Raw genomic sequence first — 56831 nt, 5'->3', positions numbered from 1 at the left:
CGACCTCGACGCGAAGGGTGTGGGTCTGCGGGTGCTGAACCTCGGTGGCGAGGTGGTGGACACCAAGAGCGCGACGGGGCGCCTGATCCTCACCATCTTCGCAGGATTCGCCCAGTTCGAGCGTGAGATGATGCTGGAGCGGCAGAGGGAGGGCATCGCCAAGGCGAAGGCAGAGGGGAAGTACCTCGGTCGCAAGCCCACCGCGCGGGCGAAGTCGGAAGAGGTGCTGCGGCTCCACCGCGAAGGGAAGACACCCACCGAGATCGCTGCGGCTGTCGGAATTGGCCGGGGGAGTGTCTACAGGATCGTTCAGGCACAGGGAGCAGAGGCATGAGCGAGCGGCCACAGGATGAAACGCCGCGTCACCTCAGGCGCTACAGTGAGCCGGACATTGGCCCCAAAGGCCGATTTGATGGGGACGACAAAAAAGGACTATGGGCGATTGCGGCCCATATCACCTTCTTCCTTGTCGCCGCAGCGTTGGTGCTGGGGCGATAGACTCGCAGATCGGCTCAGAGGCCCGCAGGAGCCGGAACGGCCGGGGCAGGCAGGACGATGGCCCCTCCTTCAATCTCGACTCCTGCGGCTTCCGCAAGCGAGCGAAACGACCCACCTTCCAGACGCCCGCCTTCGGTCCCTATGGGAACACCTTCCACATCCGCGTGGTGGACATCGGGGGAGAGCCCTGGTTCGTCGCGGCGGATGTGTGTCGGGCTCTGGGAATGCGCGCCGATGCAACGAACGGCTCCTTCCAGAACCACTATCGTCGTCTCGCCACTGACGAGCGGCGGTCAAGCCCTCCTAGTGTTCTGATCACTAGGGGAACCCTCATCTCCGAGTCCGGCCTCTACAAGCTGATCCTCCGCTCGGACAAGCCCCAGGCCAAGCCCTTTCAGGACTGGGTCACTCGCGTCGTGCTCCCCGCCATCCGCAAGGACGGTGGGTACATCGTGGGTGAGGACGGTAGGGCGCTTCGTGGTCGCCAGAACGAAGGACGGCACCGCATACTTCGGGAAGCGGCACGATCACGTCCTCAGGGACATCGAAACGTTGATGCAGCAGGCTCCGGAGGCAGCATCCAATTTTGGATTATGCCCCTACCGAGCCGTAGCCAACGGTCGTGAGTACAGCTCCTTCGACATGACCTGTGATGGCTTCACGCTGCTCGCCATGGGGTTCACCGGAGCCAAAGCGCTTAAGGCCGCGCGAGCAAGATCGACATGGCCCACCGTGAGGTGGTCTACGCCGGGAAGCGCATGCTCCTCTGGGCAGAGATTGCCGGGCACCACCTCCTGAAGGCGAAGGCAAAGGTCCAGCACGGGGAGTTCAAGGCGTGGATCGAAAAGAACTGTGCTGCTCCCTACGACACCGCAGTCCAGTACATGCGTGTTGCGAAGATCGCCTCATCCAAAAATGTGGAGGTCCACACTTTTGACGGCGGCATCCGTGCCTTCCTCGAAGCCCACTCCACGCCCCGTCCCAAGACCACCTGCCCCAACGTCACGACAATCGACCGGGATGACGCGGCTCACGCCCTGAAGCTCTAGGCTCTTATCGAGCGTGGGACTACCGAGGCTGAGCGTGATGTGGCCCGGCGACCAGACACCCCTTCAGATCGACAGAAATGGCCGCTGGAGTCGAGTGACCAACGGAAACCTACCTACCCACCTCGGATAAAGGGGGCGACTCCCACGCCCTTCCCTGTGCATCTGAGGCATCCCTATTAATTGCCTCCTACTGCCCAGAGGGTGAAATATATTAACTCTATGTGTACTCATAGAGTCCCACATCAGGGTCATCTCATGACCACTGACTGTCATACATGCTGAGATAGAACAGGAACGAAGTTCCCCCTACAGCATGGGTTCTCTAGCACTCCGGTTCACCTCGGGATCACTGAGGGAACATCCAATACCCTGAACCCTCGCCATCACCCCGATGGTTTCCTGTCGTTTCTTCTCTCCTACTGAAGAAGTAGCCACCCCGCTCAGGATCACACAGCGCACACCCTGCCAGTCTGGTCCCGTGGGGCGGACATCTTTTTTTCCGAACACGGACGACACACCGGAAAGCTGACCCGCCCCGCTCGCATGACAGTGAGCCGGTCGGGACGGGGCGTCAGCCTCCCTGTGTGCCGCCACCGCGCTCCCCAATCCCATGTCGTCCCGCTCACCACGGGCTGCGTCTGATGACATGGCGCCCCTTCACAGAGCTTTTCGCTCGAAGGTCGATATCTGCGACGACCGAGGGGCATTGTCTTCCCAACCCAAGACCAGACCGGAAGCGTCTCTCCGACGCCACCGCCGTCACTGAGCGCCCCTGCACCGCTCGGGATGCTTCTGGTCTGGCACCCCATCCCGCCCTCACCTATCACCCCCACCGCGAGGCACACCATGAGCACCACCGCGAGACAACGTAGGATCAGCAAGGCCCGCCGTGCGGAGGCCGTCCAGGCCCTTTATGCCGCCCTGAAGGACATGCCCGTCAGGAGCCTCCTGGAGGGTGACGACGATTACGGGTTCGTCACTGTTGTCTTGGGTCCAAGACACCGTGTGATCCTCGCCAAGGGTGGCGCGTCTTGGCTTATCCAGCGACGGGACATCGCTGTCGGGACTGTCTCTCGCAGGGCATGGCGCAAGCTGAGTGCCCACGCGACGCGGGGCGAACTGTTGGTGGCCGTAGCTGGACTGGGATTGACCATCGCCCCCACCGTCATGGAAACGCTTCTGGACCTTCCCGAATGGGCTTCCATGGCCCCGTCCCTATTCTCTGAGATTGGGCTTCGAAGCACTCCAGGCGCCGACACAGACACAGGACCGAGCACTCTGTCGGAACTGATGGCCCGCCGTCGTGGCCGCTTCATGCCCTTCAGTGCGCCTGCCCCTGGTGGGAACAAGGAGACCGAAGACCTGTACCGGAAAGGGGTCTGTCGGCTGAACGATGGCTGGCGGGTGATCCTCACCAAGGATCGAGCCCAGTTCGCCCTTCAGCGGCGCGAGGGGAAGACACCGGACGGGTTTTCACGGTGGACCAGCCGCAGCTTCTGCAAGTCCAAGGCGGTGCTGCTGAGGGACGTTACCCGCCTCGCCGGAAAGGTCGACTCTATGGCCCGGCTGGTGCTGGACGCCCTGCCCAGTGAGGCGGACCACGTCTACGTCCGCGCCTGAGACTCGCTCAGATCGAATAGGAGCCCCGTGGGAGTCAATAGAGCGTCGTCAGGCTACCGGACTAGCCAAGCGATCGCTTTGGACTCCTACGGGCTTCTGAGCCGTTCTGATGGGCTCACCTATTTCCGAGCCCCTGCTTTTCGGTAACACAATATCTAGCGCGATTTTTTTCGTAACACACCATATCTAGGAGATCACACAATCACCCTCAACGCCTACCCCCACCATGTCACGGCGCGCCTCGACGCCACCGACATGTCCACCATCCGGGACATCCACCGCATCATCCGCCCCGGCAAGGTGACGTCCTTCACCGATGTCCTGCGCTTCCTCCTGTCGGAATGGCGGAAGGCCCATCGCGACATCCCTACCTCTCAGGAGCCCGCCGCCTGATGGGTGCGATCATCCCCAGGCATCAAATCAGAGGTCAGACCTCGGTTTCGATCTGATACCTCGGAAACTTGGCGATGCCATCCGCCCGTGCGTTCAACGTCACGTCCCCGTAGGCGGCTCCCACCGTTCGCGGGGCGTGACCACAGATGGCATCCAGCACCCGTTCCGACACGCCCGCTTCCAGCCCCACCGTCTTGAACCGGTGGCGCCATCCATGGTTCGGGGCGACATTGGGGTCTTTGACAACTTCACGGGCAAACTCGGCAAGGCGGTTCTTCACGCCCTGAAGCGGACCGAGAACATCCCCGCTCCGACTCGGAGTGAGGAACAGGTGGCCATTCTCCGCCTGCCTCACGAACTCCGGGAAGCCCATCTCGACAAGGTGCGGATGCAGGGGGACTTCGCGCACCTCCTTGTTCTTCACCGCGCCCGCCTCGGGCGTCAGGGTGAGCACCCAATGGTCGGCCTCCTGCCGGACATCCTGCTTGCGGAGTTGGGCTATCTCACCCACGCGTGCCCCGGTGTAGGCGCACAGCCATGGCACCCACCGTTTGGCCGCGAATGTCTTCGGACGCTCCTGTCCCCGCTGATGGCGGGAGGCGGCTGCGAGAATGGCGGCGGCTTCCTTGTCCGTGAGCCCCTTTCCACGGAGCTTGACCGCCTTCACCCGCTTCACGGTGATGCCCTCGGCCGGGTTCGCAGGGAGGAGGCGGTTGGCGACGGCCCATCCGAAGATGGCCTTGAGCCCCGAAAGGTCGCTGTCCTTCACCGTCTTGGGGCTCACCCCGGCTGCGAGGCGCGCGCTCTTCAGGCCGATGATGTCGTCTGCCGTGATCCGCGCGGCGTCGCTGTGTCCGACATGCTCGGCAAGACGGTCCATCGCGCTGGAATAGGCTTGGTGCGTCTTGCGGGAGAGGCCTGCCGCCTCACCCTCCTTCCACCAGCCCGTCACCAAGCTCGCGAAGGAAACGGCCTTTCCGCCCTCCACTGCCGCCCCCGTCTGCGGAGTGGCCACGAACAGGCCGCCGAAGCGCGCCGCATTCGGGTCCGGCCGGTAGTCGCCAGCCACGTTGCGATCCAACTTCAGAGCCGCATCCTTGAGTGCGATTGCAACCTGAAACAGCAGCGCCTTGCGACTGGTCTGGTCAATTTCCAGATGATGAGCGGACAGCACACGGTCGGTCAGCTTGCCGAACCGCTCTTCCAACAGGATGTCCCGGCGCTCCTGCTGGTCACCGATGATGAGCAAATGTCTACCGCCGCCGACTGGTCCGGCCATCGCTTCGGCGATGCCATCAAGGACAGCTTCCCACAGTTTGGCGGAACCGGGATCGTCTTCCATGCCATCGGCAAAGAGCCGGTAGACCTCCCCCGACAGGGCGACGGTCTGCTTATGGGTGAGGGAGACAGGCCCCTTGCGGATGGCTTCCCAATGCTGAGCAAGGAACGACTCGGCAAAGCCGGTTCGCGCTCTTGCGTTGGCCGGGTCGCGCGCCTTGAGGGAGAACTTGATCTCCGGGCCTATCGTGAACGTGGCTGTTCGCTGCCCTTCGCTATCCGGCGGGAACGCGATGGTGACGACCTGTCCCTTGGCCTTGGCGAGAATGTCCTTGGGGGTGCGCTTGCGGAACGTCAGGAACGACGACTCAGGGCGCCTTGTGGGGCGTGTCATAGGAAGAGCCATGTGGCCGCTCATGTGTACCAGTTTGAGCGGCGAGAAACACAGCTACATCAATATGTTCTGAAGCGTCAACGCTCTAGGGGAGCGATGGTGCCCAGGAGAGGACTCGAACCTCCACGGCTTTCACCACTGGTACCTGAAACCAGCGCGTCTACCAATTCCGCCACCTGGGCCCCGGATCGACCGCGAAGGTCAATCGGGAGCGCGATGTGTAAGGGGGTGTGGGGGGCCTGTCAATGCCGCCCATGAAGAGAAATGTGCAAAGCTGTGCACAGCGTCGCAAAGGCCCGCCCCGCCAGCGTTCCGGGCGGGGCGGGAGGGTGCTCAGCGCTCGAACTTGGGGGCGCGCTTCTCGACGAAGGCGGCCATGCCTTCCTTCTGGTCGGCCAGCGCGAACTGGGCGTGGAACACGCGGCGCTCGAAGCGGATGCCCTCGGCCAGCGTGGTCTCGTAGGAGCGGTTCACGCTCTCCTTGGTCTGCATGGCGACCGGGAGCGACATGGAGGCGATGACCCTGGCCACCTTGAGCGCCTCGTCCACCAGCTCGGCCGCGGGAACCACGCGCGAGACCAGCCCGGCGCGCTCGGCCTCGACGGCATCCATCATGCGGCCGGTGAGGCACATCTCCATGGCCTTGGACTTGCCGACGAAACGGGTGAGGCGCTGGGTGCCGCCGGCGCCGGGCATCACGCCCAGCTTGATCTCGGGCTGGCCGAACTTCGCGGTGTCGGCCGCCAGGATGAAGTCGCACATCATGGCGAGCTCGCAGCCGCCGCCCAGCGCGAAGCCCGCCACCGCCGCGATCACCGGCTTGCGGGCGCGCGAGAGGCGCTCCCAGGAGGTGATGTAGTCGTCGAGGTAGGTCTGCGGATAGGTGTAGTCCTGCATCTGCTTGATGTCGGCGCCGGCGGCGAAGGCCTTCTCGGAGCCGGTGATGACGACGCAGCCGATGCCGGTGTCCTTCTCGAACTCGTCCAGCGCGGAGTTGAGCTCGCCGATGAGCTGGCTGTTCAGCGCGTTGAGCGCCTGCGGCCGGTTGAGCCGGATGAGGCCGACGCGGTCGTACCGCTCCACCAGGATCGTCTCGAATGCCATCCCATTCCCTCCTCGATGCCGGCGTGACGCCGGGTTCGCATCCGCGTGGCGCGGCGCCCGCGGTCGCCCGTGCTCTAACCATTTCGGCGGCGCGGACGGAAGAGGAAAGGCGCCCGCCCACGCGTTCTTGCGCGGCAGCTTCCGCGCCCGCGCCGGGGACGGCGCGAGGGCCGCTCAGCGCTGGCAGGTCGGGCAATAAAAGGTGGAGCGCCCGCCCTGAATGATGCGCCGCACCGTATCGCGGCACCGCAGCGTCTGGCAGGGCTGGCCTTCCCGGTCATAGACCTTGAAGGCGTGCTGGAAATAGCCGAGCGCGCCATTCACCTGGCGATGATCGCGCAGGGACGAGCCGCCGGCCTGGATCGCCTCGCGCAGCACGTCGCGGATCGCGATCACCAGCCGCTCGGCCCGCGCCGTGGGCGTGCCGGCGGCGGAGGCGATGGTGTGGGCGAGGCGCCGGGGCGAGAGGCGGGCGCGGTAGAGCGCCTCGCACACGTAGATGTTGCCGAGGCCGGCCACCAGCTTCTGGTCCAGCAGCGCCGCCTTCAGGCTGGTGTGGCGCCGGGCGCAGGCGTGGGCGAGATACTCGGCATTGAAGCTGTTGCCCAGCGGCTCGGGCCCGAGGCTGGCGAGCAGCGGATGGGAATCCAGCCGGTCGTACGGCACGATCAGGATGGCGCCGAACCGGCGGGGATCGTTGAACGTCACCGTCGCGCCGCCGGCGAGGTGCAGCACGACGTGATCGTGCGGCCCGCCCTCGGCGCGGGGATGGTGGAACACCCCCGGGCGCCCGTTCGCCTTGGTGCCGTCGATGCGGATGGAGCCGGACATGCCGAGATGCAGGATCATCACCTCGCCGCCGCTGAGATCGGCGAGCAGGTATTTGGCGCGCCGGCCCACCGCCTCGATCCGGCGGCCGGCCAGGCGCTCCGCGAAATTCTCGGGCAGCGGCCAGCGCAGGTCCGGCCTGCGGGCCTCGGCGCTCTCGATGACGGCGCCTTGCAGGACGGGCATGAGGCCGCGGCGGACAGTCTCCACCTCGGGCAGTTCGGGCATCTTTTCCTAAGTGTCAGTGGGCGGCCGCAACCGGCGCGCGAATCTTCACAGCATATAGGATCGGACGGGCAAGTGCGCCGCGCAAGATGCCTTGGCGCCTTCTCCCCCTCAATCGCTTGCCTCAATCGCCGGCAGGCGCGAGGTCCGGGGCGGGCGCGTCGAAATCCAGCTGCTCCAGCCTCAGGCCGCGGCGGGCGATCTTGTCCGCCGAGATGAGCACACGGTTCACGTCGTCCCCCACCTGGCCGAAATGGCGCGACAGCTCCCCCACCCGTTCGCGCAGGCGCGCCACGTCGGCCACCAGGGCGGCCACCTCGGCGCGCACCCGGTCGGCCTCGGCGCGCATGCGCGCATCCTTGGCGATGGCCTGCACCACCTGCACCGCCAGCATCAGCAGCGAGGGCGAGACCAGCACCACCCGCAGCCGGAACGCCTCCTGCACCACCGCGTCGAAATGCTCGCAGATCTCGGCGTAGACCGATTCGGAGGGCACGAAGATGAGGGCCACGTCCTGCGTCTCCCCGGGCACGAAATAGCGCTCGGCCACGTCATGGACGTGCTTCAGCAGGTCATTGCGCAGGCGCTGGGCCGCGCTCTTGCGGGCTTCGGGCGAAGGGGCCTCGCGCAGGGCGGTCACCGCCTCCAGCGGGAACTTGGAATCCACCAGCAGCGGCCGCGGGTCCCCCGGCAGGAAGATGGCGCAGTCGGGCCGGCGCCCGTTGGACAGGGTGTGCTGAAACGCAAAGCTGCCGCGCGGCAGGCCGTCGGCGACGATCGCCTCCATGCGGGCCTGCCCGAATGCGCCGCGGGCCTGCTTGTTGGCCAGCGTCTCCTTCAGCGAGAACACCTGCGCCGAGAGGTCGGAGAGGCTGCGCTCGGCCGCCTCCACCATCACCAGGCGCTCGGCGATGCGGGTGAGGCTCTCGTGGGTGGCCCGGGCGGCGGTGGTCAGCGTCTCCCCCAGCCGGTGGGAGGTGGCGTCGAGCCGCTCGGAGACGGCACGGGCGAGCTCGCTCTGTCGCTGCGCCAGCACCTCGCCCATGTTCTGGACGCGCCCGGCAGTCTCCGACTGGATGCGGGCGAGATCGCGCAGGCGGCGGTCGGTCTCCTCGCGCAGCAGGAGCTGCTCGGCCGCGGCATCGGCGCGCGCCCGCGCCTGCCGCGCCAGCAGCACCATCACCAGGAACAGCAGCAGCGCCAACGCGCCCGCCCCGGCGGCCGCAGCCTCGGCCGGGGTGACGGCATGGCCCGCGAGGCTGAAGAGCGCGTCGGACATGCTGTCTTCTAGCGCGATTCCCGCGCCGAACAAATAGCGAACATGTTGACCCGGCCCGCAGCTTCGCTTATTTCCCGAACATGACGACGCGACCCATCCTGATCATCCCCGAGCCCAAGCTGAGGACCCTTTCCGACCCGGTCGAGAAGATCGACGGGCAGATCCGCAAGCTCGTGGAGGACATGTTCGACACCATGTACGACGCCCCCGGCATCGGGCTGGCGGCGATCCAGGTGGGCGTGCAGAAGCGGGTCGTGACCATCGACGTCGCGCGCGAGGGCGAGGCCAAGAAGCCGCTCGCCCTCATCAACCCCGAGATCATCGCGGCTTCCGACGAGACCTCGGTCTATAGCGAGGGCTGCCTCTCCATCCCCGAATACTACGAGGAGGTGGAGCGCCCTGCCCGCGTCACCGTGCGCTTCCAGGACGTGGACGGCGCCGTGCGGGAGGTGGAGGCGGAAGGCCTGTTCGCCACCTGCGTGCAGCACGAGATCGACCACCTCAACGGCGTGCTCTTCATCGACCACATCTCGAAGCTGAAGCGCGACCGCGTCATCAAGAAATTCACCAAGCAGGCGCGGCACCGGGCCGAAGCCTGATCCCGGCGCGCACCCAAGAGCACGGGACACCCCATGCGCATCGTCTTCATGGGCACGCCCGACTTCGCCGTGCCGACCCTCTCGGAGATCGTCGGCCGCGGGCACGAGGTGGCGGCGGTCTATACCCGCGCGCCGGCTCCCGCCGGTCGTCGCGGGCTCGACCTGACCCCCTCTCCCGTGCATCGCGTGGCCGAGCTGTTCGGCATCCCGGTGCTGACGCCGAAGAGCCTGCGCGGCGAGGAAGCCGCCACGGCGTTCCGCGCCCATGACGCCGACGTGGCGGTGGTGGTGGCCTACGGCCTCATCCTGCCGCAGGCGATCCTCGACGCCCCGCGCCTCGGCTGCCTCAACCTGCACGGCTCGCTGCTGCCGCGCTGGCGCGGCGCCGCGCCGATCCAGCGCGCCATCATGGCCGGCGACCGGGAGACCGGCGTCGCGGTGATGAGGATGGAGGCCGGGCTCGACACCGGCCCCGTCGGCCTCGTGGAGCGCATCCCCATCGGGGCGGACATGACCGCCGGCGAGCTGCACGACCGCATGATGGTGCTGGGCGCCGACCTCATGGGCCGTGCCCTGGCGGCGCTGGAGCGCGACGGCCTCGCCTTCACCCCCCAGCCGGAGGCGGGCGTCGCCTATGCGGCGAAGATCGAGAAGGCGGAGACGCGCATCGACTGGTCCCTGCCCGCCGGAGAGGTGCACAATCGCATCCGCGGCCTTTCCCCCTTCCCCGGCGCGTGGTTCGCGCTCGCCGACGGCACGCGGGTGAAGGTGCTGCGCTCGGCCCTGGCCGAGGGCACCGGCGCCCCCGGCACGGCGCTCGACGGCGGCCTCGCCATCGCCTGCGGGTCGGGCGCCGTGCGTCTCGTGGAATTGCAGAAGGCCGGCAAGCAGGCCGGCCCCGCCGACGCCTTCCTGCGCGGCAATCCCGTGCCCGCCGGCACGGTGCTGGACTGACGGGCGGCGATGCCGCGTTACAAGCTCACCATCGAATACGACGGCACGCCGTTCGCCGGCTGGCAGATGCAGGCGGAGCTGCCGACCGTGCAGGGCGTGCTCGCGCAGGCCTTCCGCAGCTTCTGCGGCGAGGCGGTGACCGTCTCCGGCGCCGGGCGCACCGATGCCGGGGTCCATGCCACCGGGCAGGTGGCCCATGTGGACCTCTCCCGCGACTGGCGCGCCGACACCGTGCGCGACGCCATGACCGCCCATCTGCGCCCGCATCCAGTGGCGGTGCTGGCGGCGGAACGGGTGGCGGACGACTTCGACGCGCGCTTCTCGGCCCGCAGCCGCCATTATCTCTATCGCATCGTCAACCGCCGGCCGGACCTCGCCCTCGACCGCGACCGGGCGTGGCGGGTGCCGCAGAAGCTCGATGCCGAGGCGATGCACGTCGCCGCCCAGCGGCTTCTGGGCAAGCACGATTTCTCCACCTTCCGCGCCGCCGAGTGCCAGGCCGCCTCGCCGCTGAAGACGCTGGACCAGCTGGACGTGAGCCGCGCCGGCGACGAGATCCGCATCGTCACCTCGGCCCGTTCCTTCCTGCACCACCAGGTGCGCTCCATGGTGGGCTCGCTGATGCGCGTCGGCGAAGGGCGGTGGAGCGCGGATGACCTCGAAGCCGCGCTGAAGGCCGCCGACCGTTCCCGCTGCGGCCCCATGGCGCCGTCCTGCGGGCTTTATCTGGCGGCAGTGGGGTACTGACGGGCTGCGGCGTCGGCGCGTCGTGATGCCGCTGGGCGCGGGATGCGGGAACGCGAGCCCCGCCTCCGGCATTTCCCCTTTGCTGCGGGGGAAACGAGGATCGCGTCGAGATGTTTGGAATTGGCCTCAGGCTGCGGCGGCACGACGTGCCGGCTTCGACCCACGTGGTGGCGCGCGCCGCGCCGGAGGCGCCGTGCGGCTGGGTCTTCTTCGATGGCAGCGAGACGCACGTGACGGGGGATGGCGGCATCAGCCTCATCCTGCCCGGAGGCGCCTTCTTCCCGCGCGAGGCCCGGCGGTTTTCCAGCGCCGAGGAGGCCGGCCGCGAGGCCACCCGCCTGAACGACGCGAGCCCCTGCCTCGACCGGCCATGGCAGGCGCGGCCGGTGGCCGCGTTCGCCCCCCGCCCCGAGCGCCGTTCGCTCGCCTTCCCGGCCGGCGCCACGCGCGGCGTCTGAACCCACGCTGCAGGCACGAAAAAGCCGCCGGGACCGTGGGTCCGCGGCGGCCTTGCGTCATTGCGGGCGCGGGGGGCGCCCCCGGCTCAGATGGAGCCGTTGATCCACTGCACCAGCTTGGCCTTGGGAGCCGCGCCCACCTGGCGGGAGGCGATCTTGCCGTCCTTGAAGAGCAGCAGGGTGGGGATGGACATGATGCCGTACTTGGATGCCGTCTGCGGATTCTCGTCCACGTTCAGCTTCACGATGCGGACCTTCTCGCCCAGCTCGCCGGACACTTCCTCGAGGATGGGGGCGACCATGCGGCAGGGGCCGCACCACTCGGCCCAGAAGTCCACGATCACCGGCGCGCTGGACTGGAGCACGTCCTGTTCAAAGTTCTGATCCGAAACCTTCTCGACCGACATGGCAGACCTCGTAGGGGGGAAAGGGGGGAACCACTGAATCTTGAGCCCGAACGTAGGGATGCCCTCCCCTCTCCGTCAAGGCGCCGTCACGCCGAGGTGAGGGCGAGCCGCGCCCGTGCCGCCGCCAGCCGCTCGGGCGGCAGCACGTGGACCAGCGGTCCGGCGGTGTAGATGAGCCGCGCCTCGCACGGCCGTCCGCCGAACACCCGCGACAGCAGCGCGCCATAGACGGCGAGCTGCGCCACATAGGTTTCCCCGATGTCCTCGGCCCGCGCGGGCGGGGTGCGGTCGGTCTTGAAATCGGCCACGAGGATGCGCTCCTCAGTCACGGCGAGCCGGTCGATGCGGCCGGAGACCGCGAAATCGCCGCCGTCGCTGGCCGGCAGGCGGCCCACGACGGGCACCTCCGCCCGGCTTCCGGCGCCGAACAGATCCGCGAGCGGCGCATGGCCGAGCACCGCCAGCGCCTCCTCCAGCACCGGCGCGAGCAGCGCCTCCGGCACCCCGTCGGCGGCATGGCGCAGCAGCCGCATCCCGGCGGCCGCCCGCTCCGCCGGGGCGATCTCCGGCAGCCCGGCGAGGAGGCGGTGCACCAGATCGCCCCGCACCAGCGGCGCCAGACCCTCATGAGCGGTGGGGACGGCGGCGCCGGGGGGCAAGGCCGCTGCGGCGGAGGACGGGCGCAGGATGCGCGGCGCAGGCTCCACCGGCGGCGGCCCGGCGAAGGCCGGGAGGGCCCGCGCCTCTCCGTCCGGGGCTGGCGCAGGGGCGGCCGGAACGGCGATGGCGAGCCCCGGCCCCTTGCGCCAGCGCAGCACCTCGCCCTCGAAGCCGAGGGCGGGCTTCAGCTCCGCATCCGGCTCCAGCGCGTCGCGCACCAGGTCATACCAGCAGCCCTCCGGCCGGGCGTGGGACTTGTCCTTGCCCGCCGCGCGGGTTTCCGCGCCGCAGACGATCACTGCATCCTCGGCGCGCGTCAGCGCCACGTAGAGCAGGCGGCGATATTCCTCCAGCTCGCGGGCGGCGGCGGTGGCGCGGGCGGTGGCGAGGGCCTGCGGATCCTCCGTCTTGCGCGGCGCCAGCACCGGCACGTCACCGTCAGCGCCGGGCACGGTGAGGAGGCCGCCGGACACCCGCGCCCGCGGCATGTCCACCGTATCGGCGAGGATGACGAGCGGCGCCTCCAGCCCCTTGGCGCCGTGCACGGTCATCACCCGCACCTCGTTGCGCCCGCTCTCCATGTCGCGCTTGGTCTCGGCGCCGCCCCGGCGCAGGAAGGCGAGGAAGCCGGCAAGGCTCGGCGGCTCGGTGGCCTCATAGGTGCGGGCGAGGGCCATGAACTCGTCCAGCACGTCCGCCGCCTCCGGGCCGAGGCGAGCCAGCACCGCGCGGCGCCCGCCATCTCGGCCGAGCACGCGGGCGTAGAAATCGAACGGCCGCAGCGCCAGCGCCTCCATGCGCCAGCCGGCAAGGCGGGCGGCGGCGGCAAGGTGGCGCGGATCGGTGGCGGCGGCCAGCGCATCGGCGAGGCGCCCCCCGCGCGCCGGGCACAGGGCCATCAGATCGGCATCGTCGAGCCCGAACAGGGGGCTTTTCAGGACGGACGCCAGCGCCAGATCGTCGTCGGGCGAGACCAAAGCGTCGCCCAGCGCCATCAGGTCGAGGGCGGCGATGTGCTCGGCCACCACGAGGCGGTCGGCGCCCGCCACCTGCACCTGATCGTCCTTCAGCTCCTTCAGCGCGCGGATCACCGCCTCGAACAGCCGGCCGCGACGGCGCACCAGCACCAGCACGTCGCCGGCGCGCATGGGCCGGCCCTGCCGGGAGGGCATGGCGAGGCCGGTGGCGATGCCGGCGCGGATGAAGCCGGCGATGCGCCGCGCGAGGCGTTCCACGGGATCGTCGGAGGGCGCCTCGTCCAGCGGGCGGCGCCAGTTGTCCGGCTCGGGCTGGGGCGCGGGGCGGGTGGTGGGCCAGATCTCCACCAGCGCCGGCGCATCGGCGCGGATGGCGGCATGCACCGGCGGGCCGGCATCCAGCGTCAGCCCGTCATGGGCCTCGGCGCGGGAGAAGATGCGATCCACCGCCTCCAGCACGCCGGGGGCGGAGCGGAAGGAATGGGGCAGCTCCACCCGGCGGAAGGCATCGCGGCCGGCCTTGCGCTCGAAGGTGGCGCGCATGGCGCCGAACGCGCGCGGGTCCGCCCCCTGGAAGGAGAAGATGGACTGCTTCTCGTCGCCCACCACGAAGATGGTGCGGCTCACCCCTTCGCGCGCGCCGGCGCCGGCGAAGAAATCGCTGGCGAGGCCGGAGACGACGCGCCACTGCTCGGGGCTCGTGTCCTGCGCCTCGTCCACCAGCACATGGTCGATGCCCTGGTCCAGCTTGTACTGCACGAAGGTGGGCTGCTCGGCCAGAAGCCGGGCGGCCTTGGTGATGAGGTCGTCGAAATCGAGCAGGCCGCGCGCCGCCTTCTCCGCCTCGTAGCGGCGGCAGGCCTCGGCGGCGAGCGTCAGGGCCGCGTCGGTGCGCTCCAGCGCGCGGGCGGCGCGGGCGCTGTCCTCCAGCGCGGCCAGGCGGTCGCGCTCGTCGCGCAGGCGGGCGGCAAGGGCGGGCGCGCGGTCGGCGAAGCCCTTGGTGCAGAGGTTGCGGTCGGAGCGCGGCCCCTCGCTGCCGAAGAACACCTTGCGCCATGCAAAGCGGGCGGAGGCCGCGTCCGGCGCGGCTGCGGCAGCGGCGATGTCCTCGCCGCGGGTGCGGTCGGTGGCCTTGTCGGAGGCGCACAGCTCGGCGGCGGCCGCCGGCCATTCGCTGCGCGGCAGATGCGGGCTTTCGAGCATGTCCGCCTCGACTGCCGCGACGCTCAGCCCCGGCGCGATGCCGAGAACGCGGGCGACGGCGGCGCTTCTTGCGGCCGGCGTTTCGCCCAGCGGCAGGATGCGCGCGCGCAGCGCCACCGCAGCGTCGAGCAGCTCGACCAGCCCGCTGTCGGAGACTTCCTCCGTCAGCCGCGCCACCGCCTGCCCCAGCGCGCTCGAAGGCGCGCGGGCGGCGGCCACCACCAGATCGGTGCGGATGCGGGCCATCAGCTCCTGCCGGCCCACCTCGTCCAGCTCGCCGAAGCCGGCGGCGACGTCCGCCTCGAACGGGAAGCGATGCAGCAGCGCGCCGCAGAAGGCGTGGATGGTCTGGATCTTCAGCCCGCCCGGCGTCTCCAGCGCCGCCGCGAACAGCCGACGGGCGCGGGCGCGCATGGCGGCATCGGGGGCGGTGTCGACGGTCTCGCGGATGGCGGCGTCGAGCGCGGCATCGTCGAGCCGCACCCAGCGGCCGAGGATGGCGAGCACCCGGTTGGCCATGTTGGCGGCGGCGGCCTTGGTATAGGTGAGGCACAGGATGCGCCCGGGCGGCGTGCCGGCCAGCAGCAGGCGGATCACGCGGCGCGCCAGCACATGGGTCTTGCCGGAGCCCGCATTGGCCGAGACCCACGCCGAATAGGCCGGGTGGGAGGCATCCGACTGGCGGCGCGTGGCCTCGGCCTTGGGGCCGGTGGGCGCGGCGGAGGGAGCGGACGCGCTCATTCGCCGTCCTCCCCGCCCAGCGCCCATTCGCGCACCCGCGCGAGGTGGTCGTAGCCGCCGAACCGGCCGGCCCATTGGGGTGCCGCCAGCGCGCGATAGCCCTGCGTTTCGTTCTCGAACGCCTTCATCAGGCTTTCGAGGCCCGCGAGCGCATCCTCGGCAAGGTCCATGGTGCCGCGATCCTTGAGGCGCACGGCCTTCTCCTCGCCTCCAGCGGCACCGCCCTTCAGCTCCACATAGGCGATGTCCGCCACCTCCGCCGCCGGCACGTTGGCGAAGGCGCCGCGCTGCGCCATGGCGGCCTCCAGCGGCAGCTGGGGCGAGAGCGAGGCGGCCTGCCGGGCGGTGGGGGCGGTGCCGGTCTTGAAATCGAGGATGTTGATGAGCCCGTCGCGCCGGAGCTCGATGCGGTCGGCACGGCCGGTGAGGCGGAAGGTTCCGGCGCCGAGCGGGATGTCGAGCCGCCCGCCCGCCTCGGCGACGATGCGTTCGAGATGGGGCCGCCGCTCGCGCTCGAAGCCGATGAGGAAGGCGGCGGCGCGCTCGAACCGCGCCCACCACAAGGCGTGCTCCGCCGGAAAGGCGGCGAGCGGGGCGAAGGCGCGCCGGCCCTCTTCCAGCAGCCGATCGAGGGCATCGGGCGGCAGCGCCTCGGGAAAGGCGGCGGTGAAGCGGCCGATGGCCTCGTGCAGGGCCGATCCGCGCTCCGCCCCGCCCGGCGCGGCGTCCAGCGGATCGAGCGGGATCAGCCCCAGAACGTGGCGGGCATAGATGGAATAGGGATCGCGCAGGAAGGTCTCGATCTCGGTCACCGACAGCCGGCGCGGCCGCAGCGCCAGCGGCGGGGCCGGCGCGGGGCGGGTGGCACGGGGCACGGCGGGGGCGTCGTCCAGCCTGCGCGCGGCCTCCACCCAGAGGTCGCCGCGCTGGCGGGCGGCGTCCCATTCGTCCGGCCCGGCCACGGTGCGCAGGCGCTGCAGGAAGCGCGAGGGCACGCTCTGGGTGCCGCCCACCTTGGCGGCGAAGGAGAGCACCACCTCTCGCGCACCGAGGCTCTGCGCGAAATCGTGCGCGGCAAGGCCGATGCGCCGCTCCGGCAGGTCCAGCCCCAGCGCGGAGCGCATGGGGCGCGAGAGCCAGGGGTCGGTTTCCGCGATCTGCGGCCACACCCCCTCCACCAGCGCGCCCAGCACCACCCGATCCACATGGACGAGGCGCGCCTCCAGCGGGCCGAGGATGCGGATGCGCGCATGGGGCTCGGCGCGCGGGCGCACCATGGCATCGCCGAACAGGGCGCCGCTCGCTTCCGCATAGGCGGAAAGGTCGAGCGCCGGTCCGTCGGACGCCGTCGCGGCGAGCATCTCGAAAGTGCGCGCGAGGGCGGCGGCGCCGGCATCCTCGGCCTCGGGATCGAGCCCGCCGGCCACCGCCACATAGGCCGCGCGGTGGGCCGCCACCAGATCGGCGAGCGCCGACGGGACGCGCGTGGCCCCAAGCGCCAGCAGGGGCCCGAGGGCGCGCTCCAGCCGATCCACCAGATCGAGGGCGCGGTCGAGGGCTGCGGTGTCGATCCGGCGGCGCGGGTCCCCGCCGCGCCATGCCTCGGGATCAAAGGCAGCGATCGCATCGCGCAGGCCAGCGATGCCGGCACGCGGGCGGGCGCCGCGCAGGGCGACAAGCTCCAATGCCGCCACCGCCGGCGCCTTGGCCTCGGGATCAAGGGAAAAGCGCGCCAGCGGATGGGTCAGCAGCGCGAACAGGGCCACCGGCGCCAGATCCTCGGCCGCCGCCGTCACCAGCAGGGCGGAGAGCCGGCCGGCGGCGCTGTCGGCCAGCGGCGTGCCGGCGGAATCGTCCAGCGCCACGCCGAAGCGCGCCATCTCCGCCGCCACCCGGCGGGCGAGGTCGCGATCGGGGGTCACGAGAGCGCAGGTCTCGCCCGGCCGCTCCAGGGCGTCGCGCAGCACAAGGGCGATGGCCACCGCCTCGGCGCGCGGGTCGGCGGCTTCCACCACGCTCACGCCGGCCATGGCGCGGGCCAGCGCCTCCCCCGGCAGCCGCTCCGGCAGGCGGGCCCAGAGATCCGACGTCTCGGCCTGCCGCAGCGCCTCGCTGGCGAGGCGCTCCCGCCCGTGCGACGCCGGCGGGGCCAGCGTGCCGACGTCCGCACGCGTCACGCCCATGCGGGCGATGAGGCGGGACAGGCCGTATTGCGGATGGTCCGGCGCCGGATCGCGCGGGTCGGTGATGCGGGCGAAGGAAGGCTCGTCGAGATCGAGGTCCAGCCCCGGCAGCACCACCGCGCCCAGCGGCAGCTCGGCGATGGCAGCCAAAAGCCGCGCCGTCGCCGGCATGGAGCCGGTGGAGCCGGCCGCGATCACCGGCCCGGCGGCGCGGCCGAGCGCGGTGAGGCGCCGCGCCTCCGCATCCACCAGCGCATCGCGCCGGGCCGCCGGTTCCACCAGCCCGGCGGCGTCCAGATAGTCGGTGAAGGCGCGGCGGGCGATGCGCACGAAATCCAGCCCCACGCGGAAATAGCGGTCGAGCTCATCGGGCACGAGCCCGTCCATGCGCTCCACCGGCAGGCCGGCGGTGGTCAAATCGTCGAACAGCGCGCCCAGCGCATCGGCCAGCGCGAAGGTGGCGCCGGTGCCGGCGGCGACCGCCTCGCGCTCCACCGTGCGGGCGAGGGTGTCGCGCCAGTGGGCCACCAGCCGCGCCAGCACCAGCCGGCGATGCACCGGGGCGATGGCATGGGGCGCGGCGAGCACCGGCGCATCCTCGGAGAAGGCGAGCGCATCCTCGTCCACGTCGCCGAGCGGCACGATCCTCGGCAGCAGGGTGACGCCGCCGCCGGTGGCCGCGAGCAGGGCATCGGCGAACAGGCGGCCGGCGCGGCGGGTGGGCAGGAAGACGGTGGCGCCGGCCAGCGCCATGGGATCGCCGCGCGGGGCGAAGCCCTCCACAAGGGCGCCGTCGAGCAGCGCCTCGGCCAGCGTCGGCAGGAACGGCGCCGAGGGCGGGATGGTCAGCACGCGCGCCATGGCTCCGCCCTCCCCGCTCAGTCGCTGGACCGCTGGATCGCCTCCTCGGCGAGGGCGATGGCGTCCGGCGTGCCCACATGCATCCACACGCCGTCGAGCCGCAGCCCGAACAGGCGTTCGTCCGCGGCGGCCCTGTCGAAGATGCGGTTGAGGGAGAAGGCGCCCTCGGGCGTGCCCGCGAACAGCTCCGGCTTGAGGATCGCGGCGCCGGCATAGACGAAGGGCGCCACCTGCCGCTCGGCGCGGCGGGTCAGCCGGCCGAGCGTGTCCATCTGGAAATCGCCCGTGCCGTCATAGCCGATGGAGAGGGCGGCCGGCGCCAGCAGCAGCAGCGCGTCCATGGCGGCGGGATCGAAGCGCTCCATCAGCCGCGAGAGGTTGGGCCGCATGCCCTCGATCCAGATGGTGTCCGAATTGATGGCGAGGAACGGCCCTGCCCCGATCAGCGGCAGCGCCTTGCGCACGCCGCCGCCGGTCTCCAGCAGCGCGCCGCGCTCGTCGGAGAGGATGATCTCAGGCGCCCCGGCGCGGGCCTTCAGGTGCGCTTCGAGAAGGTCCGCATGGTGATGCAGGTTGACCACGGCGCGGGGGATGCCCGCCTCGGCGACGCGGTCGAGCACATGGTCGATGAGCGCGCGGCCCTCCACCTCCACCAGCGGCTTCGGCCGGGTGTCGGTGAGCGGCCGCATGCGCGTGCCGAGGCCGGCGGAAAGCACCATGGCGGTGGTGATGGCGGGCGGTGCCGGATGGGTCACGCGGAAAGGTCCCTGGATGGAAGCACCGCCTCGTACCACATCCGGAGCGAGCCGAGATCCTGGTGGCCGAGGCAGCGGGCGAGATAGCGCCGGATGCGCGGCAGATGCTTGAGGTAGTGCGGCTTCCCGTCGCGCTCGTTGAGCCGGGTGAAGATGCCGAGGATCTTGCTGGCCCGCTGCGCCCCCATGAGCGCATAGGAACGCGCGAAGCCGCGCACGTCGAAGGTGGGATCGGCGGCGCGGCGCAGCCGCACGTAATGGCCGACGAGATGGAGCTCCAGTTCCTCGGAGACATCCACCCGCGCGTCCTGCGCCAGCGAGGCGACGTCATAGGCCGCCGGACCCAGCACCGCATCCTGGAAGTCGATCAGCCCCACCCGCTGCAGCCCCTCGCGATGGGGCAGCCAGATGAGGTTGGGGGAGTGGAAATCGCGCAGCACCCAGGTGGCCGGCTCCGCCAGCACCGGATTGAGCGCGCTGCGCCAGAGCAGGTGGAACTCCTCCCGCACCACGCCGTCCAGCCGGATACCCCGCGACGGCAGGTACCAGTCGAGCATCAGGTCGATCTCGCACAGCATGGCGGCAGCGTCATAGGGCGGCAGCGCCCGCTCCACCCGCGGCGCCACGTGCAGCGTCTGCGGCAGGTTGCGGCCGTGCAGGGCGGCGAGCACCTCCACCGCCGCCTCGTAGCGCTCGGGGATGGGGGCGGGCGGCGAGCCGGCGACCACGCCCTCGCGGCCGAGGTCTTCCAGCACCAGCAGCCCGGCCTCGAGGTCGGCGGAATGGATCACCGGGGCGGAGAGGCCCTGCGCCAGCAGCGCCCGGTCCATGGCGACGAACGGCTTCACGTCCTCCGCCAGATGCACCAGCTGGCTGTAGGGCAGGCCGCGGCGCAGGGCCGGCCCGTCCGGCTGGCGCGGCGCGTTCATCAGGATGGCAGAGCGCTCCGGCAGCACGAGGCGGGTATAGGAGCGGCTGGAAGCGTCGCCCTGCAGGAACACCCGTCGGGCGGCGGCAAAGCCGCTCTGCTCGATCAGCGCATCGGCGATCTGGAAGCGGTCGAGCCGCGCCTCGACGCTGCCGATGCCGGTGAGCACGGCCACCCGCGCCTCGGGTCCCAGCCCCTCGCCGAACGGCGTGCCGGCGGCGATGAACAGCTCCACCTCCAGCCGGTCGGCCGGCAGGCTGTCCTCGGCGCGGTCGGGCCATTCCACCAGCAGCAGCGCATCCTCGCGCAGCTCGTCCCAGCCGAGCTCGTACAGCTCCTCGGTCTCGAGGATGCGGTAGAGGTCCGCATGGACCACCCGCCCGCGCGGGAAATCATAGGAAATGAGGATCGGGAAGGTGGGGCTCGGCACGTCCACCGCCGGGTCCTCGGCGAAGGCGCGCACCAGGGCGCGGGCGAACTCGGTCTTGCCGGCGCCGAGGTCGCCCCGAAGCGCGATGGTGTCCTTCGGCCCGAACCAGGTGGCGAGCAGCCCCGCGAGCAGCGTGGTGGCGGCAAGATCCGGCAGCACCACGCGGCAGGCGACGGGACGGCCGGGCAGGCGTTCGATGGCGAGGGTCATTCGGCGGCCTCGCGCCGGCCTTCGCCGGTCAAGGGGAAGATGCAGGTGGCGAGCGTGCCGCCGGCGGGAGTGCCATCGGCCGCGCGGACGGCCGGCGCCACCGTGACCGAGCCGCCGTGCAGCGTCATGAACGAGCGCACGATGGCAAGGCCCAGCCCCACCCCGCGATGGCGCGGGCCGGCGCTGCGGCTCTCGAAGCGGTCGAACAGCGTGTCGGCCACCTCGGCCGGAACGCCCGGCCCCTCGTCGCGCACGGTGAACACGAGCGCGCCCTCGCGCCGGGCGGCGCCGAGGCTGACCGTGCCGCCGGGCGGGGAGACGGCGATGGCGTTGGACAGGAGATTGAACAGGATCTGCCGCACCCGCCGCGCATCGGCGATGAAGTGACCGGCATCGGGATCGACGCTCACCGCCAGCTTCAGCCCGGCCTCGGCCACCGGATCGCGCACCGCCTCGGCGACGCCGGAGACGGCCTCGCGCACGTCCACCTCGGTGAGGTCGAGCTCCATGGCGCCGGCGTCGATGGTGGCGAGGTCGAGGATGTCGTCGATCAGCGCGCGCAGCAGGTCCGAGGACAGGCGCATGTGCTCCAGATAGTCGCGCTGGCGCTCGCTCAAGGGACCGGCGAGCCCCTCGCGCAGCATGTCGGCATAGCCCATCAGCGTGTTGAGCGGCGTGCGCAGATGGTAGGAGACATGGCCGACGAAGGCGTTCTTCAGCCGGTCGGCGGCTTCCAGCGCCTCGGCCCGCTCCTCCAGCACCCGCTGCATCTTCACGCTGTCGGTCACGTCGCGGAAGGTCACCATGGTGCCGCCGTCGGGCAGCGGCTGGGTGGCGCCGTCGAGCACCCGGCCGTCCGGCCGCTCCAGCCTCAGCGCCACCGCCTCGCGCGGGCCGATGGCGGTCACCGCGTGGCGGATGCGGGCGAAGGCGGAGGTCTCGCCGTGCAGCGGCCGGCACATGGCGGCCACCGCGTCGACGTGGGGCTTCTCGCCGAGCGCGCGCGCGTCCAGCGACCACAAAGCGAGGAAGGCGTGGTTGTAGAGATTGAGCCGCCCGTCCGAGCCGAACACCGCCACCGCCTCGGCGAGGCCGTCCAGCGTCTCGCCCTGGATGCGGATGAGGCTGTTGTAGCGGCCCTCCAGCGCCAGATGCTCGGACAGATCGTCGAACAGATAGGTGACACCGCCCTCCGCATTGGGGGTGATGACCACGCGCAGCATCTGCCCGCCGGGCAGGTGCCACCAGTCGTTCACCGGCTCGATGGCGCGGTAGGCTTCGCGCAGCTGGGCGCGCCAGGCGCGGAAATCCGCCTGCTCGGGCACCTTCCGGCGGGTGCGCAGGTCATCGAGGATGGCGCCTTCCGCCGGCCTCTGGTCGAGGAAGGCGGGGGAGAGATCGAACAGCCGCTCGTAGGCGGCATTGTGGAACACCAGCCGCTCGTCGGCGCCGAAGATGGCGACTGCGGTGGTCAGCTGGTCGAGCGTGCGCCGATGGGCGGCCACCGCGTCGCGGATCTCGGCGCGGGCGGCCTCCTCGGCGGTGACGTCGATGGCGATGCCGGCGGTGCCATAAGGCCCGGCCACCTCCACCACCTCCATCTGCCGGCGCTGGCCCTTGGTGACGGCGCGCACCCGCTGGTGGAACTGGCCGGCTGCGCCCTCGGCACTGGCGGCGGCGGCGCGGGTCTTGCCATCCAGCAGGTCGAGCCCGAGCGCGCGCGCCTCCTCGGCGGTGGCGGCGCCCACGGCGGCCACGAACGCCGGATTCACATAGGACAGAGCGCCGTCCGCCCCGCGCAGCCAGGCCGGGGCCGGCGCCGCATCGAGCAGCGCGGCGAGGCCGATGGCATCCGGGCCGGGCGATGCCTCCGCGCCCGACGCGCCGGCGGCGGGCTGACCCGTGTCGTCGGAGGCGGCAGGCACGAGCCGGAGGATGCCGGCGCCGTTCGATGCCTCGCCCACCAGCCGCAGGGCGCCGGCCGGCGACGGCAGCGACACGTCGAGCGCAGCCTCGCCGGACCGCAGGCGCGCCACGGCGGCATCGAGGCCGGCGGACGCCTCGGGGCCGAGCGCATCGCGCAGGTTCGCCTCGGCGCAGCCGAACACGGCGGGGGGCACCTCGGGTCCGGTCCAGATCAGGAAGGTGGGCGCCTCGCCCGCCAGCAGAACCCGGCAGGCCTGCGCCTCGGCGCGGGCGCGGGCGGCGGCGGCGCCGGCGGAAATCGCGTCCTGCTCGGCGGCATCCACCCGCTGGCGCAGCGCGGCGGCGACGCGATGGGCGCGCAGAGCCGACAGCCCGGCCACCGCCGCGGCGGCGAGGCCAAGCACCGGCCACAGCGCGTTCGCGGCGCTGAGCAGCAGGTCGGGGCCGGCCGCGAGCGCAGGGGCGGAAAGCTGGGGCACGGCAAGCAGCAGCCCGGCCAGCGCGGTCGACGCACCAAGGGCGGCTGCCGGCCTCCTCGCAGGAGGAACGGCGCCGCGCCAGAGACCCGGCCAGACCACAGCGGAACCGGCGGCATCAGCCGCGCCGCCGGATGACGACACCGCATCGATCCTTGGCAGGGCGCGCGGAAGGGTGCGCGGAAGGGTGCGGTCCGGCCCGCCGCCCGGTCCGGGCACCGCCGGCGCCGGGCCCGCAGGCAGGCGCCGGCCGTGCCGGGCGCCGCTGATCCGGTTGCGCTCCGCCATTCGCCCCGGTGTCCTTCCCCTGCCCCGGCGGGTGCCGCAGCCTCTCTCCGGCAGCCCGCGAATCATCCGCCAACTCTACCCAAGGGGCGGCCGGCATTGAAGGGCCGGAACGTCCCCGGCCACAGGCGCGGGCCGGGGACGGGCGATCTTCAGGACAGAAGGTCGCGCAGCGTCAGGGCGATGACGAGGGTGGCCTTGTCGAGGTCGGCGAGGACGAGGTTCTCGTCCGCCCGGTGGCCGTTGGCCTCCTCGATGGTGTGGGGGCCGGCGCCGTAGAGAACCACCGGCACGCCGGCCTCGGCATAGAGGCGGGCGTCGGTGTAGATGGGCACGCCGGCCTCCTTCACCGTCTCGCCGGTGACGGCCGAGGCGTGCCGGCAGATGGTGGCGGCGAGGGTGTGCGCGCCCTCCCCCGGCACCAGCGGACGGGCGAGGAGGATGCGCCGCACCTCGGCGCGGGCCTTCGAGCCCGTGAGCGCATCGGCGATCACCTGGCGCACCTCGGCCTCCACCGCCTCCGGGCTCTCGCCGGGCACGATGCGGCGGTCGAGCCGGAAGGTGACGCGGTCGGGCACCACATTGGTGTTGATGCCACCGGAGATGAGGCCGACCGTCAGCTGCGGCGCGCCGATGCCGGCGACGTCGGAGGCGCGGTCCTTGAGCGTGTCGCGATAGGCATAAAGGGCGGTGAGGATGTGGGTCGCGGCCTCCAGCGCGTCGATGCCGGTGAAGGGCAGCGCCGCGTGGGCGGACTTGCCGATCACCTCCACCTCCAGGTGCAGGCAGCCGTTGTGGGCCACCACCACCCCGTAGGAGAAGCCGGCGGAGATGGCATAGTCGGGCTTGGTGATGCCGGTCTCCAGAATCCAGCCGGGGCCGACCTCGCCGCCGATCTCCTCGTCATAGGTGAAGTGCAGCTCCACCGTGCCCTTCAGGGGCAGGCCGGATCGCTTCAGCGCGTCGAGGGCGAAGGCGTAGGTGGCAAAATCGGACTTGGAGACGGCGACGCCGCGGCCGTACATGCGCCCGTCCACGATCTCGGCGCCGAACGGGTCGTGGGTCCAGCCCTCGCCGGGGGGCACCACGTCGCCATGGGCGTTGAGGGCGATCACCGGGCCGTCTCCAAAACGGTGGCGGATGATGAGGTTGGTGACGGAAATCATGCCCGCCGCCTTCACCCGCTCCGCCGGCACCGCGTGGCGCTCCACCGTGAAGCCGAGCTGCTCCAGCAGCTCGGCGGCGCGCGCGGCGTGGGGGGCGCAGTCGCCGGGCGGATTGTCGGAGGGCACCTTCACCAGCTCCGCCAGGAACTGGCGCTGGTCGTCCGCGCGCGCGTCGATCAGGCGGGCGAGGGTGTCGGCCTCGGGGGTCGTCATGGGGTGATCCTTGGTTCTGTCGTTCCGGGTGTTAGCGCGGGCGGCGGCGGCGCGCCACCCGCGAGGGGCCCGCCGGCGCGGGCCGGGAACCGGCCCCGGGGACGGGGCCGGTCGGGAGCGCGGCTACTTCGATGCGCCCCAGGCCTTGAGCACCGCGCGGTCCTCGGCGGACAGCTCGGTGATGTTGTTGGGCGGCATCGCGTGGGAGAGCGCCGCCTGCATCACGATCAGGCTGCGGTTCTTGGCGATGTTCTCCGCCGTGTCCAGCATGACCCCGCGCGGGGCGATGACGATGCCCTCGTAGAGCGGCTCGGCCGCGTGGCACATGGAGCAGCGGCCCATGACGATGTTCTGCACGTCGTCCGGCACCTCCACCGGCGGCCCGCTGCGGGCATAGGCGGTGGTGACCAGCGGCGGCAGGCCGAGGGCGATGCGGCCGGCCGGCGTCGTCGTCATGCTGATGAAGATGCCGAGCAGCAGGCACAGCCCCGCCACCAGCCAGCACCACAGCTTGTCGCCGCGCCCCGAGTGCCGCTCGTTGTAGAAATAGCGGATCACCGTCCCCGCGATCAGCGCCAGCGCCACGATGACGAAGGCGTAGGGCGTGGAATAGGTGATGGGATAGTGGTTGGAGATCATCAGGAAGACGACGGGCAGCGTGAAGTAGTTGTTGTGCGACGACCTCAGCTTCGCGGTCTTGCCGTAATAGGGGTCCGGCACCTCGCCCGCCTTCAGCGCCGCCACCACCTTGTGCTGGTTGGGGATGATGACGAAGAAGACGTTGCCGCTCATGATGGTGGCCATGAGCGCGCCGGTGTGGATGAAGGCGGCGCGCGGCGAGAACACCTGCTGGAACAGGAAGGCCGCCAGCACCACGCCCGCGAACACGATGACGCCCACCGCGGTCGGGTTGTTGCCCAGCTTGGAGCGGCACAGCTGGTCGTAGGCGATCCAGCCGGCGGCGAGCCCGCCCATGCCGATGGCGAAGGCGGCGATCGGCTTCAGGTTCATCACCGCCGGATCGATGAGATACAGCGACGACTGGTAGTAATAGATCCAGATCAGCAGGAAGAATCCGGTGATCCAGGTGGCGTAGGACTGCCACTTGTGCCAGCCCAGCTCCTCGGGGAGGAAGGCCGGGGCCACCAGATACTTCTTCACCTGGTAGAAGCCGCCGCCATGGACTTCCCACGCCTCGCCGCCCTTGCCGGCGGGAATGTCGGGGGTCGCCTTCAGGCTGGCGTCGAGATGCATGAAGTAGAAGGACGACCCGATCCACGCCATGCCGGCGATGATGTGCGTCCAGCGCAGCAACAGGCTGCCCCATTCGTGCAGGATTGGTTCCATGTCCGCTCAGGTCCCGTGTCTGGAAGGAGAAGGGGCATTTGCCTCTGCGCGCCGGTCCGTCCGGGGCCATTGGCCCCGCCGTCCGGCTTGCGTATCGTTCATGTGGTTTCGGTCAAGGGGCGCAGCGCCGTGCTGGAGAACATGAAGGCGTTCGTCGCCTCGGTGGAAAGCGAGAGCTTCTCGGAGGCCGCGCGGCGGCTGCGCCTGTCCGCCAACGTGGTCAGCCACCGCATCCAGACGCTGGAGAAGCACCTGGGCTGCCGGCTCTTCAACCGCACCACCCGCCGCATGAGCCTGACCGAGCAGGGCCGCGTCTATTACGAGGCCATCACCGAGGCGCTGCGGATGATCGAGGCCGCCGAGAGCAACGTCACCGAACTCGGCGCCCTGCCGCGCGGGGCGCTGCGCGTCACCGCCCCGCTGCATCTCGGCCGCCGCCTGGTGGCCCAGGTGACGGCGCGCTACCAGGAGGCGCACCCCGAGATCGACGTGCGCCTCCGGCTTTCCGAGCACACGCTCGATCTCGTGGCCGAATCCATCGACGTGGCGCTGCGCCTCGCCACCTTCGAGGATTCCTCCATGATCATGCGCAAGGTGGCCCAGGTGGACCGCATCCTGTGCGCCGCGCCGGCCTATCTGGAACGGGCCGGGGTGCCCCGGCGACCGCAGGATCTGCTTGCCCATCAGTGCCTGCTCCTCAGGTTCGCGAGCCTTCGGGAATTGCGCTGGATGCTGACCGACGAGGGCCGGGACCTCGCCGTGCCCGTCACCGGCCATCTGGAGGCCGACGACGGCGACGTGCTCACCGTGTGGGCGCTCGATGGGCGGGGCATCGTGGTGAAGCCCCGCTTCGAGGTGGCCGACGCGCTGGCCGACGGGCGGCTGGTGCCGGTGCTGGAGGCGCATCCGCCCAAGCCGGCGACGCTCGCGGTGCTCTACCCCGCCCGCCAGCTGGTGCCGCAGAAGGTGAAGACCTTCGCCGACATGCTGGTGGACCAGGGCCGGCGCTACATCGCCCGCGAGCTCGGAAAGCTCGGGGAGCGGCTGTCCGCCTGAGCGCACCGCCGCTCCCCGCCCCCGCACCCCCGCGCGCCTCAGTGCGCCTCGGCCTGCTTGGCGGCCGCGACGATCTCCTCGGTGGAGGTGCCCTTCACGCCGTTGAAGAAGACGTTGAGCAGCACCGCGACGATGGCGCAGAGCAGGATGCCGCTCTCCAGCAGGGGATGCAGCTCGTGCGGCAGGTTCCTGAAGAAGTTGGGCGACACCAGCGGGATCATGCCGAAGCCGACCGACACCGCGACGATGAACAGGTTGAAGCGGTTGGTGCGGAAATCGACGCCGGTGAGGATGCGCGCGCCGGTGGCTGCCACCATGCCGAACATCACGAGGCCCGCGCCACCCAGCACCACCTGGGGCACCGCTTCCACCAGCGCCGCCATCTTCGGCAGCAACCCGAGACCGAGCATGATGATGCCGCCGGTCACCGTCACCCAGCGCGAGCGCACCCCGGTAATGCCCACCAGGCCGACATTCTGCGAGAAGGAGGTGTAGGGGAAGGTGTTGAAGATGCCGCCGATGAGGGTGCCGACGCCGTCGGCCCGCAGGCCCTTGGTCAGCGCCTTCTGGTCCACCGGCTTACCGGTGATGTCGGAGAGCGCGAGGAACATGCCGGTGGATTCGATCATCACCACCACCATCACGATGCACATGGTGATGATGGGCACCAAGTGGAATGTGGGCATGCCGAAGTGGAAGGGCACGATCACGTCGAACCACGACGCCGCCGCCACCTTCTCGAAGTGCATGATGCCGAGGGCGGTGGCCAGCACCGCGCCGGCGATGATGCCGAGCAGCACCGCCACATTGGCAAGGAAGCCCTGGCCCCACTTGATGAGGCCGAGGATGACCAGCATCACGAACAGCGAGATGCCGAGGCCCTGGAGCTGGCCGTAGTTGGGGTTGGCCACCTGCACGGACTGGCCGTTGATGGTCTGGGTGAGGAAAGGCAGGCCCCCGCCCGCCCAGTTGATGCCCACCCGCATCAGCGAGATGCCGATGATGAGGATGATGGTTCCCGTCACCACCGGCGGGAACAAAGGCAGGAGGCGCGAGACGAACGGGGCGACCAGAATGCCGAAGATGCCCGCCGCGATCACCGAGCCATAAATGCCGAGGAGGCCGATCTGCGGATCCTGACCCATGGCGACCATGGGGCCCACCGAGGCGAAGGTGACGCCCATCATCACCGGCAAGCGGATGCCGACGCCGAGGAAGCCCAGGCACTGGGCGAGGGTGGCGAGCCCGCAGGCGAACAGGTCGGCGGAGATGAGGAAGGCCACCTGCTCGGGTGGCAGCTTCAGCGCCCGGCCGATGATGAGCGGCACCGCCACGGCGCCGGCATACATGACCAGAACATGCTGCAGGCCAAGCACCACAAGTTTCGGTGCTGGCAACATTTCGTCTACGGGATGAACGGCTTCGGACATGAGGTCCCCCTGGAAAGGCAGTCGATCGGGTATCGGAAGGGCGTCTTGTTTTTGGCGCCGGCACCAAGGGCGCGGAGCGGTGCCGGGTTGCGGGTTTGCCCAACGCATCGGCATGCCTAATGAAAGATCAAATCCGCCGCTGTGAAAATGGTTGGCTAATCGAAATATCTTCCGATTTTTTTGGAAAATGGATCGGCCCAAGCCGGGTTATGCTGCTCCGCAGCGGAGCGTTTGTCCGCAAGGCTCGCGAGGAAAAGATGGGGCGCCTGTCCACGCACGTACTCGACACCGTTACCGGCGGTCCGGCGGTCAATGTGGCGGTTGAGCTATACCGTTTGGGTGCGGACGGCAGCCGCGCCCTCCTCACCACCCGCCGCACCAACGCCGATGGCCGCACCGACGCCCCCCTGCTCGCCGGGGACGATTTCGCCGCCGGCACCTACGAGCTGGTATTCCATATCGGCAACCATTTCCGCGCCACCGGCGCCCCCGCGGCGGAGCCGCCCTTCCTCGACCAGGTGCCGCTGCGCTTCACCCTCGCCGCGGACGGGCACTATCACGTGCCGCTGCTCTGCTCGCCCTGGAGCTATTCCACCTACCGGGGCTCCTGATCCATGGCCGCACCGCTCGATCCCGTCACCGGCCGCCCCTACCCGCGCGACCTCGTCGGCTACGGCCGCACCCCGCCCCACCCGCGCTGGCCGGGCGGCGCCCGCATCGCGGTGCAGTTCGTGGTCAATTACGAGGAAGGCGGCGAGAACTGCATCCTGCACGGCGACAACGCCTCGGAAGCGTTCCTCACCGAGATCATCGGCGCATCGCCGTGGCCCCGCCAGCGGCACATGAACATGGAGTCCATCTACGAATACGGCGCCCGCGCCGGCTTCTGGCGGCTCCACCGCATGTTCACCTCGCGCGGCCTGCCGGTGACCGTGTTCGGCGTCGCCACCGCCATGGCGCGCAACCCGGAGGCCGTCGCCGCCATGACCGAGGCCGGCTGGGAGATCGCCAGCCACGGCTACAAGTGGATCGAGTACAAGGATTTCACCCGCGCCGCCGAGCGCGAGCACATCGAGGCAGCCATCCGCCTCCACACCGAGGTGACGGGCGCCCGGCCGCTCGGCTTCTACCAGGGCCGCTCCGCCGAGAACACGATCCCGCTGGTGATGGAGGACGGCGGCTTCCTCTACACCGCCGACAGCTATGCCGACGACCTGCCCTACTGGATCGAGGGCCCTTCCGGCCCGCAGCTGGTGGTGCCCTACACGCTGGAAGCCAACGACATGCGGTTCTCGGTGGCGGCGGGCTTCGGCTCCGGCACCGAGTTCTTCGACTATCTGAAGGACAGCTTCGACACCCTCTATGCCGAGGGCGAGAGCGCGCCGAAGATGCTCTCCATCGGCCTGCACTGCCGGCTTGCCGGGCGGCCGGGCCGCGCCGCCGCGCTGGCGCGCTTCCTCGATTACGTCACCTCCCATGAGGGCGTCTGGGTGGCGACCCGGCTCGACATCGCCCGCCACTGGATCGCCACCCATCCGCCGGAGGGGGGCTACCGCCCGTCCTTCATGCCGCGCGGCCTGTTCGTGGAACGGTTCGGCGGCGTCTACGAGCATTCGCCCTGGATCGCCGAGGGCGCCTACGACACGGGCATCACCGTGCGCGAGGACACCGCCGCCGGTCTCAACGCCGCCCTCGCGGCGGTGCTGCGCGCGGCCTCGCCGGAGAAGCAGATGGGTGTCATCCGCGCCCATCCGGACCTCGCCGGCAAGCTCGCCGAGGCGAAGATGCTCACCGCCGATTCCACCGCAGAGCAGGCCTCCGCCGGCCTCGACCGGCTGACGGCGGAGGAGAAGGCCCGCTTCACCGCCCTCAACGACGCCTATGTGGCGAAGTTCGGCTTTGTCTTCATCATGGCCATCCGCGGGCGCACCAAGGCGGAGATCATCGCCGCCTTCGAGCGGCGGCTCGCCCACGACCGCGACACCGAGATCGCTGAAGCCCTCACACAGATCGAGCGCATCGCCCTGCTGCGGCTCGAGCAGATGCTGCCCACAGGCTGACGTCCGTGAACAAGGTGTTCCCCGTGCCCCAAGCTGCCCCAGCGCCCACCCTGCCCCCGCTCGACGGCGACACCATCACCGGCCGCCTGAAGGAGCTGGCGGCCTGCACCGACGTGCCCGGCGAGCTCACCCGCCTCACCCTCACCCCCGCCCACAAGCGGGCGGCGGCCCAGGTCTCCCACTGGATGCGCGAGGCCGGGCTGACGCAGGTGCACATGGACGCCACCGGCTCCATCGTCGGCCGCTATGCCGCCGATCGCGCCAATGCCAAGACGCTGCTCATCGGCTCGCACATCGACACCGTGCGCAACGCCGGCATCTATGACGGCAACCTCGGCGTGCTCACCGCCATCGCCGCTGTGGAGGCGCTGCATAGGCAGGGCCTGCGCCTGCCGTTCGCCATCGAGGTGGTGGCGTTTGCCGACGAGGAGGGCGTGCGCTTCCTCTCCACCCTCACCTCCTCCAAGGCGCTGGCCGGCATCTTCGATCCCAAGAGCCTCGAGGACATGGACGCCCAGGGCATCTCCCGCATCGAGGCGCTGCGATCCTTCGGCGCGCCGGTGGACCGGGTGGCCGACTGCCGGCGCGATCCGGACGACATGCTCGGCTATGTGGAAGTGCATATCGAGCAGGGCCCGGTGCTGGAGGCTGCGGGCGCGCCGCTCGGCATCGTCACCGGCATCGCCGGCGCCTCGCGCGGGTATGTGCGCATAAGGGGCGAGGCCGGCCATTCCGGCACCCTGCCCATGGCCATGCGCCACGATGCGCTCGCCGCCGCCGCCGAGATGATCCTCGCCGTGGAAGCGCGCGGGCGGGCGGACAAGGACGCGCTGGTGGCCACCGTCGGCACCCTCATCATCGCCGGCAGCGCGGTGAACGTGGTGCCGGGCGAGGTGCAGTTCTCCCTCGACGTGCGCACCCTCTCGGATGACCTGCGCCAGCAGGCGGTGGCGGACATCCGCGCGGCGGTGGCCGAAATCGCGGCAAAGCGCGGGGTGCGCGCGGTGGTGGACATCGGCCACGAGGTGCCGGCCGCCCCCTGCCACGGCCCGCTCAAGGACCGCATGGCGAAGGTGGTGGAGGGCCTACAGCTGCCGGTGGTGCGCCTGCCCTCCGGCGCCGGGCACGACGCCATGGTGTTCCGGGGCGTGATGCCCATGGCCATGCTGTTCGTCCGGTCGGAGAACGGCAGCCACAACCCGCGCGAATACGCCTCCCCCGCCGACATCGGCATGGCCGCGGAGGCGCTCTATGCCTTCCTCATGAAGACGGCCGAGGAGATGGCGGGCGAGACGGCGTGAGCCGGTCCGGCGGGGACTTCGGCCCCGCCGGACCGGTCAGCTGTCGGGCGGTCAGCTGTCGGAATGGCCGCCGAGCACTTCCTCGGCGGTGAACTTGTAGGTGCGGCCGCAGAACTCGCAGGTCACCGTGACCTTGCCGTCGTCCTGGATCATCTCCCGCCGCTCGTCGGTGTCGAAGGACGCGAGCACGCCGGAGACCTTCTCCCGCGAGCAGGAGCAGCGCGCCGCCACCGGCAGCGGCTCGAACACCCGCACCCCGCGCTCGTTGAAGAGGCGATAGAGCAGCCGCTCGGACGACAGGTCGCGGTCGATCAGCTCCACGTCCTCCAGCGAGCCGGCGAGCGCGCGGGCCTCCACCCAGGCGTCGTCCTCGTCCAGCGTGTGCGGGCGCGTGCCCTCGGGCGCATCGCCGGGATGGATGTCGGCCATGCGGGCGCGGGAGGGATCGTCCGGCAGGAACTGCGCCAGGAGGCCACCGGCGCGCCAGGTGGAGGCGCCGCCGCCGGCCTTGATCTCCTCGCCCACGGCCAGCCGCACGCGGGTGGGGATCTGCTCGGACTGGCGGAAATACTCGTGCGCCGCGCTCTCCAGGCCGGAGCCGTCGAGGGCGACCACGCCCTGGTAGCGGTTGGTGGAGATGCCCTGGTCGATGGTCATGGCGAGATGCCCGCGCCCCAGAAGGGCTGCGGGGGACGTCTCGTTGCGCCGCTCCGCCTCGGCCACCGCCTCGGCGTCGAAGCGGGCATAGGCGCGGATGCTGTCCGGGCTGACGAAATCCGCCACCACCATATCCACCGGACCGTCGGTCTGAGTCTGCAGGATGAAGCGGCCCTCGAACTTCAGCGAGGAGCCGAGCAGGACGGCGAGCGTCACCGCCTCCCCCACCACGCGCTTCACGGACGGAGGATAGTCGTGGTGGGCCAGCACGGCGTCGAGCGTGGCGCCGAGGCGCACGGTGCGCCCGCGCAGGTCCAGCGCGTCCACCTGGAACGGGGTGACGATGTCGTCCACGGCCGCCGCGGAGGCGGGGCGGCTCGCGGTGCGGGATTGCTCGCCGCTCATGGGAACTCCTTGGAACGATCGGCCGGGCGGGCCCGGCGCCAATGATGCCGGAAACGCGAAGCGCCGGCACCCGCGAAAGCAGGCGCCGGCGACCGCGATGGTTCCGGTTTCTCAGAGCCAGAGATATTCACCCGGCGGCCGGTTTCAACCCGGCCGCGCGTCAGGAGCCCCGCGTCAGCGGGCGACGGCGTCGAAGCACCAGGCGAGGATGCCCTTCTGCGCGTGCAGGCGGTTCTCGGCCTCGTCGAACACCACCGACTGCGGGCCGTCCATCACCTCGTCCGTCACCTCCTCCCCGCGATGGGCGGGCAGGCAGTGCATGAAGATGGCGTCCTTGTTGGCGCGGGCCATGAGGGCGCTGTTCACCTGATAGGGCTTCAGCAGGTTGTGGCGGCGCTCGGCCTCCTTGTCGCCCATGGACACCCAGGTGTCGGTGACGACGCAGTCCACGCCCTCCGCCGCTTCCTCGGGGTCGCGCATGAAGGTGACGTTGGCCTTGGTGCGCTTCACGAAATCCTTCAGCGCCTGGCGTGGCGAGAGCTCCTTCGGGGTCGCCACCTTCAGTGCGAAGTCGAACCGCTGGGCCGCGTGGACCCAGGAGACCAGCACGTTGTTGGCGTCGCCCGTCCAGGCCACCGAGCGCCCGGTGATGGGGCCGCGATGCTCCTCGAAGGTGAGCACGTCCGCCATTACCTGGCAGGGATGGGAGATGCGCGTGAGCCCGTTGATGACCGGCACGGTGGCGTGGTGGGCCAGCTCCATCAGGTCGTCATGGTCGAGGATGCGGATCATGATCGCATCCACGAAGCGCGACAGCACGCGGGCCGTGTCGGCGATGGTCTCGCCGCGGCCGAGCTGCATCTCCTGCCCGGTGAGCATGATGGTCTCGCCGCCCAGCTGGCGCATGGCGAGGTCGAACGAGACGCGCGTGCGGGTGGACGGCTTGTCGAACACCATGGCGAGGGTCTTGCCCGCGAGCGGCCTGTCCACCTCGCCGGCCTTGCGCCGGGCCTTCAGATCCTTGGAGACATCGATCACCCGGCGCAGCTCGTCCGCCGGGATCTCGGACAGGTCGAGAAAATGACGCACACCGTTCCCCTTCATTCCGCCGCGCCCTTCACCGGAGCAGCGGCGAGGTCGCCCTCGATGCGCCGGCAGGCGGCTTCGATCTTGTCTGCGGCGATGCCCACCTCCTCCTCGCTCACCACGAGCGGGGGCAGCAGGCGCACCACGTTGTCGCTGGCGCCGGGCGCGAGCAGCCCCTCGGCGCGCAGCGCGGCCACGAGGTCGCCGGCCGGCACGTTGGCCTTGATGCCGAGCAGCAGGCCCTGGCCGCGCACCTCGGCGATGACCGCGGGATGGCGGTCCTTGATCTCCGCGAGGCGCTGCACGAGGCGGCCGGACATGGCGTTCACGCGGTCGAGGAAGCCCTCCGCCAGCACCACGTCCAGCACGGCGTTGCCGACAGCCATGGCGAGCGGGTTGCCGCCATAGGTGGAGCCGTGGGTGCCGAGCGTCATGCCCCTGGCCGCCTCCTCGGTGGCGAGGCAGGCGCCCATGGGAAAGCCGCCGCCGATGCCCTTGGCCACCGCCATGATGTCCGGCGTGATGCCGGCCCACTCATGCGCGAACAGCTTGCCGGTGCGGCCGACGCCGGACTGCACCTCGTCGAGCACCAGAAGGAGGCCCTTTTCGTCGCACAAGGCGCGCAGGCCTTTGAGGAAGCCCGACGGCGGCACGCGCACGCCGCCCTCGCCCTGCACCGGCTCCACCAGGATGGCGCCGGTCTCGGGGGTGATGGCGGCCTTCACCGCGTCGAGGTCGCCGAACGGCACCTGGTCGAAGCCCGGCATCTCCGGGCCGAAACCTTCCAGATACTTGGCGTTGCCGCCGGCGGCGATGGTCGCCAGCGTGCGGCCGTGGAAGGCGCCCTCGAAGGTGATGATGCGGTTCTTCTCCGGATGGCCGCTGGCGTACTGGTACTTGCGGGCCATCTTGATGGCGCACTCCAGCGCCTCGGCGCCGGAATTGGTGAAGAACATGGTGTCCGCGAAGGTCACCGCCTTCATCCGGTCGGCGAGGGTCTCGCCGCCGGGGATGCGGAACAGGTTCGAGGTGTGCCAGAGCTTCTGCGCCTGGGCGTGCAGCGCCTCCACCAGATAGGGATGCGCATGGCCCAGCACGTTCACCGCGATGCCTGCGGTGAAATCGAGAAAACGTCGCCCGTCCGTCGTGACGAGCCAGCAGCCCTCACCCCGCTCGAATTCGAGGTCGATGCGCGCATAGGTCGGCAGAACGGCGGTAATCACGACATTGCTCCTTGGAAGGGTCAGATCCCCTTGAGGTGGCACGGGTTGACGAACAAGACGCGACGGTTGCCCGCCACAAACTAAAAAAGGCCGCCCAAGCGGGGGCGGCCCGACGGCAGGGATTCTAATGATCGCGCGCACGAGGTCAACTCGGCGGGCGGCCGGCGAAGCACCGCGGGCTGCGGGCGGGCCCGCGAGGAGGTTAACGGAGCCTTAAGGAGCTGGGGAAAACGGCGCGGACACCGTTGCCGACTCTGTTTTGCGGACCAGCCATATTGTAGGTTCTCCCCTGTCAGCCACGAGATGTCGTGCGCCAAAGGCGGCAAGGATCACTTCCAGGGACCTCGATAGTCGGGCCTGACCCGTGCGCGGATGCGTGCGGGAGCGCGGAAGGAGTCCGGCGGCTCGCGCCGCCCCGCAGGTGCCACGGCCCGGCTGGCCTCATGCGCCGCGCGTTCCACGGCGCCCATCCATCGCGGTCGGCGCATTCCTGCCGGCCGGTGTTTCCGGTGCCCGGCGCGGGACCCGCGGAACATTCCACGCGACGCCGGACCACCGGTGCCCGTGGCCCCCAGATGCGGCAAGGAGAAGAGCGATGAGCTGGACAGACGAGCGCGTCGAACTCTTGAAGAAACTCTGGAGCGAGGGCCTGTCCGCGAGCCAGATCGCGAGCGAGCTCGGCGAGGTCACCCGCAATGCGGTGATCGGCAAGGTCCACCGGCTCGGCCTGTCCGGGCGGACCAAGGCCGCCACCCCGGCGCCGGCCCGTCCGCGCACCGAGGTCAAGCGGCCTGACCGGCCCGAGGCCACCCGCCCGCAGCGCCCCGCCACCATCGGCAACACCGCCCTCGCCCAGGATCTGGACGAGGCGCCGGAAGAGGCCCCGGCGCCTGCTCCCGCTCCGGCGGCGCAGGACAACGTGGTGCCCATGGGCCAGCGCTGCACCATCATGAACCTCACCGAGTCCACCTGCCGGTGGCCCCTCGGCGAGCCGGGCACCGAGAACTTCCATTTCTGCGGCGGCAAGAGCAATCCGGGCATGCCCTATTGCCAGACCCACGCCCGCATCGCCTACCAGCCGGTGCAGGACCGCCGCCGCGACCGCCGCCTCGCCTATCTCTGAGGCGGGAGGCGCCGGAAGAGGCCTCCGGCGCCCACGGATCGGATGCGACGCAGATCGGACGCGACACGCACGTGCAGAGGGGCCCTGAAAGGGGCCCCTTTTGCATTGTCAGGGCGGTTTACGGGGCGGAACGAGAGACCGCAGGCTGGATCCGGCAGGTCGATGCACAGACGATCGACCGCAAGCACAGATCGATGAGGGCAGAAAGGCCTAATTGTAAAAGGTGCCGCAGCGGTCAAACACCATCGCCGCCGCGATGTCATTGTGGGAGACGAAGACGATCCACTTGTCCAGATAGCGCGTCTTCCCATTCTCGAAGACCGAGTCTCGGTTGATGGTGCAGCAGTCGGGAAATCTGGCGCGAAGCTCGGCGGCGCTGTGAACGCCAATCCGATGGAGGTGCGCCCGCCACACCTTCACATTGGCGCTCGATCCCCCGGTCCAGCAGGGCGGCCTCAGACATGGGCGCCTCACAGCCCTGGCCGCAGCCCACAAGAGCGCTGCCGCTGGCGAAGAGAAGCGTGGCCGCTGCGAGGGCCGATGCGCCGCGCACTGCCCCCGGCCTGCCCTCAGTCGTCGAGCCCCAGCGAGGGCGCGGCGCGGCGTTCCAGCACGTCGCGGATGGCGGCGATCATCTCGCTCTCCTTCACCGCGAACTGGGCCGGGCGGGCGGCGCGATATTCTGCATTGTCGGCGATGCCGGCGGCGATTTTCGCGCCTTCCACCAGATCCTTGATCTGGACCTCGCCGGCGTCCTTCTCGTTGGAACCCTGGATGATGACCGCCGGGGCGCCGCGCCGGTCGGCATATTTCATCTGCGCCTTCATGCCGGCGCCGCCGAGATACATCTCGGCGCGGATGCCGTTGGCGCGCAGGTCCGAGACCATCTTCATGTAGTCGGCGATGCGGGCCGGCTCCTTGTCCATGGCCAGCACCACCACCGGGCCCACCTCCGCCGCCGCATCCATCTTGCCGAGGAAGGCAAGCGCCGCGAGCAGGCGGGAGACGCCGATGGAGAAGCCGGTGGCCGGCACCTTCTCGCCGCGGAAGCGGGCGACGAGGCCGTCATAGCGCCCCCCACCGGCCACGGAGCCGAAGCGCACCGGGCGGCCGTCCTCGTCCTTGATCTCGAAGGTCAATTCGGCCTCGTAGACCGGGCCGGTGTAATATTCGAGGCCGCGCACCACGGACGGGTCGATCTTCACCCGGTCCTGATAGCCCGCCGCCTGAACCAGGAGGCGAATGTCGTTCAGCTCCGCCATGCCGGCGAGAAAGGCCTCGTTCGCGGCAAGCGCGGCGGCCAGCGCCACGTCGCCGGCGATCTCCACCCGCACACCATCGGCATCGGCGGTCACGCCCTCGCCGGTGAGCATGGCCAGCACCACGGCGCTCTGGCGCTCATCGAGCCCGGCGCCCTTGGTGAAATCGCCGCTCTCGTCCTTGCGGCCGGGGCCGAGCAGCAGGCGCACGCCCTCCACGCCGAACTTGTCGAACTTGTCGATGGCGCGCAGCACGGTGAGGCGGCGGCCGAAATTCTCGTCCCCGCCGAGGCCGATGGCCTCCATCACGCCGTCGAGCACCTTGCGGTTGTTGACGCGGACCACATAGGAGCCGCGCGGCACGCCCACCGCCTCCAGCGTGTCGGCGGCCATCATGCAGATCTCGGCATCGGCCGACACCGAGGGGGCGCCCACCGTGTCGGCATCGAACTGCATGAACTGGCGGAAGCGGCCGGGGCCGGGCTTCTCGTTGCGGAACACGTAGCCCGCCCGGTAGGAGCGATAGGGCTTGGGCAGCTGCTCGAAATGCTCGGCCACATAGCGCGCCAGCGGCGCGGTCAGGTCATAGCGGAGCGACAGCCACTGCTCGTCGTCGTCCTGGAAGGAGAAGACGCCTTCGTTCGGCCGGTCCTGGTCGGGCAAGAACTTGCCGAGCGCGTCAGTGTACTCGATGGCCGGGGTTTCCAGCGCCTCGAAGCCGTACAGCTCATAGACGGCGCGGATCTTCTCCAGCATGGCGCGGGTGGCGGAGAGCTCCGCGCCGGTGCGGTCCACGAAGCCGCGGGGCAGCCGGGCCTTGGGCTTGAAGTCTTTCGCCATGGGTCAAACGAGCCGTTTTCGAGAAGTCCGGAAAGTCGGCGCGTCTTAGAGGACGGGGGCGGGAACGGCAAGGTTCCCGCCGGACGCGCGGCATTGCGCGCAGGGCATGCCGGGGCGAAGGCAGCAGGACGGGCCCGGCCCTCGGCAGCCCCTCGTCAGCCCTTCACGTAGACGCGGGTGCCGAGCGGCACGCGGTCGTAGAGGTCGATGATGTCCTGGTTCAGCAGGCGGATGCAGCCGGAGGACACCTGCTGGCCGATGCTCCACGGCTCGATGGTGCCGTGGATGCGGAACATGGTGTCCCGGTCGCCGTCATAGAGATAGAGCGCGCGGGGGCCGAGCGGATTGGTCTCGCCGCCCGGCAGGCCGGCGGCATAAGGGCCGTACCGCGCGGGCTGGAGCCGCACCATGTTGGCGGTGGGGGTCCAGTGCGGCCACTTCTCCTTGCGCTTGATGGTGGCCCAGCCGCGGAAGGAATAGCCCTGCTTGCCCACGCCCACGCCGTAGCGGATGGCACGGCCGTCCTTCTGGATCAGGTAGAGGAAGCGCTCGTTGATATCGACCACGATGACGCCGGGCCCGTAGCCCGCCGGCGCCGCCACCTCCTGCCGCAGCCAACGGGGATCCACCTCGGAGAGGTCCACCGCGTCCACGGGGAAGGGCTCGCCGTCCACCGCGCCATACATCAGGGAGGCGCGGCTGAGCGGGGCCGGCGGCGCATTGGTGACGCATGCGGCGAGCGCCAGCGGAGCGCCGAGGACGAACAGGCGACGGGCGATGAGGGGGGCTTCGGTCTGCGTCGCGCGCCGCGCGGCGGTCTTGAACACGTTCGGGAACATCGGGGCCATGGTCCGTCCACTCGAAACGATACGATTGCCGACGCGCATCAACGCCCGGCGCCGGCGGAAGTTTCGCCGACACTCATGCGCATTGGACCGGGATAAGGTGGCGTTAAGGTTAACGCGGCCGTGCCGGGCGGGCCGGCAAGGCACTACCCAGCCCTCTACCATCAATGCTGCAGTGCAGGGTGGCCGATGCGCCACACCCGATGGCAGATCGACATCGCGAAATCGTGAGCGAGCGCCATTCCGGGCTGTTGAAGCCAGCGCAGGCACGGCAGTCCGGGCGCGTGCAGCCGCCGACCGCGCGCGTCTTCGGGCGGCCGCGACATGGGAGCGCAGCCCGCCATCGGCTCCTCCGGCGATCAGGCGGCAACGCCACGCCCGCCACCCGAGCCGCACGCTCTCGTCCCGGCTGGCATGATCGACGCCCGGGCACGCCGCGGCCTGAAGCCGGGCCGCGCGCACCCGCCGCGAGCCGGCCTAGGCAATCGGACGGGCGGCAGGCGCGGCCCCGGCCGCCCGGCCTCACGCTCCGGTCAGATCCCCCCGCCGAGATCGACGAAATCGGCCAGCAGGCGGTCCTGCTCCCGCTCCCTGTGGCCGGGGCGCGGCGGACGGGTCAGTTCCTGCGCGAGGCGGTGGACCTGCGCGGAGATTTCCGGCACCGCCGTCACCTCCCAATAGGCCGGCCGGGTCAGCGGACCGAGCGCGAACAGCCAGTCGGAGGGGTGGCCATAGCGGTCGAGCACCGCGCAGCCGCGTGTCTCGATGCCGAGGCCGAGCGCATCGGGGAGAATGCGCCCCGCCTCCCGCAGCTCGCCGAACGGCGCCGCGGAGAGGCCGGCAAAATCCGAGCGCGGACCGGTGCAGTTCACCACCCGCGCCGCCTCCAGTCCCAGCGCCCGGCCACTGCCGCGCCGGCGGATGGCGACGGCGATGCCGCCGGGGCTGCGATCGAGCCCGCTGATGCGTCCCGCCACCACCTGCAGCTGGCCGGACGCGCGCAGCGTCTCCAGCCGGGCGGCGATGCGCGGCGCCATGCGGTGGCGGTGAATGTCCCACAGGGTGCGGCCATGGCGCAGGAAGCGGGCGCGCGCCTCCTGCGGCCAGCCGGCCCACACCCCCGCCAGCGCCGGGCGGGCCGCATCCATCACCCGCTGCCACGGGATGCCGTGTGCGGCGGCGCGCTCGGCCTCGGCCCGCAGCCGCCGCAGGGCGCGGACGGGATCGCTCGCCTCGCGCGGATCGAGGAACGGCTCCACTGCCCTGCCCTGCCCGACACGGGCGTGGACATGCGGCAGCAGGCCGTGGCGCGAGACGCTCCAGATCGGACCGGTGTGTCCGCGCTCCGCCAGCAGCAGCGCCACGTCCACCATGGTGAGGCCCGAGCCGATGAGCAGAACCGGCGCCGTCGCCGGCAGGTCGCCCAGCCAGTCGCGGCTCCAGGGGTCGGGCACGAACAGGGGTGAATCATAGACCCCGCCGTCGCGGCAGCGGGGTGGACGGGGCGCCAGATTGCCGGTGGCGAGCACCACATGGCTGCCCTCGATGCGCCGGCCGTCGGCGAGGGTCACCCCAGGCACCGGGCGGTCGGAGACGCGGGCCACCTCGCCGCGCACGCGGGTGAGGCGGCCGCGCGGCGCCGCCAGCGCCTCCTCCAGCCGCTCGGCCAGATAGGCGCCGAACAGGGCGCGCGGCACGAACGCCTGCGCGAGGTCCCCGCCCGCCTCGGCGAGGGCGTCGGAGAGGTCGGCGCCGGATGCCACCAGCCAGGCGGCGAAGGAGGGGGAAAGGCCCACCTCCATGCGCGCCACCGGCACGTTGAGCAGGTGCCCGCCCTCCCCGCCGGCATAGGCGAGGCCGGGGCCGGCGACGCGGGCCCGCTCCACCAGCACCACATCCACCTCGGACGAGGCGGAGGCGACCAGCGCGAACAGCGTGCCGGAAAAGCCGCCGCCCACGACGACGATGGACTTGCGCGGACCCCACATGTTCAACATGCCGTCCTCCTGCCCGGCGCCATCAGGATGCCGAGGCCCGGCGCTCCTGCGGCGCGATGGCATTGCCGATCATCTCCCCGAACGGACCGCGATGGTTGGTCACGACCGCGGGAGCGGCGGTGCCCTTGGCCAGCGGCAGCAGCGGCAGCACGCTCTCGCCGAAGCGGTAGGCCTCCTCCAGGTGGGGGTAGCCGGAGAGGACGAAGGTGTCGATGCCGATGTCCATGTATTCCCTGAGGCGCGCCGCCACGGTCTGCGGATCGCCCACCAGCGCCGTGCCGGCCCCGCCGCGCACCAGCCCGACGCCGGCCCACAGATTCGGGCTCACCTCCAGCTTGTCGCGCTGGCCGCCGTGCAGGGCGCTCATGCGGCGCTGGCCTTCCGAATCCATGCGCGCGAACACCTTCTGCGCCTCGGCGATGGTGGTGTCGTCGATGTGGGAGATCAGCTCGTCCGCCGCCGCCCACGCCTGGGCGGTGGTGTCGCGCACGATCACATGCAGGCGGATGCCGAAGGTGAGGGTGCGGCCGGCAGCGGCGGCGCGGGCCTTGAGGTCGCGGATCTTCTCGGCCACCTGCGCCGGGGGCTCGCCCCAGGTGAGATACTTCTGCACCTGCCGGGCGGCCACGTCGTGCGCGGGCGCGGAGGAGCCGCCGAAGAACAGCGGCGGATGGGGCTGCTGCACCGGCGGATAGAGCAGCTGGCCGCCCTCCACGCTCAGGTGCTTGCCGGAGACGGTGACCTCCTCGCCCTTGAGCAGGCGGGTGTAGATGTCCAGGAACTCGCGGGTGATCTCGTAGCGCTCGGCATGGTCGGCGAAGAAGCCGTCGCCGCGATTCTCCACCGGGTCGCCGCCGGTCACCACATTGACGAGGGCACGGCCGTTGGAGATCCGGTCCAGCGTCGCGGTCATGCGCGCGGCGACGCCCGGCGAGAGCAGGCCCGGCCGCACCGCCACCAGAAAGCGCAGGCGCTCGGTAAAGCCGGCGAGGGACGAGGCGACGATCCACGAATCCTCGCACGAGCGCCCGGTGGGGATGAGCACGCCGTAATAGCCCAGCTGGTCCGCCGCCTGCGCGATCTGGCGCAGATAGCCGAAGCTCACCTCCCGCGCGCCGTGGGAGGTGCCGAGATAGCGGCCGTCGCCGTGGGTCGGCAGGAACCACAGGACGTTGGCCTCGCGGGCGGGCTCAAGGGCGGCTTCGGCAGCGGTGGCGCTGGACATGCAGGCAACTCCCGATGGATGGGCGCGACTTCCGGAATCATCCGAAGGCCGCGCCGGTTTTTAGTCGATAAATTTTATGGAGTTTATTGACTATCTCGCCGCGCGCTGTCTATCGTTTTCTCGACCCCACCGCCTCCGGGAATGTCCGGAGGCCGTGCCCAGCACATCCGGCACCGCGCAGCGGGCCGGCAGAAAGGTGTCCGATGAACGCCCACGCTTCCGTCGCCTCCCCCGCGACCGTGCCCGAGCTGCCCTCGGCGGCGCTCGCCTTCCGGGCCGCCATGCGCAAGCTGGCCGGGGCGGTGAGCATCCTCACCGTCGGCTCGGGCGAGGGGCGCACCGGGCTCACCGCCACCTCCGTCTCCTCCCTCTCGGTGGACCCGCCGACGCTGCTCATCTGCGTCAACCGCACCGCCTCCTCGCTGGATCCGGTGCTGCGCGAGCGCGCCTTCGCCATCAACGTGCTGCGCCCGCACCACCAGCCCATCGCCGACCAGTTCGCCGGCAAGGGCGGGCTGAAGGGCCCCGAGCGCTATGCCGGCGCCGACTGGACGCGGCTGGAGACCGGCGCGCCGGTTCTGGCCGATGCGCTCGCCGCCTTCGACTGCGAGCTGGAGGACGCCATCGAGCGGCACTCCCACGTCATCGTCATCGGCCGGGTGGTGGCCTCGCGCATCACCGAGAGCGCCGAGCCGCTCCTCTACTGGTCCGGCACCTACCGCAACCTCGATCTCTGAGCGCGCCGCCGCGCCCCGCCATTCCGAGAAGGATCAAGCCCATGACCACCGGCCTCTCCCGCCGCGCCTTCACGCTCCTCGCCGCCACGCTCGCCGGCGGTCTCGCCGCGGCGCCCGCGCTGGCGCAGGAGAAGGTGGTGCGCATCGGCTACCAGAAGTACGGCACCCTCATCCTGCTGAAGAACAAGGGGCTGCTTGAGGCCAGGCTGAAGCCGCTCGGCTACACCGTGAAATGGGCCGAGTTCCCGGCCGGCCCGCAACTGCTGGAGGCGCTCAACGCCGGCGCGGTGGACTTCGGCAACACCGGCGAGGCCCCGCCGATCTTCGCCCAGGCCGCCGGCGCGCCGCTGGTCTATGTGGGCTACGAGCCGGCCGCGCCGCAGGGCGAGGCCATCCTGGTGCCCAAGGACAGCCCGCTCAAGACGGTGGCGGACCTGAAGGGCAAGACGGTCGCCCTCAACAAGGGCTCGAACGTCCATTACCTGCTGGTGAAGGCGCTGGAGAAGGCCGGCGTCGCCTATTCCGACATCAAGCCCGCCTTCCTCACCCCGGCCGACGCCCGCGCCGCCTTCGAGCGCGGCTCGGTGGACGCCTGGGCCATCTGGGACCCCTTCCAGGCGGCGGCGGAGAAGACCATCGAGGCCCGCCAGCTCACCGACGGCACCGGCATCGTCTCCAACTACCAGTTCTACCTCGCCTCCCGCCCGTTCGTGGAGCAGGCGCCGCAGGTGGTGGACGCGGTGCTGGCGGGCGTCGCCGAGATCGGCGCGTGGGTGAAGGCCAACCCGGCCGCCGCAGCCGCCGAGTTCTCGCCGCTCATCGGCATTCCCGCGCCGATCCTGGAAGTGGCCCTCGCCCGCCAGCAGTATGACGTGAAGCCCATCACCCCCGAGGTGGCGGCGGCGCAGCAGAGGGTGGCGGACACCTTCCACGCGCTGGGCCTCATCCCCAGGCAGATCCGCATCTCCGACGCGCTGCGCGCGCCGAAGTCCTGACCCATCTGCAGGGAGGCGCGCCATGAGCCCCGGCGGTCACACCGAAGCCCTCGCCCTGCCGGCGGACGCGGACACCTTCGCGGGTGCCGCCACCCCTCCGGCGGCGAGCCGGACCGTGGCGGCGCGCCTCGCGCCGCTGGGCCACGCGCTGCTGCCGTGGGTGCTGCCCCTCGGCGTGCTCGCCCTGTGGCAGGCGGCGGCCAGCCTCGGCCTGCTCTCGTCCCGCGTCCTGCCGGCGCCGAGCGACGTGGCGCTGGCCTTCTGGCGCACGCTGAAGGACGGCTCGCTCGCCACCAACATCTCCGTCTCCACCGGTCGCGCGCTCACCGGCCTCGCCATTGGCGGCGGCATCGGCTTCGCCCTCGGCGTGCTCAACGGGGTGTGGAAGCCGGCGGAGACGGCCTTCGATTCCACCCTCCAGATGCTGCGCAACGTGCCGCATCTCGCCATCATCCCGCTGGTGATCCTGTGGTTCGGCATCGGCGAGGAGGCAAAGATCTTCCTGGTGGCGGTGGGCGTCGCCTTCCCCATCTATCTCAACACCTTCCACGGCATCCGCACGGTGGACCGCGGGCTGGTCGAGATGGCGCGGGTCTATGGCCTGTCCCCGGCCGCCCTGTTCACGCGCATCGTGCTGCCGGGGGCGCTGCCCTCGGTGCTGGTGGGCCTGCGCTATGCGCTCGGCATCATGTGGCTGACGCTGATCGTGGCCGAGACCATCTCCTCCACCGAGGGCATCGGCTACATGACCATGAACGCCCGCGAGTTCCTGCAGACCGACGTGGTGGTGCTGGGCGTGCTCGCCTATGCGCTGCTCGGCAAGCTGGCCGACAGCCTCACCCGCGCCATCGAGCACCGGACCCTCGCCTGGCACCCGGCCTACCAGACCGGAAAGGGCGCGGCATGAGCGAGATCTTCACCGTGCCCGACGCCGGGGCGCCGCGCCGCCGCGCCGTCGATATCCGCACCACCTTCGCGGTCCGCCCCTCCCCCCGCGCGCCGGGGCAGGCGGGCGAGATTCGCCTCGACGCGCCCGCAGCCGCAGCGTGGGGCGGTGCCGGCATCCGCCTCGCGGGCGTGGTGAAGGCGTTCGGCGAGCGGCCAGTGCTGCGCCGGCTCGACCTCGACATCCCGGCCGGGCAGTTCGTGGCGGTGGTGGGTCGCTCCGGCGGCGGCAAGACCACCCTGATGCGCCTCATCGCCGGCCTCGATGCCGCCACCGCCGGCACCGTGCGGGTGGGCGAGACGCCCGTCGCCGGCCTGATGCCGCAGGTGCGCCTCCTTTTCCAGGACGCCCGGCTCGTGCCGTGGCAGCGGGTGCTGGGCAATGTGGGCATCGCCCGCGGCCCGGCGTGGCGCGAGCGCGCCCATGCGGCGCTGGCCGATGTGGGCCTCGCCGACCGGGGCCGGGAATGGCCGTTCGTGCTCTCGGGCGGGCAGAAGCAGCGGGTGGCGCTCGCCCGCGCGCTGGTGTCGCGGCCCGGCGTGCTGCTGCTGGACGAGCCGTTCGGCGCCCTCGACGCCCTGACGCGGAGCGAGATGCACCGCCTCACCGAGCGCATCTGGCAGGAGCACGGCTTCACCACCGTCCTCATCACCCACGACGTGTCGGAGGCGGTGACCCTCGCCGACCGGGTGCTGGTGCTGCGGCAGGGGGAGATCGCACTCGACGTGCCGGTCGACCTGCCGCGCGGGGAACGCACAGGTGCCGCGGCGGCCGAGCTCGCGGCGCGCATTCTCGCGGCGGTCTGAACGACACGCGGCGAATTCCTCTTCAGCACTTCTTCACGGGACCCTATGCATTCTGCCGCCGCACCCGGCGCCGGAGGAAGAGGGCCCCATGTCGAACGAGCGTCCGTCGAACGAGCGTCCGTCGAACGCGCCCCGGTCGACCGTCACTCCGCGGAGCACGACCTGGCGGTCCTGGCTGGCCGACCTTCCCCTGCGGTGGAAGGCCGGCGGCATCGTGGCCATCCTGGTCGGCATGTTCCTGCTTCAGCTCGCCGCCAATGCCGTGGTGCGCGAGATCGCCACCAACAACCTGCGCCGCGCCTATGAGGTGAAGCATCTTTCCGGCCTCGGCGCGGAGGCGGCGCGCGAGGTCGGGCGGCGCCAGGCCGAGGCCATGCGCCTTGCCGTCTCGGACCCCCGCAACCTGCCCGCCCGCCTGCCGGCCGCGAACGCGGCCGTGGCCGAAAGCCTGTCCGAGCTGAAGGACGCGGTGGCCGGCGAGCCGGCCCTGTCGCCCCTCGCCGAGCGGGCGGACCGCATCGCCGGCCGCTGGGCCGAGGTGGTGGGCGGCCCGCTGGCTGCGGCCGCGGCGAGCGACGACCCGGCGGTGCGCGCCGGCGCCGTGCGCACCTTCCTGGAGCTGGAGGACAGCGAGCAGGGCGCGCGCGGCATCATCGGCGCCCTCGACGAGCTCTCGGCGGCGGCCGAAGCCCAGATCACCGGCGCCCAGGCGCAGCTGCGGCGCAGCGAGGAGGTGCTGCTCCTCATCGACGCGCTGGCGCTGGTCGCCACCCTCGCCGCCGGCATCGGCGGGCTGATGGTGGGCTCGCGGCTGGTGTCGCGCCCCCTCACCACCCTTGCCGAGCGCATGGAGCGGCTGGCGGCGCAGGATCATTCGGTCGAGGTTCCCTACACCCGCAGGCGCGACGAGGTGGGCACCATCGCCCGCGCCCTGGCGGTGTTCAAGCACATGGCCATCGAGACCCGCGACAACGACTGGGTGAAGGGCAGCGCCAACGCCATCGCCGCGCGTCTCCAGGCGGCCGACGACCTGCCCGTCTTCGCCGATGCGCTGCTGGTGGAGCTGGCCCCCCGGCTGGAAGCGGCGGTGGGCGTCTTCTACGGCTTCGACGAGGCGGCCGGCACGCTCTCCCTCATGGGCAGCTACGCCTTCTCGGAGCGGCGCCACCTCTCCACCACCTGGCGCCTGGGCGAAGGCCTTGCCGGCCAGTGCGCGCTGGAGCGCAAGCCCATCACCCTTTCGCCGGTTCCCGACGACCACATCCGCATCCGCTCCGGCACCGGCGAATCGGCGCCGCGCGCCGTTGCCGCCGTGCCGCTGGTGCTGAAGGGGCGCCTGATGGGCGTCATCGAGCTCGGCTGCCTCTCGGTGCCGGACGGGCGCCGCGCCCGGCTGCTGACGGAGATCCTGCCCCTGGCGGCGCTGGCGTTCGACAATCTTGCCCGGGCCATCGAGACCCGCGCCCTGCTGGAGGCGAGCCAGCGGCAGGCCGGGGAGCTGCGCGTCGCCGAGGAGGAGCTTCGCACCCAGCAGGAGGAGCTGCGCGCCACCAACGAGCAGTTGCACGAGCGCTCGCAGCGCCTCGCCGCCTCCGAGGAGGAGCTGCGGGTGCAGGCCGAGGAGCTCGCCGCATCGAACGACGTGCTGCGCCGCTCGTCCGAGGAGATGAAGGCGCAGAAGGAGCTGCTGGAGGCGCTGAACCACCAGATGGAGGCCCGCGCCGAGGAGCTGGTGCGCGCCAACCAGTACAAGTCCCAGTTCCTCGCCAACATGTCCCACGAGCTGCGCACGCCGCTCAACAGCCTGCTCATCCTGTCCCAGGACCTCGCGGAGAACCGCACCGGCAACCTCGACGCCGACCAGGTGGAGGCGGCGAGCATCATCCACGCCTCCGGCTCCAACCTGCTGCGCCTCATCAACGACATCCTCGACCTGTCCAAGGTGGAGGCGGGCAAGATGGAGGTGGTGCGCGAGCCGGTGAACATCACCGCCTTCGCCCACCGCATCGAGCGCAACTTCCGGCGGCTGGCGCAGGAACGGCGGCTGCGCCTCTCGGTGAACGCCTCGGAGGCGCCGGAGATCGTCCACACCGACCCCGGCAAGCTGGAGCAGATCCTCACCAACCTCGTGGGGAACGCTCTGAAGTTCACGCTTCAGGGCCGGGTCTCGGTGGATTTCGCCACCCTCGACGACGGCAGGACGCTGAAGGTGGCCGTGACCGACAGCGGCATCGGCATCCCGGCCGAGAAGCTCGACACCATCTTCGAGGCGTTCGAGCAGGTGGACGCCAGCACCCGCCGCCAGTTCGGCGGCACCGGCCTCGGCCTTGCCATCACCCAGCGGCTGGCGCGGCTGCTGGGCGGCTCGGTGGCGGTGGAAAGCAAGCCGGGCCAGGGCTCCACCTTCACCCTGCTGCTGCCGGTGGGCGAGGCCCCGCCGGAGGCGGCCGAGGCCGACCATCCGCCGGCGGAGACCGCGTCCCCGGGACCGCGGCCGGCCACTCCCGCCCCCTCGGCTCCGGAGCGCGCGGCCGCCGGCCTCGGACCCGCGGTCACCTCCGCGGCGCCGATTGTGGCCGACGACCGGGATACGCTGATCCCGGGCGGCACGGTGATCCTGGTGGTGGAGGACGACCCGGTGTTCGCCCGCACCCTGGTCGGGCTGGTGCGGCGCAAGGGCCATCAGGCGCTGGCGGCCGGCGACGGCGAGAGCGGCCTCGCCCTCGCCCGGCGCTATCGCCCCACCGGCATCCTGCTGGACGTGATGCTGCCGGGCATGGACGGCTGGACCGTCATCCAGCGCCTGAAGGCCAGCCCGGAGACGCGGCACATCCCGGTCCATTTCGTCTCCGCCCTCGACGAGGGCCAGCGCGGCCGCGACCTCGGGGCGGTGGGCTTCCTGACCAAGCCGGTGAGCGCGGACCAGCTGTCCGAGGCGCTGGGCCTGCTCACCCATTTCGCCGCCGACCGGCCGCGCCGCGTGCTGGTGGTGGACGACGACCCGGCGGCGCGCCACGCGGTGCGCACCCTGCTCGCCCGCGAGGCCGCCGAGATCGTCGAGGCCGGCACCGGCGAGGAGGCGCTCGACCTCGTGGCCCGCACAGACATCGACTGCATGGTGCTGGACCTCGGCCTGCCCGGCATGTCCGGCTTCGATCTCATCGAGCGGCTGGCGGCCGGCAACCATCACGTGCCGGTCGTGGTCTATTCCGGCCACGACCTCACCACCGAGGAGCGGCTGAAGCTGCGGGCCTTCACCGACAGCATCGTGGTGAAGGGCGCGCTCTCGCCGGAGCGGCTGCTGGACGAGGTGACGCTGTTCCTGCACTCCGTGCGCCACGAGCCGAAGGCGCTCGCCGACCATCCCGACGGCGACCTCGAAGGGCGCAAGCTGCTGCTCGTGGACGACGACATGCGCAACATCTACGCCCTCGCCAAGGTGCTCCGGGCGCGCGGCATCCACGTGGTGCTGGCGCAGGACGGCGCCAAGGCGCTGGCCCAGCTGGACGAGCAGCCGGACATCGAGATCGTCCTCATGGACGTCATGATGCCGGTGATGGACGGCTACGAGGCCATGACGCAGATCCGCGCCCAGCCGCGCTTCTCCCGCCTGCCGGTGATCGCCCTTACCGCCAAGGCCATGAAGGACGACCGGGAGAAGTGCATCGCCGCCGGCGCCAGCGACTATCTGGCCAAGCCGGTGGACGTGCCCAAGCTGCTCTCCATGCTGCGCACCTGGCTGCCGGGGAGATGAGCGCCGACGACGACACCCCGCCCGCCGGCCCCGATGCCGCCCGCGCCGCGCTGGCGCTGGAGGACATCGAGGTGGACCTGTTCGTGGAGGCGCTGCACCGCCGCCACGGCTACGACTTCCGCGACTATGGCCGCGCCTCCCTTACCCGCCGCATCCGCAATCTCGCCTCGGCGCTGGGGGCGCCCACCATCACCGATCTGACGGCGCTGGTGCTGCACCGGCCCGAGCGGCTGGCGCAGGTCATCGCCGGCCTTTCCGTGCCGGTCTCCGAATTCTTCCGCGACCCCGGCGTGTTCCTGGCGCTGAAGGAAAAGGTGTTCCCGCTCCTCGCCTCCTATCCGGAGGTGAATGTCTGGCAGGCGGGCTGCGCCCATGGCGAGGAGGTCTATTCGCTCGCCATCCTGCTCACCGAGGCGGGGCTGTATGATCGCGCCCGCATCTATGCCACCGACATCTCGCGCCAGGCGCTGGACCGGGCGCGCGAGGGCATCTTTCCCATCGGCGAGGCGCGGGAGGCGGCGCGGCGCTACCGGGCGGCAGGCGGCGAGCGCTCGTTCTCCGACTATTACCACGCCCGCTACGACCTGCTGCGCATGGACCAGAAGCTGGTCTCCCGCGTCACCTTCGCCGAGCACAATCTGGTGACGGACGGCGTGTTCTGCGAGGCGCACCTCGTGCTGTGCCGCAACGTGCTGATCTATTTCACCACCCCGCTGCAGGACCGCGTGCTGGCGCGCTTCGCCCAGAGCCTCGTGCGCGGCGGCTTCCTGTGCATCGGCACCCGGGAGAACCTCGAGTTTTCCGCCACCCGCGAGCGCTTCCAGGTGGTGGACGGGGCGGCCCAGATCTACCGGCTGAGGTCCAGCGCGCAGCCGTGAAAAATATGCCGCAGCGGCAGCCGTGCCATGACGGCGCCGTCTTCGTGCATGATAGGAGGAACGGGCGCCGGCATCCGCCGCGCTGCTCCCATCACCAATTCCGGGCCGCAGGGCGCCATCGGGCGTCGCCGCGACCCCTTGCCCGCTGGAGGTTGCCCCGTGCCGCATGAGACGCCCCTGATCGCGACCCTCGTCGGGGCATTCGTGCTGGCCTTCATACTCGGCGCCATCGCCCAGCGGCTGAAGCTGTCGCCGCTGGTGGGCTACCTGCTGGCGGGCGTGATGGTGGGTCCGTTCACGCCCGGCTTCGTGGCCGACCAGCACATGGCGCTGGAGCTGGCGGAGATCGGCGTCATCCTGCTCATGTTCGGCGTGGGCCTGCATTTCTCCCTGCGCGACCTGCTCTCGGTGCGGGCCATCGCCATCCCCGGCGCGGTGGCGCAGATCGGCGTCGCGACCGCCATGGGCATGGGCCTCGCCTGGGCCATGGGATGGACCATCGGCGCCGGCCTCGTGTTCGGCATCGCCCTGTCGGTGGCCTCCACCGTGGTGCTGCTGCGCGCGCTGCAGGAGCGCCGCATGATCGAGAGCGAGCAGGGCCGCATCGCGGTGGGCTGGCTCATCGTCGAGGACCTCGCCATGGTGCTCGCGCTGGTGCTGCTGCCGGCCCTGTCCGGCGCGCTCGGCGGGCGCGTGGTGGCGACGCCGACGGTGGAGTGGCTGGGCAGCGGCGACGTGTGGACCACGCTCGGCATCACCCTCGCCAAGGTGGCCGGCTTCGTGGTGCTGATGCTGGTGGTGGGCCGGCGCGTCATCCCCGGCGTGATGCACTGGGTGGCGCACATCGGCTCGCGCGAATTGTTCCGCCTCGCGGTGCTGGCCATCGCGCTCGGCGTGGCGTTCGGCTCGGCCAAGCTGTTCGGCGTGTCGTTCGCGCTCGGCGCCTTCTTCGCCGGCATGGTGCTGAGCGAATCCCCCCTTTCCCACCGCGCAGCCGAGGAGACGCTGCCCCTGCGCGATGCCTTCGCCGTGCTGTTCTTCGTCTCGGTGGGCATGCTGGTGGACCCGTCGATCGTGGTGAAGAGCCCCATTCCGCTGCTGGTCACCCTGCTGATCGTGCTGTTCGGCAAGTCGCTGGCGGCGTTCCTGCTGGTGCGGGCGTTCGGCTACGGCAACATGACGGCGCTCACCATCTCCGCCTCGCTGGCGCAGATCGGCGAGTTCTCCTTCATCCTGGTGGCGCTGGGCGTGGACCTGCAGCTGCTGCCGGAGGAGGGCCGCGACCTCATCCTCGCCGCGGCGATCCTGTCCATCCTCGCCAACCCGTTCTTCTTCCTCGCGCTTGATCGCTACCGGGCGAAGTCTGCGGCGGCACCGCCGGCGGATGCCTCGCCCGCGCGCAAGCCGGAGCCGCAGCCCCATACGCCGCTGACCCCCACCGCCCAGAGCGGCCACACCGTGGTCGTCGGCTATGGCCGGGTCGGCCGCCTGGTGGCGGAAGGCCTGACGGTGGCGAAGGTGCCGTTCCTGGTGGTCGAGGACCAGAAGGACCGCGTGACCGAGCTGCGCGGCGCCGGCATCGAGGTGATCGACGCCAACGCCGCCTCCGCGGCGGCCATCGCTGCCGCCAACATCGCCGGCGCCCGGCGGCTCATCCTCGCCATTCCCGACGGCTTCGAGGCGAGCGGGGTGCTGCGCAAGGCGCGCCAGCTCAACCCCGGCCTGGAGATCGTCGCGCGGGCCCATTCGGATGCGGAGGTGGAGCACCTGCGCCAGAACGGGGCCAACTTCATCATCATGGGCGAGCGCGAGGTGGCGCGCGGCATGCTCGACCACGTGCTGGGCAAGGTCGGCGCAGCCCGGGGCGAGCCGGCGACAGGGCCGGCGACCGACGGAGCAGGCGCTCCCGTCGCTACCCCATCCGCGCCGCCGGCCGCCGAGGTGGTGCCGGTAATCGTGGCTGAGGTCACCCCTGCGGAAGGCACCCCCGCTGAGCCCTCCTCGGAGCCGGCCGGTCCGGTCGAGGCCGGCGCGACACCCGCCGAGACGCCGGCCGCGCCTCCCGTCATCGCGTCCCCCGCCCCGCCGACCGCCCCCCGCGCGGACGAAGCCGCCGAGCCGCCTGCCCCGGCGCCGGCCGCGTCCACCGTTCCACCCCTTGCGGAGAGCGGCGCTGCAGCGCACAAGGAAGGTGGAGCGGCGCGGACTTAAATGCGAATAAGTTGCAATTGCATTTGAGCCACATTATCTTGGTGAAGCGTCGCGGATGGAGCGATTGCTCATGCGGATTTTGCGGTCTCTTCCGGCCCGTTTGCCGGGTCATGCGCGCCGGGCCTTCGCCCTGTGCGCCCTCCTTCTCCTCGGTGCGGCCCTCGCGCTGCCCGCGCTGATGTCGCCGGCCTCGGCGGCAGACGGCAAGCCGTTCAAGGTCATCACCACCTTCACCGTCATCGCCGACATGGCGCGCAACGTGGCGGGCGACGCGGCGGTGGTGGAATCCATCACCAAGCCCGGCGCCGAGATCCACAACTACCAGCCCACCCCCGGCGATCTCATCAAGGCCCAGGGGGCGGACCTGATCCTGTGGAACGGCCTCAACCTCGAGCTCTGGTTCGAGAAGTTCTTCTCCCGGCTGAAGAACGTGCCGAGCGTGGTGGTCTCCGCCGGGGTCGAGCCCATGGGCATCACCGAGGGGCCCTACAGCGGCAAGCCCAACCCGCACGCCTGGATGTCGCCCTCCGCCGCGCTGATCTACGTGGACAACATCCGCGACGCGCTGGTGAAGCACGATCCGGCCAACGCCGCCACCTACAAGGCCAACGCCGAGGCCTACAAGGCCAAGATCACCGCCGAGATCGCCCCCATCCGCGACGCGCTGGAAAAGGTGCCGGCGGACCGGCGCTGGCTCGTCACCAGCGAGGGCGCCTTCAGCTATCTGGCGCGGGATTTCGCGCTGAAGCCGCTCTACCTGTGGCCCATCAACGCCGACCAGCAGGGCACGCCCCAGCAGGTGCGCCGCGTGGTGGACCGCATGAAGGCGGACCGCATCCCGGTCATCTTCTCCGAGAGCACCATCTCGCCCGAGCCGGCCAGGCAGGTGGCGCGCGAGACCGGCGCGGCCTATGGCGGCGTGCTCTATGTGGACTCGCTCTCCGACGCCTCCGGCCCGGTGCCCACCTATCTGGACCTGCTGCGCGTCACCACCTCCACCATCGCCAGGGGCCTCGCCGGCAGCACCGCGGGGGCCGGCAAATGAACGCCCCCCTCGCCCCCTCCCTCACCCGCCAGGACGAGGCCGACTGCGGCATCGCGGTGGAGCATGTGACGGTCACCTATCGCAACGGCCACACGGCCCTGCGCGATGCCTCCTTCCGCATTCCCACCGGCACCATCACCGCGCTGGTGGGGGTGAACGGCTCCGGCAAGTCCACCCTGTTCAAGACCATCATGGGCTTCCTGAAGGCCGGCCGGGGCGAGGTGCGCATCCTCGGCATGAGCGTCGGCGAGGCCTTGAAGCGCAACGTGGTGGCCTATGTGCCGCAGGCGGAGGAGGTGGACTGGTCCTTCCCCGTGCTGGTGGAAGACGTGGTGATGATGGGCCGCTACGGCCACATGGGCCTGCTGCGCATCGCCCGCCGCGCCGACCATGCGGCGGTGGACGCGGCGCTCGCCCGCGTCAACATGCTGGAGTTCCGCAAGCGCCAGATCGGCGAGCTCTCCGGCGGGCAGAGGAAGCGCGTGTTCCTCGCCCGCGCGCTGGCGCAGGATGCCCGCGTCATCCTGCTGGACGAGCCCTTCACCGGCGTCGACGTGAAGACCGAGGACGCCATCATCGCCCTCCTGAAGGCGCTGCGCGACGAGGGGCGGGTGATGCTGGTCTCCACCCACAATCTCGGCTCGGTGCCGGAATTCTGCGACCGCACGGTGCTCATCAAGGGCACGGTGCTGGCCTATGGCCTCACCTCCGAGGTGTTCACGCAGGCCAACCTCGAGAAGGCGTTCGGCGGCGTGCTCCGCCACTTCGTGCTGGACGAGAGCCACGCCACCTCCCCCGGCACCCTTGGCGTGCTCACCGACGACGAGCGCCCCCTCGTGCTCTACAAGGACCGCCCGGCCGCCAGCGGCACCGCCGGCTCAAGCGAGGGACTGGGATGACCGCCCTCCTCGCCGAGCCCTTCACCTACGACTACATGCTCAACGCCATGTGGGTGTCGGCGCTGGTGGGGGCGGTCTGCGCCTTCCTCTCCGCCTTCCTCATGCTGAAGGGCTGGTCGCTGATCGGCGATGCCCTCTCGCACGCCATCGTGCCCGGAGTGGCCGGGGCCTACATGCTGGGCCTGCCCTTCTCCATCGGCGCCTTCTTCTCCGGCGCGCTGGCGGCGGGGGCCATGCTGTTCCTGCAGGAGCGCACCAAGCTGAAGGAAGACGCCGTCATCGGCCTCATCTTCACCTCCTTCTTCGGCCTCGGCCTGTTCATGGTGTCCCTGTCGCCCACCTCGGTGAACGTGCAGACCATCGTGCTCGGCAACATCCTCGCCATCTCGCCGGAGGACACGCTGCAGCTGGCCGTCATCGGCTTCGTCTCGCTGGCGCTGCTCATGGTGTTCTGGAAGGACCTGATGGTCACCTTCTTCGACGAGAGCCACGCGCGCACCATCGGGCTTCGGCCCACGGCGCTGAAGGTGATGTTCTTCACTTTGCTCGCCGCCTGCACGGTGGCGGCGCTGCAGACGGTGGGGGCCTTCCTCGTCATCGCCATGGTGGTGACGCCGGGCGCCACCGCCTATCTGCTCACCGACCGCTTCCCCCGCCTCATCGCCCTCTCGGTGGCTATCGGCGCGGGCACGAGCTTTTCCGGCGCCTATCTCTCCTATTTCCTCGACGGCGCCACCGGCGGCATCATCGTGGTGCTGCAGACGGCCATCTTCCTCGCCGCCTTCGTGTTCGCGCCCAAGCACGGGCTGCTCGCGGCGCGGCGTCAGGCGGCGCTGGCGCTCAAGGAAGGGGGCGCGGCATGAGCGTGCTCCTCGCACCCCTCCAGTTCGATTTCATGCAGACGGCGCTGGTCATCGCCGCGCTGGTGGCGGTGCCCATGGCGCTGCTCTCCTGCTTCCTGGTGCTGAAGGGCTGGTCGCTGATGGGGGATGCCGTCTCCCACGCCGTGCTGCCGGGCGTGGTGCTGGCCTATATGGCCGGCCTGCCGCTGGCGTTCGGCGCCTTCGTGGCCGGCATGGTGTGCGCGCTCGGCACCGGCTATCTGAAGGCCAACAGCCGGGTGAAGGAAGACACGGTGATGGGCGTGGTCTTCTCCGGCATGTTCGGGCTGGGGCTGGTGCTCTACACCAAGATCCAGTCGGACGTGCACCTCGACCACATCCTGTTCGGCGACATGCTGGGCGTGAGCTGGGCCGACATCGCCGAGAGCGCGCTCATCTGCGGCCTCGTCACCCTCGCGCTGCTCGCCACCTGGCGCGACCTCCTGCTCAACGCCTTCGACCCGACCCAGGCGAAGGCGGTGGGCCTGCGCGTGGGGCTCTTGCACTACGGGCTGCTGGTGATGCTGTCGCTGACCATCGTCGCGGCGCTCAAAGCGGTGGGGATCATCCTCTCCGTGGCGCTGCTGATCGCCCCCGGCGCCATCGCCTTCCTCATCACGAAGCGCTTCGGCCGCATGCTGGCGGTGGCGGTGCTGGTGGCGGTGAGTTGCGCGCTCGGCGGCGTCTACCTCTCCTTCTTCCTCGATTCGGCCCCGGCCCCGACCATCGTGCTGCTGATGACGGGGGTGTTCATCGCGGCGTTCGTGGGGGTGCGGGTGAAAGCGCGGCGGGTGGAGAGCAGGTTCTCGCAGTCGCTTTAAAAGAGCCTCTCGTGAAAACTTGAAATATACCGAAAAGGACTCGCGCTTTCAGTTCGCCGCTTCAAAGATGAAGTTGGCCCTATACTGAACGCTGCGGCAGCGCCCGTCAACAACGCGCCAGATGCGCTCAACCCAAGAGAATAGGCGGCAATTGAGG

General features: G+C 70.6%; 47 protein-coding genes, 1 tRNA gene and 1 pseudogene (2 of these 49 running past the window's edge). 27 read left to right on the top strand and 22 right to left on the bottom strand.

Features of this window, described 5'->3' with window-relative positions; genetic code table 11:
* From V5F49_RS17225 to V5F49_RS17195, 7 genes and pseudogenes are all read left to right on the top strand, one after another.
* Nucleotides 1-334, top strand: partial view of a recombinase family protein gene (locus V5F49_RS17225; RefSeq protein WP_394116770.1) — the 3' portion only. Its footprint begins 242 nt before the window's first position; 334 of the gene's 576 nt are visible here — the last part of the coding sequence; the start codon falls outside the window, past its left edge; its stop codon occupies nt 332-334.
* Nucleotides 331-498 carry a hypothetical protein gene (locus tag V5F49_RS17220; RefSeq protein ID WP_394116913.1) on the top strand — a complete coding sequence of 56 codons (168 nt, stop codon included), beginning with the start codon at nt 331-333 and terminating at the stop codon, nt 496-498. The genes V5F49_RS17225 and V5F49_RS17220 overlap by 4 nt, the downstream gene beginning before the upstream one ends.
* A gap of 158 nt (nt 499-656) precedes the next feature.
* On the top strand, nt 657-1124 hold the full coding sequence (locus tag V5F49_RS17215; protein ID WP_394116904.1) for a BRO-N domain-containing protein: 468 nt from the start codon (nt 657-659) through the stop codon (nt 1122-1124).
* Nucleotides 1015-1296, top strand: a pseudogene (locus V5F49_RS17210) (Rha family transcriptional regulator); the annotation flags it as partial. The gene V5F49_RS17215 and the pseudogene V5F49_RS17210, both read left to right, overlap by 110 nt.
* Nucleotides 1221-1547: a DUF3102 domain-containing protein gene (locus V5F49_RS17205; protein ID WP_394116769.1), complete on the top strand. Its 327-nt coding sequence runs from the start codon at nt 1221-1223 to the stop codon at nt 1545-1547. The pseudogene V5F49_RS17210 and the gene V5F49_RS17205, both read left to right, overlap by 76 nt.
* Before the next feature lie 846 nt (nt 1548-2393).
* A complete protein-coding gene (locus V5F49_RS17200) occupies nt 2394-3167 on the top strand; it encodes a hypothetical protein (RefSeq protein ID WP_394116768.1) in 774 nt (257 codons plus the stop codon).
* A gap of 255 nt (nt 3168-3422) precedes the next feature.
* Nucleotides 3423-3560 carry a hypothetical protein gene (locus V5F49_RS17195; protein ID WP_394116767.1) on the top strand — a complete coding sequence of 46 codons (138 nt, stop codon included), beginning with the start codon at nt 3423-3425 and terminating at the stop codon, nt 3558-3560.
* 34 nt (nt 3561-3594) lie between these two features.
* On the opposite strand, the gene V5F49_RS17190 is transcribed toward V5F49_RS17195, so the two are convergent.
* From V5F49_RS17190 to V5F49_RS17170, 5 genes are all read right to left on the bottom strand, one after another.
* On the bottom strand, nt 3595-5244 hold the full coding sequence (locus V5F49_RS17190) for a tyrosine-type recombinase/integrase (protein WP_394116766.1): 1650 nt from the start codon (nt 5242-5244) through the stop codon (nt 3595-3597).
* 85 nt (nt 5245-5329) lie between these two features.
* Nucleotides 5330-5414: transfer RNA gene (locus tag V5F49_RS17185), tRNA-Leu, on the bottom strand.
* A gap of 151 nt (nt 5415-5565) precedes the next feature.
* Nucleotides 5566-6336 carry an enoyl-CoA hydratase gene (locus V5F49_RS17180; protein ID WP_394116765.1) on the bottom strand — a complete coding sequence of 257 codons (771 nt, stop codon included), beginning with the start codon at nt 6334-6336 and terminating at the stop codon, nt 5566-5568.
* 174 nt (nt 6337-6510) lie between these two features.
* Nucleotides 6511-7392 (bottom strand): bifunctional DNA-formamidopyrimidine glycosylase/DNA-(apurinic or apyrimidinic site) lyase, encoded by an 882-nt coding sequence (mutM, locus tag V5F49_RS17175; RefSeq protein WP_394116764.1) that lies wholly within the window; start codon nt 7390-7392, stop codon nt 6511-6513.
* Between the two features lie 121 nt (nt 7393-7513).
* Nucleotides 7514-8668: a DNA recombination protein RmuC gene (locus V5F49_RS17170; protein ID WP_394116763.1), complete on the bottom strand. Its 1155-nt coding sequence runs from the start codon at nt 8666-8668 to the stop codon at nt 7514-7516.
* A gap of 80 nt (nt 8669-8748) precedes the next feature.
* Here V5F49_RS17170 and def point away from each other — a divergent pair, with 80 nt between their 5' ends.
* The 4 genes from def (at nt 8749) to V5F49_RS17150 (ending at nt 11426) form a co-directional block, all read left to right on the top strand.
* Nucleotides 8749-9267: a peptide deformylase gene (gene def, locus V5F49_RS17165; protein WP_394116762.1), complete on the top strand. Its 519-nt coding sequence runs from the start codon at nt 8749-8751 to the stop codon at nt 9265-9267.
* 33 nt (nt 9268-9300) lie between these two features.
* On the top strand, nt 9301-10221 hold the full coding sequence (gene fmt, locus V5F49_RS17160) for a methionyl-tRNA formyltransferase (RefSeq protein WP_394116761.1): 921 nt from the start codon (nt 9301-9303) through the stop codon (nt 10219-10221).
* A 9-nt stretch (nt 10222-10230) separates the two neighbouring features.
* Nucleotides 10231-10968 carry a tRNA pseudouridine(38-40) synthase TruA gene (gene truA / locus V5F49_RS17155; RefSeq protein WP_394116760.1) on the top strand — a complete coding sequence of 246 codons (738 nt, stop codon included), beginning with the start codon at nt 10231-10233 and terminating at the stop codon, nt 10966-10968.
* A 110-nt stretch (nt 10969-11078) separates the two neighbouring features.
* Entirely contained in the window at nt 11079-11426 is a 348-nt protein-coding gene (locus V5F49_RS17150; protein ID WP_394116759.1) for a hypothetical protein, read from the top strand.
* A gap of 86 nt (nt 11427-11512) precedes the next feature.
* Here the strand turns inward: V5F49_RS17150 and trxA are convergent, their stop codons facing one another.
* The 8 genes from trxA to V5F49_RS17110 form a co-directional block, all read right to left on the bottom strand.
* Nucleotides 11513-11833, bottom strand: a complete 321-nt coding sequence (trxA, locus tag V5F49_RS17145) for a thioredoxin (RefSeq protein WP_394116758.1) — start codon at nt 11831-11833, stop codon at nt 11513-11515.
* 86 nt (nt 11834-11919) lie between these two features.
* Nucleotides 11920-15414 carry a double-strand break repair helicase AddA gene (addA, locus tag V5F49_RS17140; RefSeq protein WP_394116757.1) on the bottom strand — a complete coding sequence of 1165 codons (3495 nt, stop codon included), beginning with the start codon at nt 15412-15414 and terminating at the stop codon, nt 11920-11922.
* A complete protein-coding gene (addB, locus tag V5F49_RS17135) occupies nt 15411-18458 on the bottom strand; it encodes a double-strand break repair protein AddB (protein WP_394116756.1) in 3048 nt (1015 codons plus the stop codon). Before addB ends, addA begins: the two co-directional genes overlap by 4 nt.
* 17 nt (nt 18459-18475) lie before the next feature.
* On the bottom strand, nt 18476-19177 hold the full coding sequence (locus tag V5F49_RS17130) for a nucleotidyltransferase family protein (RefSeq protein ID WP_394116903.1): 702 nt from the start codon (nt 19175-19177) through the stop codon (nt 18476-18478).
* Nucleotides 19178-19209: 32 nt separating this feature from the next.
* Entirely contained in the window at nt 19210-20781 is a 1572-nt protein-coding gene (tsaE, locus tag V5F49_RS17125) for a tRNA (adenosine(37)-N6)-threonylcarbamoyltransferase complex ATPase subunit type 1 TsaE (protein WP_394116755.1), read from the bottom strand.
* Complete coding sequence (locus tag V5F49_RS17120; RefSeq protein ID WP_394116754.1) at nt 20778-23186, bottom strand: sensor histidine kinase; 2409 nt, start codon at nt 23184-23186, stop codon at nt 20778-20780. The genes tsaE and V5F49_RS17120 overlap by 4 nt, the downstream gene beginning before the upstream one ends.
* 434 nt (nt 23187-23620) lie before the next feature.
* Nucleotides 23621-24847 (bottom strand): ArgE/DapE family deacylase, encoded by a 1227-nt coding sequence (locus tag V5F49_RS17115; protein WP_394116753.1) that lies wholly within the window; start codon nt 24845-24847, stop codon nt 23621-23623.
* Between the two features lie 123 nt (nt 24848-24970).
* Nucleotides 24971-26194: a urate hydroxylase PuuD gene (locus V5F49_RS17110; protein ID WP_394116752.1), complete on the bottom strand. Its 1224-nt coding sequence runs from the start codon at nt 26192-26194 to the stop codon at nt 24971-24973.
* An 87-nt stretch (nt 26195-26281) separates the two neighbouring features.
* On the opposite strand from V5F49_RS17110, the gene V5F49_RS17105 reads away from it, so the two are divergent.
* The gene (locus tag V5F49_RS17105) at nt 26282-27250 is read left to right on the top strand and encodes a LysR family transcriptional regulator (protein ID WP_394116751.1); all 969 of its coding nucleotides are present in this window, start codon (nt 26282-26284) and stop codon (nt 27248-27250) included.
* A 38-nt stretch (nt 27251-27288) separates the two neighbouring features.
* Here the strand turns inward: V5F49_RS17105 and V5F49_RS17100 are convergent, their stop codons facing one another.
* Nucleotides 27289-28680: a nucleobase:cation symporter-2 family protein gene (locus tag V5F49_RS17100; protein WP_394116750.1), complete on the bottom strand. Its 1392-nt coding sequence runs from the start codon at nt 28678-28680 to the stop codon at nt 27289-27291.
* A gap of 257 nt (nt 28681-28937) precedes the next feature.
* Here V5F49_RS17100 and uraH point away from each other — a divergent pair, with 257 nt between their 5' ends.
* The 3 genes from uraH to V5F49_RS17085 are packed head-to-tail and all read left to right on the top strand — an operon-like array spanning nt 28938 to nt 32041.
* Entirely contained in the window at nt 28938-29291 is a 354-nt protein-coding gene (uraH, locus tag V5F49_RS17095) for a hydroxyisourate hydrolase (RefSeq protein WP_394116749.1), read from the top strand.
* A gap of 3 nt (nt 29292-29294) precedes the next feature.
* Nucleotides 29295-30740, top strand: a complete 1446-nt coding sequence (gene puuE, locus V5F49_RS17090) for an allantoinase PuuE (protein WP_394116748.1) — start codon at nt 29295-29297, stop codon at nt 30738-30740.
* Nucleotides 30741-30745: 5 nt separating this feature from the next.
* Nucleotides 30746-32041: an allantoate amidohydrolase gene (locus V5F49_RS17085; RefSeq protein WP_509210705.1), complete on the top strand. Its 1296-nt coding sequence runs from the start codon at nt 30746-30748 to the stop codon at nt 32039-32041.
* 51 nt (nt 32042-32092) lie between these two features.
* On the opposite strand, the gene V5F49_RS17080 is transcribed toward V5F49_RS17085, so the two are convergent.
* The 3 genes from V5F49_RS17080 to V5F49_RS17070 form a co-directional block, all read right to left on the bottom strand.
* Nucleotides 32093-33103 (bottom strand): Hsp33 family molecular chaperone, encoded by a 1011-nt coding sequence (locus tag V5F49_RS17080; protein WP_394116746.1) that lies wholly within the window; start codon nt 33101-33103, stop codon nt 32093-32095.
* A 174-nt stretch (nt 33104-33277) separates the two neighbouring features.
* Nucleotides 33278-34207, bottom strand: a complete 930-nt coding sequence (gene argF, locus V5F49_RS17075) for an ornithine carbamoyltransferase (RefSeq protein ID WP_394116745.1) — start codon at nt 34205-34207, stop codon at nt 33278-33280.
* Entirely contained in the window at nt 34204-35412 is a 1209-nt protein-coding gene (locus tag V5F49_RS17070; protein WP_394116744.1) for an aspartate aminotransferase family protein, read from the bottom strand. Before V5F49_RS17070 ends, argF begins: the two co-directional genes overlap by 4 nt.
* Nucleotides 35413-36007: 595 nt before the next feature.
* On the opposite strand from V5F49_RS17070, the gene V5F49_RS17065 reads away from it, so the two are divergent.
* Nucleotides 36008-36535, top strand: coding sequence for a GcrA family cell cycle regulator (locus tag V5F49_RS17065; protein ID WP_394116743.1), 528 nt, complete (start codon nt 36008-36010; stop codon nt 36533-36535).
* A gap of 569 nt (nt 36536-37104) precedes the next feature.
* Here the strand turns inward: V5F49_RS17065 and hisS are convergent.
* From hisS to ssuD, 4 genes are all read right to left on the bottom strand, one after another.
* Nucleotides 37105-38634 carry a histidine--tRNA ligase gene (gene hisS / locus V5F49_RS17060; RefSeq protein WP_394116742.1) on the bottom strand — a complete coding sequence of 510 codons (1530 nt, stop codon included), beginning with the start codon at nt 38632-38634 and terminating at the stop codon, nt 37105-37107.
* Nucleotides 38635-38789: 155 nt separating this feature from the next.
* A complete protein-coding gene (locus V5F49_RS17055; RefSeq protein WP_394116902.1) occupies nt 38790-39473 on the bottom strand; it encodes a L,D-transpeptidase in 684 nt (227 codons plus the stop codon).
* 539 nt (nt 39474-40012) lie between these two features.
* The gene (locus V5F49_RS17050) at nt 40013-41476 is read right to left on the bottom strand and encodes an FAD/NAD(P)-binding protein (protein ID WP_394116741.1); all 1464 of its coding nucleotides are present in this window, start codon (nt 41474-41476) and stop codon (nt 40013-40015) included.
* A gap of 22 nt (nt 41477-41498) precedes the next feature.
* Entirely contained in the window at nt 41499-42701 is a 1203-nt protein-coding gene (gene ssuD / locus V5F49_RS17045; protein ID WP_394116740.1) for an FMNH2-dependent alkanesulfonate monooxygenase, read from the bottom strand.
* Between the two features lie 203 nt (nt 42702-42904).
* Between ssuD and V5F49_RS17040 the strand changes: the two genes are divergently transcribed.
* From V5F49_RS17040 to V5F49_RS16990, 11 genes are all read left to right on the top strand, one after another.
* Nucleotides 42905-43438: a flavin reductase family protein gene (locus V5F49_RS17040; protein ID WP_394116739.1), complete on the top strand. Its 534-nt coding sequence runs from the start codon at nt 42905-42907 to the stop codon at nt 43436-43438.
* A gap of 41 nt (nt 43439-43479) precedes the next feature.
* Complete coding sequence (locus V5F49_RS17035) at nt 43480-44433, top strand: sulfonate ABC transporter substrate-binding protein (protein ID WP_394116738.1); 954 nt, start codon at nt 43480-43482, stop codon at nt 44431-44433.
* 22 nt (nt 44434-44455) lie between these two features.
* A complete protein-coding gene (locus V5F49_RS17030) occupies nt 44456-45340 on the top strand; it encodes an ABC transporter permease subunit (RefSeq protein WP_394116737.1) in 885 nt (294 codons plus the stop codon).
* Nucleotides 45337-46185 carry an ATP-binding cassette domain-containing protein gene (locus V5F49_RS17025; RefSeq protein WP_394116736.1) on the top strand — a complete coding sequence of 283 codons (849 nt, stop codon included), beginning with the start codon at nt 45337-45339 and terminating at the stop codon, nt 46183-46185. Before V5F49_RS17030 ends, V5F49_RS17025 begins: the two co-directional genes overlap by 4 nt.
* Before the next feature lie 88 nt (nt 46186-46273).
* A complete protein-coding gene (locus V5F49_RS17020) occupies nt 46274-49939 on the top strand; it encodes a response regulator (protein WP_394116735.1) in 3666 nt (1221 codons plus the stop codon).
* Nucleotides 49936-50817 carry a CheR family methyltransferase gene (locus tag V5F49_RS17015; protein WP_394116734.1) on the top strand — a complete coding sequence of 294 codons (882 nt, stop codon included), beginning with the start codon at nt 49936-49938 and terminating at the stop codon, nt 50815-50817. The genes V5F49_RS17020 and V5F49_RS17015 overlap by 4 nt, the downstream gene beginning before the upstream one ends.
* A 159-nt stretch (nt 50818-50976) precedes the next feature.
* On the top strand, nt 50977-53028 hold the full coding sequence (ybaL, locus tag V5F49_RS17010) for a YbaL family putative K(+) efflux transporter (RefSeq protein WP_394116733.1): 2052 nt from the start codon (nt 50977-50979) through the stop codon (nt 53026-53028).
* A 178-nt stretch (nt 53029-53206) separates the two neighbouring features.
* A complete protein-coding gene (locus V5F49_RS17005) occupies nt 53207-54073 on the top strand; it encodes a metal ABC transporter substrate-binding protein (RefSeq protein WP_394116732.1) in 867 nt (288 codons plus the stop codon).
* A complete protein-coding gene (locus tag V5F49_RS17000) occupies nt 54070-54972 on the top strand; it encodes a manganese/iron ABC transporter ATP-binding protein (protein ID WP_394116731.1) in 903 nt (300 codons plus the stop codon). The genes V5F49_RS17005 and V5F49_RS17000 overlap by 4 nt, the downstream gene beginning before the upstream one ends.
* Nucleotides 54969-55835, top strand: coding sequence for a metal ABC transporter permease (locus V5F49_RS16995; RefSeq protein ID WP_394116730.1), 867 nt, complete (start codon nt 54969-54971; stop codon nt 55833-55835). Before V5F49_RS17000 ends, V5F49_RS16995 begins: the two co-directional genes overlap by 4 nt.
* Nucleotides 55832-56674, top strand: a complete 843-nt coding sequence (locus V5F49_RS16990) for a metal ABC transporter permease (protein WP_394116729.1) — start codon at nt 55832-55834, stop codon at nt 56672-56674. The genes V5F49_RS16995 and V5F49_RS16990 overlap by 4 nt, the downstream gene beginning before the upstream one ends.
* On the opposite strand, the gene V5F49_RS16985 is transcribed toward V5F49_RS16990, so the two are convergent.
* Nucleotides 56671-56831 carry the 3' end of a DUF6236 family protein gene (locus V5F49_RS16985; RefSeq protein WP_394116728.1) on the bottom strand. 667 nt of this gene lie beyond the right edge of the window, so only the last 161 of its 828 coding nucleotides appear in the window; its start codon lies beyond the right edge, outside the window; its stop codon occupies nt 56671-56673. The genes V5F49_RS16990 and V5F49_RS16985 overlap by 4 nt on opposite strands.

Origin of the sequence: Xanthobacter lutulentifluminis (assembly GCF_043194675.2) — a bacterium.
Taxonomy (GTDB): domain Bacteria; phylum Pseudomonadota; class Alphaproteobacteria; order Rhizobiales; family Xanthobacteraceae; genus Xanthobacter.
The sequence above is the reverse complement of the archived record's forward strand: the minus strand, read 5'-3'. Positions and strand labels throughout refer to the sequence as shown.

Excerpts from the sequence above, each read along its gene's own strand:
- V5F49_RS17220 (WP_394116913.1), top strand. The coding sequence starts at position 331 with ATGAGCGAGCGGCCACAGGATGAAACGCCGCGTCACCTCAGGCGCTAC.
- V5F49_RS17205 (WP_394116769.1), top strand. The coding sequence starts at position 1,221 with ATGGCCCACCGTGAGGTGGTCTACGCCGGGAAGCGCATGCTCCTCTGG.
- V5F49_RS17200 (WP_394116768.1), top strand. The coding sequence starts at position 2,394 with ATGAGCACCACCGCGAGACAACGTAGGATCAGCAAGGCCCGCCGTGCG.
- V5F49_RS17195 (WP_394116767.1), top strand. The coding sequence starts at position 3,423 with ATGTCCACCATCCGGGACATCCACCGCATCATCCGCCCCGGCAAGGTG.
- V5F49_RS17190 (WP_394116766.1), bottom strand. The coding sequence starts at position 5,244 with ATGGCTCTTCCTATGACACGCCCCACAAGGCGCCCTGAGTCGTCGTTC.
- V5F49_RS17180 (WP_394116765.1), bottom strand. The coding sequence starts at position 6,336 with ATGGCATTCGAGACGATCCTGGTGGAGCGGTACGACCGCGTCGGCCTC.
- mutM (WP_394116764.1), bottom strand. The coding sequence starts at position 7,392 with ATGCCCGAACTGCCCGAGGTGGAGACTGTCCGCCGCGGCCTCATGCCC.
- V5F49_RS17170 (WP_394116763.1), bottom strand. The coding sequence starts at position 8,668 with ATGTCCGACGCGCTCTTCAGCCTCGCGGGCCATGCCGTCACCCCGGCC.
- def (WP_394116762.1), top strand. The coding sequence starts at position 8,749 with ATGACGACGCGACCCATCCTGATCATCCCCGAGCCCAAGCTGAGGACC.
- fmt (WP_394116761.1), top strand. The coding sequence starts at position 9,301 with ATGCGCATCGTCTTCATGGGCACGCCCGACTTCGCCGTGCCGACCCTC.
- truA (WP_394116760.1), top strand. The coding sequence starts at position 10,231 with ATGCCGCGTTACAAGCTCACCATCGAATACGACGGCACGCCGTTCGCC.
- V5F49_RS17150 (WP_394116759.1), top strand. The coding sequence starts at position 11,079 with ATGTTTGGAATTGGCCTCAGGCTGCGGCGGCACGACGTGCCGGCTTCG.
- trxA (WP_394116758.1), bottom strand. The coding sequence starts at position 11,833 with ATGTCGGTCGAGAAGGTTTCGGATCAGAACTTTGAACAGGACGTGCTC.
- addA (WP_394116757.1), bottom strand. The coding sequence starts at position 15,414 with ATGAGCGCGTCCGCTCCCTCCGCCGCGCCCACCGGCCCCAAGGCCGAG.
- addB (WP_394116756.1), bottom strand. The coding sequence starts at position 18,458 with ATGGCGCGCGTGCTGACCATCCCGCCCTCGGCGCCGTTCCTGCCGACG.
- V5F49_RS17130 (WP_394116903.1), bottom strand. The coding sequence starts at position 19,177 with ATGGTGCTTTCCGCCGGCCTCGGCACGCGCATGCGGCCGCTCACCGAC.
- tsaE (WP_394116755.1), bottom strand. The coding sequence starts at position 20,781 with ATGACCCTCGCCATCGAACGCCTGCCCGGCCGTCCCGTCGCCTGCCGC.
- V5F49_RS17115 (WP_394116753.1), bottom strand. The coding sequence starts at position 24,847 with ATGACGACCCCCGAGGCCGACACCCTCGCCCGCCTGATCGACGCGCGC.
- V5F49_RS17110 (WP_394116752.1), bottom strand. The coding sequence starts at position 26,194 with ATGGAACCAATCCTGCACGAATGGGGCAGCCTGTTGCTGCGCTGGACG.
- V5F49_RS17100 (WP_394116750.1), bottom strand. The coding sequence starts at position 28,680 with ATGTCCGAAGCCGTTCATCCCGTAGACGAAATGTTGCCAGCACCGAAA.
- uraH (WP_394116749.1), top strand. The coding sequence starts at position 28,938 with ATGGGGCGCCTGTCCACGCACGTACTCGACACCGTTACCGGCGGTCCG.
- puuE (WP_394116748.1), top strand. The coding sequence starts at position 29,295 with ATGGCCGCACCGCTCGATCCCGTCACCGGCCGCCCCTACCCGCGCGAC.
- V5F49_RS17080 (WP_394116746.1), bottom strand. The coding sequence starts at position 33,103 with ATGAGCGGCGAGCAATCCCGCACCGCGAGCCGCCCCGCCTCCGCGGCG.
- argF (WP_394116745.1), bottom strand. The coding sequence starts at position 34,207 with ATGAAGGGGAACGGTGTGCGTCATTTTCTCGACCTGTCCGAGATCCCG.
- V5F49_RS17065 (WP_394116743.1), top strand. The coding sequence starts at position 36,008 with ATGAGCTGGACAGACGAGCGCGTCGAACTCTTGAAGAAACTCTGGAGC.
- hisS (WP_394116742.1), bottom strand. The coding sequence starts at position 38,634 with ATGGCGAAAGACTTCAAGCCCAAGGCCCGGCTGCCCCGCGGCTTCGTG.
- V5F49_RS17055 (WP_394116902.1), bottom strand. The coding sequence starts at position 39,473 with ATGTTCCCGAACGTGTTCAAGACCGCCGCGCGGCGCGCGACGCAGACC.
- V5F49_RS17050 (WP_394116741.1), bottom strand. The coding sequence starts at position 41,476 with ATGTTGAACATGTGGGGTCCGCGCAAGTCCATCGTCGTCGTGGGCGGC.
- ssuD (WP_394116740.1), bottom strand. The coding sequence starts at position 42,701 with ATGTCCAGCGCCACCGCTGCCGAAGCCGCCCTTGAGCCCGCCCGCGAG.
- V5F49_RS17040 (WP_394116739.1), top strand. The coding sequence starts at position 42,905 with ATGAACGCCCACGCTTCCGTCGCCTCCCCCGCGACCGTGCCCGAGCTG.
- V5F49_RS17035 (WP_394116738.1), top strand. The coding sequence starts at position 43,480 with ATGACCACCGGCCTCTCCCGCCGCGCCTTCACGCTCCTCGCCGCCACG.
- V5F49_RS17030 (WP_394116737.1), top strand. The coding sequence starts at position 44,456 with ATGAGCCCCGGCGGTCACACCGAAGCCCTCGCCCTGCCGGCGGACGCG.
- V5F49_RS17025 (WP_394116736.1), top strand. The coding sequence starts at position 45,337 with ATGAGCGAGATCTTCACCGTGCCCGACGCCGGGGCGCCGCGCCGCCGC.
- V5F49_RS17020 (WP_394116735.1), top strand. The coding sequence starts at position 46,274 with ATGTCGAACGAGCGTCCGTCGAACGAGCGTCCGTCGAACGCGCCCCGG.
- V5F49_RS17015 (WP_394116734.1), top strand. The coding sequence starts at position 49,936 with ATGAGCGCCGACGACGACACCCCGCCCGCCGGCCCCGATGCCGCCCGC.
- V5F49_RS17005 (WP_394116732.1), top strand. The coding sequence starts at position 53,207 with ATGTCGCCGGCCTCGGCGGCAGACGGCAAGCCGTTCAAGGTCATCACC.
- V5F49_RS17000 (WP_394116731.1), top strand. The coding sequence starts at position 54,070 with ATGAACGCCCCCCTCGCCCCCTCCCTCACCCGCCAGGACGAGGCCGAC.
- V5F49_RS16995 (WP_394116730.1), top strand. The coding sequence starts at position 54,969 with ATGACCGCCCTCCTCGCCGAGCCCTTCACCTACGACTACATGCTCAAC.
- V5F49_RS16990 (WP_394116729.1), top strand. The coding sequence starts at position 55,832 with ATGAGCGTGCTCCTCGCACCCCTCCAGTTCGATTTCATGCAGACGGCG.